Source organism: Bacillus sp. BP-3 (genome assembly GCF_028401955.1).
Classification (GTDB): domain Bacteria; phylum Bacillota; class Bacilli; order Bacillales; family Bacillaceae_G; genus Bacillus_A.
The window spans coordinates 57,672-101,375 of sequence record NZ_JAQOTJ010000016.1 but is presented as its reverse complement, the minus strand read 5'-3'; the positions used below and the strand labels follow the sequence as shown (position 1 = coordinate 101,375).

Sequence of the window (43,704 nt, the reverse complement as noted above, 5' to 3'; positions counted from 1 at the left end):
ATGATGGGAAACCATCACGTACGGTGTGATGTGGGGGAAAAGGCGGAGATAATATCAAACCCTTACCTATCACAATAATTTGGATTAAGAAAAGAAATTGCGCAATACATGTATGAATCACGCGGTGTACAATGTTCACCAAGTCAAATTATCATTGGGGCAGGAACGCAATATTTAATAAGAATGCTATTTCAATTGTTAAAAGAGAGTGCATTTGCAGTAGAGAATCCAGGATACCACTGGAAAATGGTTACGTGTGAAAAAGGGACAGAACATGTGAAAATGCTGCCGCTTGATGAAAATGGGATTATGATTTCGAGTTTAGAAGAAAGTGATGCAAATGTGGTATTTGTGACACCATCTCATCAATTTCCATGCGGAATGATTATGCCGGTTTCGAGAAGAATGCAGCTCTTGCATTGGGCAGAGAAAAAAGAAGGGCGTTATATTGTAGAAGATGATTATGATAGTGAATTTCGATATTCAGGGAAACCAATTCCAGCTCTCCAAGGGTTAGATACAAATGGAAAGGTTATTTATATGAGTACTTTTTCAAAAGCATTACTTCCATCGTTACGTATGAGTTATATGGTGCTTCCAAAAACACTTATTGAAGTATATCGAAAAGAATATTTATTTTATACGCAGACTGTATCGCGCATTGATCAAGAGATTGTGGAACGATTTCTCGAAGGTGGACATTGGGAAAAGCATATTCATAAAATGAGAGTTGTGTATCGGAAGAAGAGGGATACATTGGTTTCTGCAATTTCAACATATTTCCCGAAATGCGTAGAAATAATTGGCCAAGATTCGGGGCTGCATATATTATTACGAGTAAATAATGGTATGACAGAGCAAGAGCTTATTGAGAAAGCGGCAGCATATAGTATAAAAGTATATCCAGTTTCTATGTACTATGATGAGATGAAAGCTGATAATAAAACAATCTTGCTTGGCTTTGCGATTTTATCTGAGGAAGAAATTAAGGAAGCAGTTCAACTGTTGGCAAAGGCATGGTTTGATTAAAGAAGGAATGAGTTAAATGGGACTTGATTTGAATAGTAACTGATTCATATATCCATAAATAGATAAAAGACAATCTAAAACTTTATTTCCTGAGTTCTAGGTTGTCTTTATTTTCATTTGGATGAAGATTATAATATTTGATTTTCTGGATGACTGTAATCATTCAGTTCATAAATTTATATGAATTCATAATCTTATTTTAAAGGTTTATTTTACGTGAAATGCCGTTAAATCGAATCATCTATATCTTTAGAACAAACAGTAATATTATACCATTGACAGAATAGCAGTTGTAACTGATAATAACAATCAGTTGTGATAATAATGATAATTATTATCAGTTAATTAATGGAAATGATTATGGAGTTGATGATATGTTTAGGCGAATTAGCTATTCTACTTTCTTCATTTTTCTTTTATTACTAACTTTGACGAAACCGCTTACTAGTTTGGCTGCAAGTCAGGGAACAGAGAACATGAGTAAGGCAGAGCAATACGTTAATCAAGCAGTAACAATTGCACAGCAAGGTAATCTAGTAGAAGCACAGACAGTCTATCAGAAATTTAATGATACTTGGCTTGAAATTGAGAGTTCTGTGAAGGCGGATTCAGCTCAGGCATATAGCGATATTGAGTCAAATATGGGTCAAGTACAATATGCTTTTATACAGAACAAACAACAAGATGTTGTGAAGGCACTGCAAGGTCTTCAAAGTGTCAACGAAAAATTTATTCATGGTCAATATACGAAAGGCAATGGATTTCATAAACAAAACATTACACTTTCTGATTTTATTGTGATGTTGCAAGAGACAAAAGAAAAAGTGCAAAATAGCAATCAACAGTCGTCTCTAGCCCATATTACAAAAGTTCGAGAATCATGGCTCAGCATCGAAGGAACTGTTGTGGCACAATCGGCTACAGTATATAACGATACGGAACGAGATATGGTTACAGTGAATGCAATGATTTCTGAAGGTAATTATAAGGGTGCTGCTCAGTTACTCGATAAGATGATTGCATATTTGGTGCCACTTGCGACTAAAACTAGCTATACAATTTGGGATGCTGCAATGATACCGATTCGTGAGGGGCTAGAAGCATTACTCGTTGTAGGTGCGCTCTTAACCTTTGTGAAAAAATCTAATGGCGGACAGGGGAAAGGGTGGATTTGGAGCGGTGTTTCAGTCGGTTTCGTTTTGAGCGCTGTGCTAGCAGTCATTGTTAAATTTGTTTTTACATCGGGTGCTTTCGGTCAGAATAATTTCCTAATCTCAGGATGGACTGCGATTGTGGCAGCTATCATGCTTCTTTACATGAGTTACTGGTTGCATAGTAAATCAAATATTGCAGAGTGGAATCAGTATATTCATAACAAAAGTCAGTCGGCGTTAGATACGGGACGTATGATTTCTCTCGGTGTGTTATCATTCCTAGCCGTTTTTCGTGAGGGAACAGAGACTGTACTTTTTGTTATTGGTATGGTGAATCAGATTAGTTTTCAACAGTTACTAATTGGTATTTTGATTGGTCTCGGTATCTTGGCTATTATTGCTTATTTCATGCTTGTTATCGGTGTTAAGTTACCGATGAGGCCGTTTTTCTTAGTATCAAGTTTAATTGTTTTCTATTTATGCTTCAAATTTACAGGACTCGGTATTCATAGCCTTCAGCTTGCAGGTTCTTTACCGTCTACAACAGCTCCTAACTTGCCGAGTATTGATTTCTTAGGATTTTATCCATCTTGGCAAAGTGCGGTGCCGCAAATCTGTTTACTCTTATTAGCTGTTGGGGCTTTCATGTGGAAACGAATCAAATCATAAAGAAAACAATGTCCAATTAAAATAACATATTTCAAATATCAGGAGGAATACATTTTATGAAAACTATGAAAATCATTGCGGCAGTAGCCATGACGGGCACATTAGCTCTAGCTGGTTGTAGTTCAGATAATCATTCTGCATCTAGTGCATCTAAGGCTACAGAGCAATCGAAAGGTAAAGAGCAAACTACTGCAACAAATGTGAAAGATGGGACTGCAAATTTACTGCATGATGCTAAACAGCTAAAGAAAGGCATTAATGCGAATGATGAAGCAAAAATTAAAGAGTTTGGTCCAAAACTTGAAGAGAGTTGGGGGAAATTTGAAGATGGTGTGAAATCACAATACCCTGATCAATATGCACAAGTAGAAAAATACCTTGATCCAATCGTAGCAGGATCGAAGGCAAGTACGATTGATAAAGATACACTTTTAAAATTAGATAACCAGTTGATTGATGTTTTATATCAGATTTCAGAGAAACTCATTCCTGTCGACCAAGTTAAAGCTGGGGTTTCAAAGCTGCTTACAAAAACGGATGAATTAAAACAAGCAATCAATGCAGGGGATGAAAAGAAAGTAAAAGAGATTGGTCCGAAATTAGAAGAGATTTGGAAAACATTTGAGGATGGAGTAAAACCACGATACCCAGAGCTCTATGAGCAGATTGAAAAGTCTTTGAATCCAGAAGTGGCAGGATCTCAAGTAAGTCCTCTTGATAAACAAACGCTTGGGAATTTAAATGATCAGTTAATGCAAACATTACATGATTTAGAACAAAAGACAAATTAAAATGAAAATAGAGAAAAGGGGGATCCCTTTTCTCTATTTGTTTTCTCCATGTAAAAATAAAACCATATGCTCTTCGTCCCAATATTGGTCATTATATTTTAACGAACGCTCTTGTACGCCAAAAGTTTTAAAGCCTAACGATTCGTAGAGCTTTTTTGCACCTTCATTGCCAACGACAACATCAAGCATAAGTTGTTCTACTTCTAACTCTTTTGCTTTTTCAATTGCTGCTTGCATAAGCGCCTTCCCAGCACCCATTCCGCGCGCCTTTGGAGAGACGTAAACAGAACCAATTTTTGCTTTATGTTCTTGTTTTAAAAATGATTTTGTTTCTAAAGTTGCAACGCCAACTAAATCGTTGTCTTTAAAAGCACCAAGCGTGTAATTTTCGTTTTGGTCTAATATTTGCGCTTTATATTCAACAGGATCTTCCTTATTAATAAGATCTTCATAAGAAGAACTGAACGCTTCTGGATTTTGTTTTAATCCCTCGACGCGAAGTGCTAAGTAAATTTCTGCATCTTTTTTTGTTAATACACGAATTTCCAACTGTGTCATCCTCCAATTCTTTGGTGGTAATGTTATATTTTATATTAAAATCATAATACTTTCAAAAAATAGGCTCGATATATAAAGTGAAACTTTAATCAGTGGGGGTTTTCTTCATCCCCCACTGATTATTAGCCCTCACCAATCGGGCTTTTACTGCCCGTTAATGCGGGATAAACTGTTTTAATATTTCTACATAAAACTGCACTTACGGAGAAACAAGTATCCAGTACTTGCTTGCTCCTTTTGCTTACAACATGGCCTGTGGCAGAAAAAGGAACTGACCGCTACTATGGCACGGCCAGATGCTCTTGCTCATCTAAAAAGAAAAGGGTTTATATGTCGTTTTTTCAATTTGTATTTATATATAAATAGCTATTTAAAAGGTAATTCTATAGTAAATGTAGTTCCAACTCCGACCTCGCTTGTTACTTGTATGGAACCACCATGCAATTCTATAATTTCTTTTGCAACAGCTAAACCAATACCTTTTCCGCCAGTTGCTCGTGTTCTGGATTTATCAACTCGATAGAAGCGGTCAAAAATATGTGGTATGTCTTCACTTGGAATTCCTTCCCCTTCATCTTGCACTTGTATAAGAAAAGTATGCTCTTTTTTTAATACTAGTACTGTAATATGAGAATTTTCATGAGAATGCTGATGTGCATTATGTAATAAATTTAGCATGACTTGCTCCATACGGCGGTCATCGATGCAGGCGTATAAATCTTCTTGGCAATATAAAGAGATATCCATTTCTTTCTTGTTAAGAGATGGCTTTATTTTTTCAACCATACGCTCGGCAAATGGTAACAGCAAGGTTGATTGTTTCTTTATCGTAAATTGGTGTTGTTCAAGCTGCGCAAGCTCAAATAAGTCTTGTACGAGTTCAGTAATATTTTCTGTTTCTTCTTCAATGATTTGTAAATATTCTTCCCGTTCCTCTTTAGATAAAGACCCTCTTTTTGCAACTTTTGTGTATCCTTTTACATATGTGAGCGGAGTGAGTAATTCATGTGCGACGCTGGCGAGAAACTCGTTTCGTTCTTTTTTCATATATGTTAACTCACTAGAAAGTTGTTCGATTGTTTTTGCTAAGCTTCCTAATTCATCATTACTTTTAATCCCTAATGTAATGGGCTCATTTTGTTTCATCATTTTTTCAGTTGCCTGCTTCATTTTTATAAGTGGATTTGTAATAACCCTTGAAAATAAAAATACTAAAATTGTTGTAAGAGCTACTGTCAATGCACCGACGGTAACGAATTGTTGTGTTAATCGAAAGATCATCATTTTTATAGATGCGGTTTCTAAAAACATATGGACATAGCCAATTACGACTCCATGTTTTACAATGGGGCTGGCTGTTGAAATATATTTTGATTCTTTCCAACGATCTTCTGTGATCATTCCATCTCTAGGAATGTATGTAATCTTTTTCTCAAGTTGTTTGCGCATATCTTCTGTAACAGGGTCAGAAGAGTCGATAATATGACCTGTTGCATCTGTTATGACAAGTTTTGTATGAGAAGGCGAATTAGATTCCATCGCTGCTACACGTTCAAAGATTCTTTCCCTATAGCGTTTTTCAATAATATTACGATACCAAGTTCCTTTTTCTAATAAGGCTGTAGTTTCTTCGTCTACACGCATTTGTGCCAGTGTTGTATGAAAAGATACAAATAGTACGGATTCAATGCAAAGAGCTAATAATAAAAAGTACGTCCCAAGCTTTATAGAAAGTTTATTCATTAATGATTCACAACCTTTTTTCTGTACTAACAGGCAGTAAGACCTCTATCGTAAAGTTATGACGAAACAACAAATTTAGATAGAAGAAAAACTGCTAGTATATGCCTGAGTAGTTCAGACAATCATTAATGGGGAAAGAAGAATCCCCACTGATGAAAGTTTTCCTTTCTAATTTATGAGGAGCCATTTTTCCATTTGTAACCTATTTTATAAACAGTTTCTAGGTGTTCTTCAATAGGAAATCCTGCTTTTCGAAGTTTTTCGCGTATATTACGAATGTGAGAATCAACGGTACGATATTCAATATCTGTTTGAAATCCCCAAATAATTTCGATAAGCTCATCGCGGCTATAAGCACGATTTATATTTTGTAAAAAGAGTCCGAGTAAGGAAAATTCAATTGGCGTGAGAGAGAGTTTTTCATCATATACAGTTACGGTATGTCTCGTTTTATCCCATTCGATGCCGTTAAAGTTTACAAATCCCTCTTTCTTCGTACGGCGGAGTACAGCTTCGATACGAGCAATTAATACTTGCTCATCAAATGGTTTAGTAATATAGTCATCAGCACCTAACGTGAGTCCTTTTACCATGTCATAATTTTGATTCCGTGCTGTTAGCATAATAATGGGGACGTTACTGATTTGTCGAATTTGAAAGCAAGCCTCCCAGCCGTCCATATTTGGCATCATCACGTCTAACAAAATAAGATCAAATTCTTTTTGTTGAACGAGATCAAGTGCCTCTTGGCCTGATGTTGCTTTCATACAAAAATGTCCAAGTGGACTTAAGAATAAATCTAATAAGCGAAGCATGCGTTCTTCGTCATCTACTAATAATAGTTTGGCCATAACGATGTACACCTCAAGTTTTCATTATTTATCCTGCATTAAGAGTTAAAAGGAAAAGATAGGAGAGTGAAACTCTCACGAATAGAAGTTTCCTTTATATTATTCTACATGAACTTTACAAAAAACACTGTTCATATGGAAAAGAAAAGGACAATTGCCATAAAAAATGCACTACTTTTGCACATTTTTCTTTTATAATAAGCAATGTAGCAGCACAAAAATACCCTATGTTGCGACATAACGTCATGTCATTTTGATTTCAAAATGACAAATTCCATTCTATTGTGTACGTGAGATAGAGAACGTTTTTCGTATTCACCTCGCATCGGATAAGAAAAATTTCTATCTCACAACTTTTTTTGAATGTAGATAAAAGGGGATTTAGATAGTGAACAAAAAAGACCTTGAAAAGCAGAAACACGAACGAAATGTAGCTATAATCTGCATTTTGGTGTCAATGATGATTATCGTCGTTTGTGTTAGAAAGTTTTTTTGGTTGTTATAAAATAAATTGATTTGTTATAGATAAAAAGCCTCGCACCTATTGTGCGAGGCTTTTGTAATGTGAAAATAATGATCCATGAGAAACACCCACTTCAAGATTTGCAGGAGAGTGGGTGTTTTTATGTTAAAAGAAGTTTTAAACATTGAGAAATAACATCATATGTTCTTCATCCCAATATTGTCCGTTATATTTTAAAGCGCGTTCTTCTATACCAAATGTTTGGAACCCCAGTGATTCATATAGTTTCTTTGCCGGTTTATTTCCGGCAACCACATTAAGCATAATTTGTTCTATATCTAATCTTGGGGCATTTTCAATGATCGTTTCAATTAGCGCTCTTCCAGCACCAAGACCACGTGCTTTTGGAGAAACATATACAGAGCCGATTTTCGCCTTATGCTCTTGTTTGACAAGTGGTTTTATTTCAAGAGTGGCAATACCGATTAATTCGTCTTCTTGAAAAGCACCTATCGTAAATTTTTCAGGATTATCTAACCGTTTTGCAATGGCAGCAACGGGATTTTTTTGTTTCATAATATCTTCATAAGAGGAACCAAATGCTTCTGGATTTTGAGTTAATCCTTCTATGCAAAGTTGTAAATATATACTTGCATCTTCTTTTGTTAATACACGAATATTCATACAAGTAACCTCCTAGTGGTTTTATGTAATAAAATTATATATTAACTTCATTAACTATTCAATAGATTTATATGTTGTATTTTTATAACTATATGTATACAGGTTATAATAACGATATAAAAATCCCTTTTTTAGGGAAGACAAGAGCATCTGGCCGTGCATAGAAACGGTCAGATCCTTTTCCTACCACATGCGAGGTTTTAAACAAAGGGAGAAAGCAAGTAGCGGTCATATTGTATTCTGCATAGCAGCGACTTATATGTTGAAAAATAAAAATGAATTTATATAGAAGCTGACACAAAGGGCACATAAGTGCCTTTTGAAGTCAGTCCTTTTTTTTCGTTATCGACCGTTCTTTGCAATATATCGGCGATTCGACATACAAGTAGTCAATTCGCTGAGCTGAATCATACCGAAAAGTGAAACTTTTGGGATAACCTCATTGTTTTGTTTATTTATACCCTTCAATTCGCTCTGGGTGTGTGTAAATATTACAAGAATCACCGCGAATAAAGCCAACGACAGTAATTCCTAAATCATGAGCAAGTTCTAACGCCAATTTTGTCGGAGCGGATTTGGATAGGACAATTTCACAGCCGATTTTTGCAACTTTAAGTAAGATTTCAGATGAAATGCGGCCGCTAAAGGCAATTACTTTTCCTGTTATCGAAATATTGTTTCGCAAGCAATACCCGTAAATTTTGTCTAAAGCATTGTGACGACCAATATCCATTCGTGAAACGAGAATTTGATTTTCATCACATAATGCGGTGTTATGCACACCACCTGTTTCTTGGAAAGTAGTAGAGGATTGCTGCAGTGCCTTCATGAGACGAAAGCAATCTTTAGGTCCCAAGGTAATATGAATATCGTTCATCGTTTTTGCTTTGGCTGCATCATTTACAAAGACAAAGCCTTGTCTGCTTTTCCCGCAGCACGATGTCACATATCGTTTGTTATAGCAAGTTTGATAGAGTGGATTTGTTTGCGTAGTTGTGACATGCGCAAACCCTTTTTCTTTTTGGATCCATAATTGTTCAATGTGTTTATAGGAAGGAATAATACCTTCTGATACTAAAAAGCCAACGACCATATCTTCAATATGATCAGGTGTACAAACAATTGTTACATATTCTTCACCGTTTAGTTTAATTGTAAGTGGATATTCTGTTACAACCTCATCATCTTTTTGATGAAATGTCCCACCTTGGTAACGAACCATTGTATATGTGCTTTGAACAGACTCCATACGATTTTCCCCTTTATCAATTATTCTCCCATGTTTATCATAAGACAAGAAAAAAAGAAAAGCATTCGTTTTATATAAATCTATTTTAATTTTTCAGCGTAGAAGTCGCTGCTATGCATGTCCAGTTTCTCTCGTCCCCGCCAAGGAAGAACGGGATTTTAATGCCGATTTTCAATATGTATTCACATACATTCCTTGGTTATTATTTGTGTTCTACGATATAATAGAATCGTAGTCATATACATCAATTGTAAGCTTATTTATACATCAAGAATCTACCTCGAAGAACTATTTTTTCTGTTTTGAAAAAGAGCGTATAGCAACATCGTTTTGAAACCGCATTCAAAATATGTTGTACGGTTGGTTGTAAGGAGAGGGTAAAGATGTCAGAACACAAAATTCGTGTAACTGTCGATGGTACAGAGTATATTTCATCTAGTGAGAAAACGATATTGCAGTTATTAAACGAAAGAGAGCTTGAACACCCGCAAATTTGTCACGTACCAGAAGTAGATCCAATTCAGACGTGTGATACATGTATTGTTGAAGTGAATGGAAAGCTGATGCGCGCTTGCTCAACAAACCTTGAAGAAGGTATGCATATTGAAAGAAAGTCAAGGCGAGCGGTTGAAGCCCAGACAGAAGCGATGGATCGATTACTTGAGAATCATTTACTATATTGTACTGTTTGCGATAATAATAACGGAAATTGTAAAGTTCATAATACAGTGCATATGATGGGAATTGAAGAACAGAAATATCCGTACGAACCGAAAGTGAGTGTTTCGGAGGTGGATATGTCCCATCCGTTTTATCGTTACGATCCAAATCAGTGTATTGCATGTGGTCAATGTGTAGAAGTGTGTCAAAACTTACAAGTAAATGAAACATTATCTATTGATTGGAATTTAGATCGTCCGCGTGTCATTTGGGATGATGGCGTAGCAATTAATGATTCCTCTTGTGTAAGTTGTGGGCAATGTGTAACGGTTTGCCCATGCAATGCCCTAATGGAAAAATCGATGCTTGGAGAAGCTGGCTTTATGACGGGGCTAAAACAAGATGTATTACATCCAATGATTGATTTTGTAAAAGATGTAGAACCGGGTTATAGCAGTATTTTAGCTGTTTCGGAAGTAGAGGCAGCGATGCGTAAAACGAAAATCAATAAAACGAAAACCGTTTGTACGTTCTGTGGCGTCGGGTGTTCATTTGAAGTATGGACGAAAGATCGTCATATTTTAAAAGTACAACCGTCATCGGATGCACCAGTAAACGGGATTTCAACGTGTGTAAAAGGAAAGTTTGGATGGGATTTTGTAAATAGTGAAGAACGGATTACAAAGCCGCTTATCCGTAAAGGAGACATGTTTGTTGAAGCAACTTGGGAAGAGGCGCTAGAAGTTGTTGCAGCAAATATGAGTCATATTAAAGAGCAATATGGCAGTGATGCTTTTGGGTTTATTTCTTCTTCTAAAGTGACGAATGAAGAAAATTATTTAATGCAAAAGTTAGCACGACAAGTATATGGGACAAATAATGTGGACAACTGTTCTCGTTACTGTCAATCACCAGCAACAGATGGTTTATTTAAAACGGTAGGCATGGGCGGTGATGCAGGAACAATTAAAGATATTGCAGAGGCAGGACTTATCATTATTGTTGGAGCAAATCCGACAGAAGGTCATCCAGTTCTTGCAACGCGTGTGAAACGCGCCCATAAACTGCATGAGCAAAAATTGATTGTAGCTGATCTGCGTAAGCATGAAATGGCAGAGCGTGCAGATCTATTTGTTCACCCAAGTCAAGGTACAGATTACGTTTGGCTAGCAGGTGTAACCAAATATATTATTGATCAAGATTGGCATGATAAAGTATTTCTAGCTGAAAACGTAAAGAATTTTGATGAATATAAAACAATGTTAGAGAAGTATACGCTTGATTATACAGAAAGTGTAACGGGCATTTCGAAAGATACATTAATAGAAATGGCAAAGATGATTCGTGATGCAGATGGTACATGTGTACTTTGGGGTATGGGAGTGACGCAAAATACAGGTGGAAGTACGACATCAGCTGCAATATCTAATTTACTTCTTGTAACAGGTAACTATCGTCGTCCTGGTGCAGGAGCATACCCGCTGCGTGGACATAATAACGTACAAGGTGCTTGTGATATGGCAACATTACCAAACTGGCTGCCTGGTTACCAAGCAATATCCGATGATGCACTGCGCGCGAAATTTGAAAGAGCATACGGTGTTTCGATTCCGAAAGAACCAGGATTAAATAACATTGCGATGCTGATTGCTGCAGAAGCAGGGAAATTACGTGGTATGTATGTGATGGGAGAAGAAATGGCATTAGTCGATTCTAACGCGAATCATGTGCAGCACATTTTAGAAAATCTTGACTTCCTTGTTGTACAAGATATGTTTTTAACAAAAACAGCTCGTTTTGCAGATGTCATTTTACCAGCAGCACCAAGTTTAGAAAAAGAAGGAACATTTACGAATACAGAACGTCGTATTCAGCGTTTATACGAGGTTATACCGCCGCTTGGTGATTCAAAACCAGACTGGTGGATTCTGCAAAAGGTAGCTCGTGCATTAGGTGCAAATTGGAACTATAAGCATCCAAGTGAAATTATGGATGAAATCGCATCGCTTGCTCCTTTATATTCTCAGGCAACATATGATCGTTTAGAAGGATGGAATAGCTTGTGCTGGGGTAGTCATGATGGCAGTGATACACCATTATTATATTTGGATGGATTTAATTTTCCAGATAAAAAGGCACGCTTATCACTTGATGAATGGGTACCGCCAGTCGAGGTGCCGGAAGAATATGATTTATTATTAAATAATGGCCGCATGCTTGAACATTTCCATGAGGGGAATATGACAAAGAAATCGGCAGGTATTTTATCGAAAATGTCAGAGGTATTTGTTGAGATTTCTCCAGAGTTAGCGATGGAGCGAAATGTGAGGGATGGAAGTCTTGTTGAACTTGCATCACCGTTTGGAAAAATCAAAGTTCCAGCGCTTATTACAGATCGTGTAACTGGAAACGAACTATATTTACCGATGCATGCAACAGTAAATGAAGAAGCAATTAATATTTTAACAGGAACGGCAACCGACCTTTATACATGCACACCAGCATATAAACAAACGCGCGTCAAAATGCGTGTGCTGCGTGAAAAAGGAAATCGTCCACTTCCTGCTTCTAATCCGCGAAATAAAAAGCGTCATCCGCAAAATGGTGTTGAAGTGCAGAAGAAATGGCAACGAAAACAATATGTATCACTTGTGGATGAAAACTAGGGGGGGAGCATTGTGGCAAAAGAAATTACGATGATTCAAAAAACGGTTGTAACAGAAGAACAAAAGAAGCAACAAGTTTCAGAGGAATTATTACAACAATTAGGAGAGAATCAACAGGCAATTGAAGAAACGATTCTTTTGTTAGCGCAGCTTCAAAAAGCTGGTTTGTTAGATGCTGCCGTAAGCTTGCTGGCAGCGAAAGAAGATGTTTCGAAAATTGCGATTGAACAACTAAACCGTGAACCAGTAAAAAATGCATTGAATAATATGATGGGTGCAGGAGAAGCACTATCTTCAGTAGACCCAGAAGTGACGAAGCAAGTAACATCCAGTTTAGTTACAGGTTTACAATATGCAACAGATGAATTGCAAAAAGGCAAGAAAACAGGTGTGATGGATTTCTTTAAAGTATTACGAGATCCAGACATAAATCGAGCAATTACATTTGGATTTAATTTTTTGAAGGCATTTGGTCAAGAGCTGGAAAAGAAGGAATAATAAAAAAGAGCGGTGGATTTAAAATCTATCGCTCTTTTATATGTTTATATGAGTATTCATGTTTAGTAGAATATATTATGATGAAATAAAATATATCGCCATTTTCATTTTCAAGCAGTGGAATACAATTTGACTTTCGTTTAACCTTGCATGTGATAGGGAAAGGCCCTGACCGCTTCTAAGCGCGGCCAGCTGCTCTTGCCCCCTAAAAAACAGGGTTTTTATGTCGTTTTTTAACTTAAATATAGTTTTAGAATATGGAGGAATCTATGCTACACCGTAAAAGACTATCGATACCAGGGGTAATGAAACATTCCTTTCAGACAGTAAGATTTGCCTTTGGAAATGTATTATCGTTTCAACTCATGTATAAGCTCCTAGCCGCAATTGTTTTTATCCCACTATTCGGTATGATTTTTAATAAGCTATTATACTGGGGTGGATATGCAAATGCGACAAATGATGAGTTACTTGCGTTTTTTAAAACACCGTATGGAATTGCAGCTATTTTAATTTTATCTGTGCTAGCACTTTTTCTCATTTTTATCGAATTTGCAGTACTTATTATAATTTCGTATTTTGCGCATAAGCGGCAAAAGGTGAGACTGCGTCCAATCTTATATAAAACGGTAACGTATTTACCTTCTTTTTTCACATATTGCTTACCAGGATTTATTTTGTATGTTGTGGTTTTACTCCCTCTTTTAAGCATCGGTTATAAATCTGCACTTCTTCCTGAAATTCAGATTCCTAATTTTATTTCAGGCGAATTACTGAAAACGACAATGGGACAAGTTGGATATTATACCTTTTTCGGCGTAGTTGCCTATTTCAATCTTCGTTGGATTTTTGTTTTACCCATCATTGTTTTAGAAGAAAAGCCGTTTCGCGTAGCTGCTCGTCAAAGTGTGATGTTAGTAAAAGAAAACTTTTTGAAAGTCCTGTTCTTTTTAGTGGGATTTTTTATTTCTATAGGCGTCGCCTTCCTACTTTTTACAGGTGTTTATTTATTGTTACTGCTTGGGGTCTATGAATTTACAAATCCAGAAGGAACATTTGCTTTATTAGCACAATCGACTATATCTGTCTTTGTAACGAGTATATTGTATATATTTAGCTTTATTGTTACGCCGTTTTATATTATGGCGCTGACAAGACTATATTTACAGAAGGTTCCCGTTGAAGCTGTTTTAGTAGAAGAGGGCCTTGACTATTCGAAAACAAAGGTGGAGAAATGTTTCTTTCAGAAACATCGATTCAAATTTATTGGTGTATATCTTGGCGGGGTTGTTGTAATTGGAATGGTTTTGGCTTTTATTGTAACGTTTATTACAAATTCTTATAAAGAGCCGATTATTATGGCACACCGTGGTTACGTATCTAAGGGAGTGGAGAACACAAAAGAGTCGGTCCAAGGAGCTATTGATGCGAAAGCAGATTATGCTGAGATTGATGTATTGCAAACGAAAGATGGCGAGTTGGCCGTTATACACGATTTGAAACTAAAGCGTCTTGCGAATGCAAATGTACAAGTGTCAGAATTAACGATGGATGAACTTCGAAAGCTTACTCTCAGCCAAGATGGATTTTCAGGGAAAATTAGTACGCTTGATGAGATTATTAAACTCGCAAAAGGAAAGATTAAGCTTAATATAGAAGTGAAGCTCCATGGAAATGAAAAGGATTTTGTAAAGAAAGTTTTAAAAACCATTGAAAAAAATGATTTTGAAAAGCAATGTGTGATTCAAACATTACATTACCCGCTTATTAAAGAATTTAAACGTGCAAATCCAGATATAAAAGTAGGATATGTTCTATATGCAAATGCAGCAAATTTAAAAAATGTTCCGGCAGACTTTTATGTAGCGGAAGAATATATGTTAAATAAGCACTTAGTACAATCTGCTCGTAAATTAAATAAACCGATTTATGTATGGACTGTAAATGATATGGAGAGCTTAAGGAAATATTATAAATTGAATGTGGATGGAATTATTACAGACTATCCAGAAGATGCGAGAGCCACGATTAAAATGATCAAAGAGCAAGAGGAAAATGAAACGGATATGTTTGAGAAAATTACGGAAACAACCGAAGACTTATTTGCAAAGTTATTTCCGTAAAAGTAGGCTGCTAGCTAAATGCTAGTAGCCTATTTTTTTGTATGGAGAGATCTGTACTAAATTGTTGGCAGTATAAATAGGATGGTAGAAGAGCAGAGCGAAGGAGGTCGGGAATGGAACGGTATCATGTTATAGGAAAAAGTGTGAAGCGAAAAGAAGGTGCTGATAAAGTAACGGGGAGAGCGAAGTATATCAATGATGAAATAGAGGTTGGTACACTATATGCAAAACTGCTTACGAGCCCATATGCGCATGCTTATATTAAGAGTATAGATATTCGTGAAGCGAAGAAAGTACAAGGTGTACATGCTGTGGTAACGGGAGCGGATTATCCGATTCTTGTCGGTTCTAGTATCGTTGATCGTCCTTTGTTAGCCTTTGAGAAAGTACGGTATTTTGGTGAACCTGTTGCACTTGTTGTGGCGGATACTGAAGCAATTGCAAGAGAAGCAGCAACACGGATCCGTGTTATATATGACGAGCTCCCGATTATTCGTTCCCCTTTGCAAGCCTATAATGAATCAAACATTTTAGTCCATGAGCATGTGGAACGATATAAGTTAGAAGAAAAGGTATACCCAAAGCCGCATACAAATATCGCAAATCGGACGAAGATTCGTAAAGGGGATGTTCAAAAAGGATTTACGAACAGTGACGTGATTGCCTGTGAAACATTTTCTTTTCGGCAATCTGATCATACAGCAATGGAAACGCGGTGTGCTAGGGTAGAAATGAAACCGAATGGAGATGTTATTGTTCATTCTACCTCACAGGCTCCTTTTGAAATAAAGAGGCAGTTAAGTGAAGTGTTTCAAATTGATGAAGGGAAAGTTATTGTACACGTGCCTTTAGTCGGGGGCGCATATGGTGGGAAAACAGCGGTGCAGCTTGAATTTTTAGCATATATTGCTTCAAAAGCAGTCGGGGGGAGACGGGTTACTCTTCGAAATAGTAGAGAGGAAGATTTTATAACATCTCCTGTCCATATCGGCTTACAAGCAAAAGTAAAGCTTGGATGCACGAAAGATGGAAAGCTGCAAGCAGCAGAAATTTTGTATTTATTTGACGGCGGTGCTTATGCTGATCGAGCGGTAACGATGAGTAAGGCAGCTGGGCTGGACTGCACGGGCCCATATGCGATTGAAAACGTATGGTGTGATTCGTACGGTATGTATACAAACCATACTTATGCAACGTCGTTTAGAGGTTTTGGACATTCGGAGTATACGTTTGTCATGGAACGAACAATCGATATACTTGCTGATAAGTTAGGGATGTGTCCGCTTATGTTTCGTCTGAAAAATGCCATTAGACCAGGAGATACAACGCCGACACAAGTGCTTGTCACGTCAAGTAATACGGGAGATGTAGCGGCGTGCTTACAGAAGTTACAATTGCTTATTAATTGGGAAGAGGGAAAGAAAGTGATTCTATCTAATGGCATGGTACGTGCAAAAGGGGTTAGCTGTTTCTGGAAAAATTCGACTACACCAAAAAATGCCGGAGCGGGTGCTGTATTAACCTTTAACGGTGATGGTAGTGTCAATATTAATTGCGGTGCTGTTGAAATTGGGCAAGAAACAAAAACGGTACTCACACAAATGGTTGCCGAGAAAATGAACATGGATGTTGATGATGTGCATGTCATGATGGAAGTGAATACACAAGTTGCTCCAAAGCATTGGAAAACCGCAGCGAGTCGAACGACACTTCTTGTTGGGAATGCGGTTGTAATGGCTGCAGAAGACGCAATGAGGCAGCTCTGCCAAACGGCTTCAAATATACTCGGGTACCCCACGGAAAAATTAGCGATTGCAGGAAAAGAAGTATATGTCAAAACGAACCCGAATCTACACGTACCTTTTTCGAAAATTGTGTTTGGGTATGTAGATTCAAATGGAAGTGTAAAAGGAACAGAAGTGATAGGAAAAGGGAGTTACGTACTTGAGGGAATTACAGACATTGATTATGAGACAGGGAAAGGGAAACAAGGACCGGAATGGGGAGTAGGAGCGCAAGCAGTAGAAGTGGAATATAACCCCAAAGACTTTACATACCGATTGTTGAATGCTGTAACCGTTGCAGATGCGGGAATCGTTTTAAATAGAAAGGGAGCAGAGACGCAAATTATGGGGGCCATGAGTATGGGGCTCAGTTTTGCAACGCGAGAAACATTTCATTATGATACGAAAGAACGAAATTTGAATCATCAGTTTCGCTCTTATAAAGTCATCCATTACGGGCAACAGCCAAAATATATTGTCGATTTTGTAGAAGTACCGCATGAAGAGGCTGCATTTGGTTCTAGAGGACTTGGGGAACATGGAATTATTGGTATGCCAGCAGCTTTAGGAAACAGTTTATCCATTGCAGCGGATCTTTCATTGCGAAACTTACCGCTTACGCCAGAATTAATTTGGAAAGAGATGCAAAAAGGAGAAGGGATGGAATGATACCATTTGATTTTGAGTATTATCGTCCAGATTCTATTCAAGAAGCTATTCGGTTATTTCACCAGCTAGATCAAGAGGGGAAGAAGCCGCTTTACTATGGAGGCGGGACAGAGATTATTACGATGGGGCGTTCGCAGCGAATTCGAACGAAGGCTGTTATTGATATAAAGGATATTTCGGAATGTAATGTTTGTGAATGGCAGGGTGACAAACTTTTACTTGGTGCAACATTAACGATAACGAGTGTTCAAGAGGCGGAAGTCTTTCCGCTTCTTGGGGAAACTGCTGGCCGGGCCGCAGATCGCACCGCAAGAAATAAAATTACAATTGGCGGAAATGTTGCGGGAAGGATTCGCTATAAGGAAGCTGTACTGCCGTTTTTATTAGCTGATAGTACATTTGTTATTGCAGGAACAGAGGGTATGAAATATGTACCTGCTCATCAATCTTTTATAAAAACACTACAATTACAAAAGGGTGAGTTTCTTGTACAAATGATTACAGAGCGGCGATATGTGACTGCGCCATATTATAGTGTGAAGAAACGCCAACTAGAAAAAATTGATTATCCTCTCGTAACAGTTGCGGCGATTAAATATGATGACGAAATTCGAATGGCGTGCAGCGGTTTATGTGCTTTTCCATTTCGTTCATTTCGGATGGAAGTAGATTTAAATAATAAGCGTATTCCATTTGAGGAAAGAATTCAACGCGCTTTAACCCATATTCCTGCTCCTGTATTAGATGATATAAGAGGCTCGCGTGCTTATCGGACATTTGTATTTCAATCTGTACTGCAAGATCTATTGCGAAATTTTGCAGAGGGGGAAGAAGAATGAGGAACGTACAGCTTATCCTACATGTAAATGGGGAAACGCGAGAGGTCGCCTCAAGAATGGCTGATACGCTGTTACATATATTACGTCACGAACTGGATTTAACAGGAGCAAAGCCAGGCTGTGAAAATGGTGATTGTGGTGCTTGCACAGTTCTCGTTGACGGGATACCAATCAAGTCTTGCATTATGTTGGCTATTGAAGCAATTGGAAAGCAAGTTACCACAATTGAGGGATTACAATCAGCCCCTATTCAACAAGCTTTTGAAGAGAAGTAGGCTTTCCAATGCGGATACTGTACACCGGGATTTATTATGAATTGCCACGGGCTTGTGTCGCAAAGGCCTGATGCAGATGATCGAACAATTGAAGAATGGTTAAGTTCTAACATTTGCCGTTGCACGAGTTATCAAGAGATTGAAGAAGCTGTAAAGTCTGTATTACAAAAGCAGCGAGGGGATTCAAAATGACTTCCGTATATGATGTATTAGAAGCGTTGTTATGTTGTGAGACACGCTGTGCGTTAGCTACAATTATTCATGTTGAAGGATCAGCATATCGAAAAGAAGGAACGATGATGCTGTTTCAAGAAGACGGTACAAAAGTGGGAATGTTAAGTGCAGGGTGCATTGAAGAAGAACTTTTCTACTATGCTGCAGATGTTATGGAGCATAAAACGTGGACGATTCATACATTTAACACGAAAGCAGAAGATGATTTGTCTTGGGGAGTAGGATGTAATGGTGTTATTCATGTATTAGTGGAACATATAGATGATACCTATAAAGCGATTTTACAAGACTTATATATTCACCTTACTAATGGTTCCTCTGCTTGGATGGTGAAAAACCTTTCGTTAGAGCAAACTGCACTTCTGTATAATAACGGAAATACGCTTGGAGATTGGGAAGGGGCCATTCCGAAGGTAACTGATTTGAAAAATGGATTACAAGATGCATATTATAGCCAACATTTTATACCGAAGCCTCGCCTGTTTATTTTTGGAGCAGGAGAAGATGCCAAGCCACTCGTTCGTTTTGCGAAGGAAACGAGCTTCTTTGTAACAGTTTGCGACTGGCGGGAAGGCCTATGTAATACTGATCAATTTCCAAATGCTGATGAATGTGTAGTTGGGTTTCCAGTAAAAATGATTAAAAACCTTTCCTTACATCCAAGTGATTTTCTTGTCATTATGACGCATCACTTTGAAAAAGATCAGCAATTACTCTCTCTCTTATTAGAAAAAAATGTTCGTTATATCGGTGTTTTAGGACCGCGTCATCGTACAGAGCGCTTATTAGAAGGGAGAGTAATCCCTCATCATCTCCATTATCCTGTTGGAATTTCAATTGGTGCACAAGGTCCGGGTGAAATTTCTATTAGTATCATGGCTGAAATCATAGGGCAATTACGGGGGAAGTGAGATGAAAATTATTGGTGTATACTTGGCGGCTGGAAATAGTAAACGAATGGGACCGGGAATCCATAAACTTTCTCTTCCTTTCCATAATGAACCACTTGGTAATGCAGCCCTCAAAGCAGCCCTGTCTTCCAACCTCGCAGGTATGATTATTGTCACAAATGATGCGAGCTGGGCCCTGCAATCATTACAACAAAAGAATGTACATATTCATCCTTGTGTTGATTCTATTCAAGGACAATCGCATTCACTGCGCTGCGGTGTTCAGAAAGCAATGCATATGAAAGCGGATGGGATTGTTGTTTTACTTGCTGATCAACCCTTTATTAAAACAGAGGTAATTAATGAATTAATAGATTGTTACAAACGACATAAAACGGTCTATTATGTAGCCGCAAAACATCGCGGCATTGTCAGACCGCCTGTTTTGTTTGCGAAGAAAACATTCCCATTCTTGCAAACATTAGAAGGCGATCAAGGAGCACGCGCTATTTTTCAAAAGTCATTTATAAAGGGGATAACGATATCGTATGAAGAACCGGCCCTTTTTTATGATGTGAATAGCTGGAGTGATTATAAGGAACTATTGCAATATTTGATGGTTTATGAATCCAATTCATCACAACGTTACAAGTAAGAAGAAAATATGACATGAAGGTTTAGAGGAAGCGGATTATATTTTAGACAGTATGAAGGATATTGCTACAATTCTTTAATACAACTGTGGTGGATAACATATAAGTACAAATAAAAAATCAACATAAAAACCCTCTTTTTTTTCAGGCGAGCGAGAGCATCTGGCCATGTATAGAAACGGTTAGGGCCCTTTCCTGCCACAGGCAATGTGAAAACAAAGTGAACAAACAAGTAGCATATCACTTTTGCTTTACATAACAGCAACTTAGATGTTAAAAAATCCAAGTAGATATATAATATGCAATTTTACCAGGCTTATTCCAAACGGGGATAGGCCTTTGTTATTTCATACGTATAGGTGAAAAAACGATTGGAGGATTAATATGTCGAAAAATGAAATGGGAACCGCATAAGTTATATTGAGAAATACATATACAACAAGTTGTTAATGTTTTATAAGTTATTAATTGATAGTTTATAAAGAGTATGGGTGGCATTTTGTATAATATTTATTCACTAAAAAAATTTCTAAAAATAATAAATGTAGCATGAAAAAATAGAATAAGAATACATATATCAGAATAAAAATAGTTTTTATTATTTACACTATTTTAAATATAAAAACTTTTATTTTTTTATATGATAGCGTTTTCATGAATGGGAAGTTATGCTAGAATAAGTTCATAAGTTATTCACTATTACAAAAAGAAAAAAGAATTACTTTTTTCTGTTAATTATAAGGGGGCATTTTATTATGCGTATTGGGGTACCAGCAGAAATTAAAAACAACGAAAACCGTGTAGCTATGACACCGGCTGGTGTTGTACATTTAATTCGTAACAATCACGAAGTATTCATTCAAAAGGGTGCAGGATTAGGATCAGGTTTTCCTGATGAGCAATATGTAGAAGCAGGAGCAAAAATCGTAGAAACAGCTGAAGAAGCTTGGGCTATGGAAATGGTAATGAAAGTTAAAGAGCCAATTGCAAGCGAATATAAATATTTCCGTGAAGGTTTAGTTCTATTTACTTATTTACACTTAGCTCCAGAACCAGAATTAACAAAAGCATTAATTGAAAATAAAGTAGCAGCAATCGCTTACGAAACAGTTCAATTAGAAAATCGTTCTTTACCATTGTTAGCACCTATGAGTGAAGTTGCTGGTCGTATGGCAGCACAACTTGGTGCACAATTCCTTGAGAAAAATAAAGGTGGAAAAGGTATTTTATTAGCAGGTGTTCCAGGCGTAAAACGCGGTAAAGTAACAATTATCGGTGGTGGACAAGCTGGTACAAATGCTGCTAAAATTGCAGTTGGTTTAGGTGCTGACGTAACGGTTATCGACTTAAGTGCAGATCGTCTTCGTCAATTAGATGATATTTTCGGTAATCAAGTGACAACTTTAATGTCTAATCCTTACAATATTGCACAAGCTGTAAAAGAGTCTGATCTTGTAATCGGTGCAGTATTAATTCCAGGAGCAAAAGCACCGAAACTTGTAACAGAAGAAATGATCAAGTCTATGGAGCCAGGTTCCGTTGTAGTTGATATCGCGATCGACCAAGGTGGTATTTTCGAAACAACTGACCGTATTACAACACATGACAACCCAACTTATGAAAAACACGGCGTAGTTCACTATGCAGTTGCAAACATGCCTGGTGCGGTTCCACGTACATCTACACTTGCATTAACAAATGTTACAGTACCATATGCAGTACAAATTGCAAACAAAGGCTATAAAAAAGCTTGCTTAGAAAACTCTGCATTATTAAAAGGTATTAACGCATTAGAAGGCTATGTAACATTCGAAGCAGTTGCAGAAGCACACGGTGTAGAATATAAAGCAGCAAAAGAATTATTAGAAGCAGAAGCAGTATCTTGCTAATCTAAATATCGAACAATATTTTCATACAACAAGATGAGAGCTAAGAGAAGTGCCTCTTAGCTCTTTTTAACTAGAAAAGGGGGCAAGAGTCGTGGCCAACTTATTTAAAAAGAAATCCGTGACACAATTGTTAAGCCAAAGTCAAAGTAAAACTTTGACAAAAACATTAGGGGCATTTGACTTAACGATGCTAGGAATTGGAGCGATTATCGGTACAGGAGTACTTGTATTAACTGGATTAGTAGCAGCAAGAGATGCTGGTCCAGCTGTTATTTTCTCGTTTATGATTGCTGCGATTGTTTGTGGCTTTGCAGCATTATGTTATGCAGAAGTTGCAACAGCACTTCCTGTATCAGGAAGTGTATACACGTATGCATATGCAACGATTGGAGAATTTGTTGCGCATTTAATGGGATGGACATTATTGTCAGTTTACGTTTTAACAACGGCAGCGGTAGCCGGTGGTTGGACGGGTTACTTTAATAACTTAGTAAGTGGATTAGGAATAGAAATTCCGAAACAATTGTTAACGATTCCATCTCAAGGCGGAATTGTGAACCTTCCAGCAGTAGGCATTACGCTAGTGTTAACATGGTTACTATCTCGCGGTACGAAAGAAAGTAAACGTGTAAATAATGCAATGGTATTAATTAAAATTAGTATTGTTGTATTGTTTATTGCAGTTGGTGTGTTCTATGTAAAACCAGTAAACTGGACACCATTTGCACCGTATGGTTTAAGTGGAATTTTTGCTGGGGGAGCTGCAGTATTCTTTGCTTTCTTAGGATTTGATGCATTAGCAACTTCAGCTGAAGAAGTAAAAAATCCACAACGTGATTTACCAATTGGTATTATTGCATCGCTTGCTATTTGTACAGTTATTTATATTGCAGTTTGTCTTGTTATGACAGGAATGGTGTCATACAAAGAATTAAATGTACCAGAAGCGATGTCTTACGTATTAGAAGTTGTTGGACAAGATAAAGTAGCAGGTGTGATTGCAATTGGTGCAGTGATTGGTATTATGGCCGTAATTTTCGCTTATATTTACGCGACAACACGTGTATTCTTTGCGATGAGCCGTGATGGTTTACTTCCAAAGTCATTTGCGAAAATTAACGAAAAAACAGAAGCTCCGGTATTTTCAACTTGGTTAACAGGTATCGGAAGTGCTTTAATTGCCGGATTTGTCGATTTAAAAGAATTGTCAAATTTAGCGAATATTGGAGCGTTATTAACATTTGCGATGGTAGGTGTTTCTGTACTGATCCTTCGTAAAACACATCCGAAATTACAACGTGGCTTTATGGTACCGCTTGTGCCTGTATTGCCAATTATTTCAATCGCATGTTGTCTGTTCTTAATGGTCAACCTACCGCTTACAACATGGTTATACTTCGGTGCTTGGCTTGTACTAGGAATTATCGTATACTTCGTATACTCTAAGAAACATAGCCACCTGCAACAAGATAAAAGTTCGCAAGATCATTTAAAACAAGCAAATTAAAGGGATATAGCCTTATGCGTTGGGGAGCGCATAAGGCTTTTTTATGTTTTTGAAGGAGTTTTAGGAAATCTCATAGAAGTATTTATGTCGAAAAAATGGAAAAGGGGGATAATAAAGGTGGCAAAAGAAGGAGTAAAAGTTGTAGTTGGTGCGGAAGGATATAACAATAATCCAGGGTGGTTACATACACAAGAAAATGAACTAAATTTACTGAAAAGGGAAGATTGGACGAAACAATTTGCTCCAAACTCTATAGAAGCAATCTTAGCAGAGCATGTGTGGGAGCATTTAACATATGAAGAAGGAAGAGAAGCTGCAAAAATTTGTTATGAATTTTTACAGCCGGGTGGTTATCTTCGCTGCGGGGTACCAGATGCATTTTTCCCAGATAAAGATTATCAAGCAGGCGTACAAGTCGGCGGACCAGGCCCATTAGATCATCCAGCAGCGAGCCACAAAATTGTCCATAACTATAAAACGATGACTTCAATGTTTGAAGAAGCTGGCTTTGAAGTGAAGTTACTGGAGTACTGTGATGAAAACGGAGAATTTCATTATAATGACTGGAATGAGAAAGACGGCTTTATTTACCGCTCTAAACGTTTTGATCATCGCAATCAAGATGGACAACTTGGTTTTGTTTCATTAATTGTCGATGCAGTTAAGTCTAAAAAATGAAGAAAGAACCGTTCAGCGGTTCTTTTTTTCATTTTTTAAAAGCACAATGCGATAATTACCGTGAAAAATAGCTGGTTCTTCATATTGAATGGTAAGCGGTAATGTTCCTATAATATCACTCAACTTACGATTAATATTCGTTCCAAGTCTCTCAGTAAATAGGTTCATTAATTTTCTAAATGGAGAGAGTTGTTTTTCTTCAGAAAGAAATTTATCTAAGATAATGATGTTTCCTCCGTCTTTTATAACGCGTAATGCTTCTGAAAGTGCAATATGAGGATGTTCAACAACACTTAAAATGAGGTTTAAAATAACAAGGTCAAATGAATTGTCTGGAAATGTAAGCTCTTCAGCATTCATTTGTTGATATACAACGTGAGGATAAGGATATTTCCGTTTCGCTTGCGCTAACATATGATCTGAGAGGTCGATTCCAGTGATGAGGGTATTGTTCGGAAGAAGTGGGATATCTTGCCCTGTACCGATGCCAACTAATAATACTTGTTGATTTTTTGTAAAAGGTACAAGAGAAAAGGCTCGTTTCCTTGCCTTAATAAAGAAACGATTTTGCATGAACAAATCATAAAATGTCGACCAAACTTTATAAATTTTTTTGTTTTGTTTATTTTTCATAACGTTTTTCTCCATTTCTATATACAATGTTAAAAAATAAAGCGCGGAAATTATTGACACATATGAACAATCACTCATATAATAAAAATATAACACATATGAACAATTATTCATATGTTCAAGTGAAGAGGTGAGCTATTGTGACGGAACAGAAAGTAGAAACAAATGAAGAAACGTGTTTACAAAATGTCATTCATCAAGAAGTTATTGAAAAAGTACAACAAACAATTCCACAGGATGATAGCTTAAGTCAAGTAGCAGAATTATTTAAAGTATTAGGAGACCGTACGCGCACACGTATTTTACACGCCTTATTTGAAGCAGAAATGTGCGTATGTGATTTAGCATATTTACTCGGAATGACGCAGTCGTCTATTTCCCATCAATTACGCGTATTAAAGCAAGCGAAGCTTGTTAAAAATCGTAAAGAGGGAAAAGTAGTGTATTATTCACTTGCAGACCATCATGTTATTCATATTTTTGAGCAAGCATTTGAGCACGTAAATGAAGAAAAATAGATAAAACACAAGGAGGGAGAAACATGGGGGACGCATTGGTAAAACGGAAACTTGTGTTAGATGGATTAGATTGCGCAAACTGTGCGATGAAAATCGAAAAAGGTGTAGGGGAATTAGAGGATGTATCATCTTGTTCTGTGAACTTCGTAACGAAAACGATGACAGTAGAAACATCGAAACAAAACGAAGAACATGTTGTCAAAGAAGCAACGCAACTTGTAAATAAATTAGAACCACATGTTCATGTGAGAGAAGAACAAAAAACAAAAGCAACAAAAGAAACGTTTATATTAGAAGGCTTGGATTGTGCAAACTGCGCGATGAAAATTGAAACAAAAATAAACGAAATGCCTGCAATTACATCCGCATCTGTTGATTTTGTTTCTAAAAAATTAAAAATAGAAGTGGCAAATAAACAAGAATTAGAGACAACTGTTGCGAACATAAAAGAAGTCATACAGAAATTAGAACCAGAAGTAAACGTAGTACGTGAGAAAGAGAATACAGAACATGATCATAGTCATGATCACGGAGAAGCGAATACGAAAAAAATGATTTGGCGGTTATCGATCGGAGCGATTTTAACTGCTATTGCTGCACTAGCTTCATTACCGCAAATCATCACAATTCCACTTTTCGTGATTGCTTATATGATTATAGGCGGCGATATAGTTTTACGTGCTGCAAAGAATATTGTACGCGGGCAAGTGTTTGACGAAAACTTTTTAATGGCAATTGCAACACTTGGTGCTTTCGGGACTCAAAACTATTCAGAAGCTGTCGCGGTTATGCTCTTTTACCAAGTAGGTGAACTGTTCCAAAGTATTGCGGTGAATCGTTCGCGTAAGTCGATTAGTTCGTTAATGGATATTCGACCTGATTATGCAAACTTAAAGCTAGGAAATGAAACGAAACAAGTATCGCCGGAAGATGTGCACATTGGTGATTTCATTATCGTCAAACCAGGTGAAAAAGTACCATTAGACGGTAACGTAATCGAAGGAACATCAATGGTAGATACATCGGCATTAACAGGAGAATCTGTACCTCGTGAAGTAGAGGTCGGCAGTGATGTATTAAGTGGTTTTGTGAATCAAAATGGTGTATTAACAATTGAGGTGACGAAAGAGTACGGTGAATCTACTGTTTCAAAAATTTTAGATTTAGTGCAAAACGCAAGTAGTCGTAAAGCACCGACAGAAAACTTTATTACGAAATTTGCTCGTTATTATACACCAGCTGTCGTCGTTACAGCTGCAGTACTAGCTTTTGTTCCACCGCTTATTATAGAGGGAGCAACGTTCTCGGATTGGATTTATAGAGCGCTCGTCTTTCTTGTTATTTCTTGTCCTTGTGCATTGGTTGTTTCGATTCCACTGGGGTTCTTCGGCGGTATTGGCGCAGCATCTAAGAACGGAATTTTAATAAAGGGCAGTAACTATTTAGAAGCATTAAATGATGTAAAACATATCGTATTTGATAAAACAGGTACGTTAACAAAAGGTGTCTTTAAAGTAACAGATATGCAGCCAAGCGAATTTGTGACGAAAGAAGAATTGTTACAGTATGCAGCATTTGCAGAAGTATATTCGAATCATCCAATCGCACAGTCCATTCGAGCTGCATATGGAAAAGTAGTCAATGAACAGATGATTGAAGAGTATAATGAAATTTCTGGTCATGGTACAGTTGTGAAAGTAAACGGAAAAGAAATTTTTGCAGGAAACGCAAAGTTAATGAGAAAAGAAAATATTCCATTCCAGCAACCGAAAACTGTGGGAACACTTGTGCACGTAGCTATAGATGGTATGTATGCTGGATATATTGTCATTTCTGATGAAATTAAAGAAGATGCTCAGCAAGCAATTCAATTATTAAAACAACTTGGTGTAAAAAGAACCGTCATGTTAACTGGTGATGCAAAATCAGTCGGAGAAGCAGTTGGGAAACAACTTGGTATTGATGAAGTCCATGCAGAATTATTGCCGCAGCAAAAAGTAGAAGAGATTGAAAAAATTGATGCGACAAAACATCCGAAAGAAAAAATTGCGTTCGTTGGAGACGGTATTAACGATACACCTGTATTAGCAAGAGCAGATGTTGGGATTGCAATGGGTGGTTTAGGATCAGATGCAGCAATTGAAGCAGCTGACATTGTCATTATGACAGATGAACCTTCGAAAATAGCAGCGGCTATTCAAATTGCAAAACGTACGCGTAGTATCGTATGGCAAAACATCATTTTCGCCTTAGGGATAAAAGGAGTTGTTCTTTTATTTGGGGCATTCGGCATTGCGACAATGTGGGAAGCAGTCTTCTCAGATGTTGGGGTAACTTTACTAGCTGTGTTAAATGCGATGCGTGTATTGCGAGTAAAAGATTTGTAAAAGGAGAGAAGCGAGAAGCTTCTCTCCTTATTTTTTGATTGAATTTGCAATTTGTTCTCGCACTGTTTGAATATAATTCATTTTATGATCCCAGCACGTTTGGCTTAAATCGACTGGATATTCTTCTGGGTTCAGGGTTCGTTTATACTCTTCCCATAAGAATGATAAGCTGTTCTGCGTGTGGCGCTGAATATGAAGGATGTCCGGTAATTCGTATGTGAGCTGCCCGTTCACAAATATATCATGATGCAGCTCTTTTGCTTCAAAGTTCGTGACAAATTTACTAATATACGTATGAACAGGATGAAACATTTTTAAACGTTCTTCTTGCTGCGGTTCTTCTGTTTCTAACGCAATATAATCGCCTTCTGCATGTTGATTGATACGATTGATAATACGATAGATACGTTTTAATCCTGGTGTTGTAATTTTTTCAGGATTGGACGAAATCTTAATGGTGTCGCTTAATACACCATTTTCATCTTCGATACAAACTAATTTATAAACAGCTCCTAATGCTGGTTGTTCAAACGACGTGATCAGCTTTGTTCCAACACCCCATACATCAATTTTTGCTCCTTGCGATTTTAAATGTAAAATCGTATATTCATCTAAGTCGCTTGAAGCAATAATTTTTGTACTGGTAAATCCGGCGGCATCTAACATTTTACGCGCTTCTTTCGATAAGTACGCCATATCTCCGCTATCAAGGCGAATACCATAAAAGTTAATACGGTCACCAAATTCTTTTGCGACGCGAATCGCATTTGGTACACCAGATTTTAATGTGTCATAAGTATCAACGAGAAAAACGCATTTTTCATGTGTTTCTGCATATTTTTTGAATGCTACATATTCATCGCGATACGCTTGGACAAATGAATGAGCGTGCGTACCAGCAACAGGAATACCAAAGCGTTTTCCTGCTCGAACATTACTCGTTGAAGAAAAGCCGCCGATGAATGCTGCTCGTGTTCCCCAAAGCGCTGCATCAAACTCATGAGCACGGCGTGTTCCAAACTCAAGAAGTTCATCATCACCAGCTGCATGCTTCATCCGGGCAGCTTTTGTGGCAATTAACGTTTGGTAGTTCACAATATTTAAAAGTGCGGTTTCAATAATTTGCGCTTCTCCAAGTGGTGCTTCTATACGCAAAAGGGGTTCGTTATGAAAGACAACTTCACCTTCCTGCATACTGCGAATAGAACCAGTAAACTTCATATTTTGTAAGTAGTGTAAAAAATCTTCTTCAAATTGAAGTTCTTTTAGATAAGCAAGATCACTTTCTGTAAACTGAAAGTTCTCTACATACTCTATAATCTTCTCTAGTCCTGCGAAAATCGCATAACCATTTTCAAAAGGCAGCTTGCGAAAGTATAAATCGAATACTGCGCGGCGGTTATGAATATTATCTTTCCAATATGTATAAGCCATATTAATTTGATATAAGTCTGTGTGTAAGGCGTAGCTATCGTCTTTATAATGTACCATAACGTGAACACCTCCATATTTTGCTTATAGTATACCTCTTTTTTGAAGTTTATTGCTAAAAATTACCCATATCATAAATGTTATGAAAAATCCTTCCAAATCTTTTATTTATCAATTTATATTTTTGTGAATTTTATGTATTATTAAAGTACTAGGGTATAAGTTAGAATGGAGGAGGGGACTATGCAACACAATCTGGAAAAAATGGGTAAGCAAATTTTTTACAAACGACTCCAACAAAAAATGACACAAGAAGAACTCTGTCAAGGCATTTGTTCCGTCTCATATTTAAGTAAAATTGAAAATGGAAAAATTGAAGCATCAGAAGAAATATTGCAGTTATTATGTACGAGATTAGAAATTGCAGTTTCGGATTTAAGAGACATTGAAGCTGAGGTGAAAGAAAAGTTAGAGGAGTGGTTACAGGCACTAGTTCACTTAGATAAATATAAAGTTGAAGAGTTATATACAGAACTAGAAGCAGAAATGCAACAAATTGTAGATTTTGAAATTGTGAATTATTATAAATTATTATATGCACGATATTTAATTATGAAGAGAAATGTACCAGCCCTGAAAGAGGAGTTGGAAAAACTAAAAAAAGTTTATAAAAAGTTATCTCCATTCCAGCAATTGTTATATAAGTATAGCCAGGCTTTATGCTATTGCCTTCAGCATAAATGGCAAGAGGGGCTACAGTTTTTAGTTCAGACAGAGTTAATGGCAAAAGAACAAGATTATTATGAAACGGGAATTTATTATAATTTAGCGGTTGCATATACTCATTTGGAAATTCCACATATGGCACTTCATTTTGCTAATATTGCCATGGAAGGATTTCGAAATGAATATAAATTTCGAAATGTGATTAATTGTCAAATTATCGTTGGATTGAGCTATATTGAAAAAGGACAGTATGATGAAGCGTTAAAAATTTATGAGAGTATACTACGTGAAGTAGAAGCTTTTTCTGAAAAAGATGTATTAATGGCAATGGTATTAAGTAATATTGGCACTATACATTATAAACAGAAAAAGTATGAAGAAGCCAAAAAATACTATACAAAAAGTTTACAATATCAAATGCAAGAAGATGTGAACTATGTCGATACGTTGTATGAGATGGCCCTTCAATGTATCCATCTTGAACAATTAGAAGAAGCAAAAGAGTGGATTGAGAAGGGAATCATTTCTGCTAAGAAAGACGAAAGGTGTAATACGAAGTTGTACTTACTCCTTATGCTTCGTTATAAGTATTTTACAGAACCAAGTGTATATAAGGTATTCTTAGAAACAGAAGCAGTACCTTTTTTTAAAAATGCAGGAAGTAAAAAAGAATTGAAGAAAGTATATATAGAGCTAGCTGAATATTTCGAGAATTTTTCGCAATTTAAAGAAAGCAATCATTATTATAAGTTAGCAATTGAGGTTCTCGAAACGATACTGGAGGGATAAGGATGAAAAAAATGGTAATGGGTATAATTTTAACGGCGGCGGCATTAGTTGTTATAGCTAGTCCACAATATGGTCATGTACCAGATGTTTTTGGACAAGGCACTGACACAGTTGAAGCAGTAAATGTATAAGGTAACCATTGGGAATGAGGCTGACTCGAAATGCCGTGACAAAACGGCTTTTTGAGTCAGTTTTTTTATTCTTGTTTTTAAATTGTTCGTCAAAATTCTACAAAACTTGAGAAATAAAATATTTAAATATTAAGATTACTGCTCTTTTATCATATTAGAATTAAGTAAATGTGAGTATTTAAATAGTATGGAATGATAGATAAGCCCTCTGTACTGCTGAAAAAGGGGGTTCAAAATAATTGTTATCCAAAATTCATAAAATCTTGAGAAATAAATTATTTTAATTTTCAGTATTTTAATAGTGGAAACTTAATGCTACTATAAATCTACTTTCTTTAAAAAAATGTTAGGGGGAAGAGATTATGAAAAAAAAGAGTTTAGCGTTTGTGTTAGCAGCGGGAATGGCAGTGACAACGTTCGGGGGGACAAGCTCTGCCTTTGCAGATTCAAAGAACGTACTTTCTACAAAGAAATACAATGAGGCTGTACAGTCTCCAGAGTTTGTATCAGGTGATTTAACAGGTGCGTCTGGGAAGAAAGCAGAATCTGTTGTATTTGATTATTTAAACGCTGCGAAAAAAGATTATAAACTAGGCGAAAAAAGTGCAGAAGAGTCTTTTAAAGTGCAACAAGTGGTAAAAGATCCTGTAGGAGAAACAACAGTTTTACGCTTACAGCAAATCTATGATGGTGTACCAGTGTGGGGTTCTACTCAAGTAGCTCATATTGGGAAAGATGGTGTATTAAAAGTTGTATCAGGAACTGTTGCACCTGATTTAGATAAAAAAGAGAAGCTAAAAAATAAAAATAAAATTGACGGAAAACAAGCAATTGCAGCTGCACAAAAAGATTTAGGGTTGAATCCAAAATATGAAGCAGAGCCGTCAGCGGACTTATTTGTATATCAAAATGGCGAGGAAACAACATATGCATATGTTGTGAAACTAAATTTCTTAGATCCAGAGCCAGGAAACTATTATTATTTCGTTGAAGCTGATAGTGGTAAAGTACTGAATAAATACAATACAATTCATAGTGCTAATGCTACGAATAAGACACCGATTAAACTTGTAACAGGAACAAATAAGGTGGGAACAGGTAAAGGAGTATTAGGAGATACAAAATCTATTAATACAACATTATCTGGATCTAGCTATTATTTACAAGATAATACACGCGGTGCGGCAATTTACACTTATGATGGGAAAAATCGCACTACTCTTCCAGGAACATTATGGGCAGATGTGGATAATATCTTTAATGCTAGCCGTGATGCAGCGGCAGTGGATGCACATTATTATGCAGGTGTAACATATGACTATTACAAAAACACGTTTAATCGCAACTCTTATAACGATGCTGGTGCACAGTTAAAATCAACAGTTCATTATAAGAGCGGTTATAATAACGCTTTCTGGAATGGTTCACAAATGGTGTATGGAGATGGAGATGGATATACATTTGTTCCATTATCTGGTGGGTTAGATGTTGTTGGGCATGAATTAACACATGCCGTTACAGAATATAGTTCAAACCTTGTTTATCAAGATGAGTCTGGTGCATTAAATGAAGCAATCTCTGATATTTTTGGAACATTAATAGAATACGCTGATAACCGTAACCCAGATTGGGAAATTGGTGAAGATATTTATACACCTGGTACAGCTGGGGATGCGCTTCGCTCTATGAGTGATCCAACAAAATATGGTGACCCAGATCATTATTCTAAACGCTATACAGGAACGGACGATAACGGCGGCGTTCATACAAACAGTAGTATTATTAATAAAGCTGCTTACTTATTGGCAAATGGTGGTACACATTATGGTGTAACGGTAAATGGTATTGGCAAAGATAAAGTAGGTGCAATCTACTATCGTGCAAATACACAATATTTCACTGAATCTACAACATTTAGTCAAGCGCGTGCTGGTTTAGTACAAGCAGCTGCAGATTTATACGGTGCAAATTCAGCAGAAGTGGCAGCTGTGAAGCAGTCATATGATGCAGTTGGTGTGAAATAGGTTGCACTCCCCTTTATATAATGAAAAAGGAGCATGATGCTCCTTTTTTCATTTTTTCTTCCATGTTTTCCACAAATAAAACAAACCAGCAGAGCCGGCAATTGTAATAATCCACTTTGCTTCATTTGTTCCGTTCATTACTTGATAGGTAGAATATACTTCAATAAGTAACGCTGGTATTTTTCCAAGAGTACTAGCGATGCTAAAAGTTAAAATGGACATCGTTCCAAGGGCTGCAAATAGTGTTACGATGCCAGATGGAATAAAGGGAATGAGGCGAAACGATAAAACGAGAAAGAATGCCTCTTTTCTTTGTACATAAAGAAGTTGCTGTACTTTTGGATGATTATCTATATTTTTTTGAGCAGCTTTTTGAAAACCAAGCCGATATAAATAGAAGGAGATAATCGCTCCTAATGCTTCCCCAGCAATGGAGATGAGTGTTCCTGTTGTTATCCCAAATAATGAAATGTTAATTGCCGTCAAAAACACACTAGGAATAAAAGCTGCTAGGCTAATAAAAATATTGAATAAGATGCTAAGTGGAATTGCCATCGTCTGATGATCTATAAGAAAAGAATGAATTGTTTCTGCCATATCAATTAGTTTTCCTTTGCTTTTTTTAGCATTACATCACACTTTTCATATGAAGACAATAAAATTTTGTAAGATTATAGATTTATTTGAAGAAAAAGTCACATTTTTATAGAAAGAATGGCTAGGGGATAACAGAATATATACGATAGAATTGACTTTTTCTAAAGATAATACAATAATCATGAAAGAGGTGATACGATGAAAAAGTTATGGAATGTTATGATAAGCATCATGCTTATGATGATACTTGTAGTAAGTGGATGTTCAAGTCAAACGAAACCGAAAGATAATCAGGTTTCATCAGCTATAAATGTTAGTGACAAAATTTTAGATGAAATGGAAGGACCACCGAAAAATGGTCATACGCTAGAACGTCACGTTGGGAAAACCGATGAGCAGTTGAAAGAACGATTACGTACAGATAATGTATCTGCTGCAAGTACATATTATGATAAAGAAACAGCAACAAAGGCGGTAAAAGATACGTTAAAGCAGCATGAAAAAGAAATTAATAAATGGTTGAAAGAATCGAAGGAAAACCGTCTTGTATTAAATACGAAGCATGATTTTGCAGTTGGAAAAACAGCATTAAAAAAGGATATGCGTATAAAGGATGGCCTTCGTAATACAGTGACTGTGTTGCAAAGAGATAAAGGGAGTCAACTAGGTTTTAAGATTGTTACTTCTTATCCTTCTGAGAAATAAGAAAGGCGGGGAATTTATGTATTCAACATTTCAATATTTTCTTAGAGCGTATTGTACATTAGGTATATATGAAGAAGAAATAGCTCATCTTATGCAACAATTTAAAGAACAGGAAGAACAAGAAACGCAGGGGAAATTATTACAAGAATTTGCTCAAATAGAGCAAAGAGAAGATTGGGAGAAAGTACAGCAAGAAGTTGAACAATATGGAAATCGTGTATGGACAATAGAAGAAGCAAAAGCACATATCGGTAATTTTGTTTCTATATTACAAAACAAAAAGGCGTGAATCAGGACGCCTTTTTGTATGTGCTTTTTGAAATTTGACCGTTCGAGAGCACTTGCCCATTTTGGGTTACTTTTTTATATGTTACAGCCACAATGCTTTTATCCGTTTCACTGATTACTTTTGAAGAAACCTCTACATCTTTCCCTGTATTTGTACCGAAAATACGGGTAGTTACACTACTGCCGCTCGTGAGTGCTTGAATATAAATATATTTCCCCGTATTATTTTTAAATTGCAAATCAGGGCCGTAATCAGCAACTGCTGCATCTTGACCAAGAGGTAAGTAATGGACCGGTAAAGAATGATTACTTCGCGCTACAACTCCTAAATCAGCTCGTAATACGGCACCATATAATGTGCTGCTTACTTGGCAAACACCGCCGCCAGCACTTTGTTCTACTTTTCCGTTTATATAAACCGCTGCCGACTTATAACCATGTGCAGCATCTGTTATACCAACGCGACCGTTAAAACTAAATGTCTCATCGGGTGCAACAAATACTCCTGTTAATGTATTAACAGCGCGTTGCACATTAAATGTTTGACTTGAGTTTCGTCCAGCTAGAGGAGTAGAGTATTCAGCGATTACTTCTTGAATCCCCATGTTTTTTATATCTTCTGTTGAGCGTTCTGGTTTCACAGCTGTAATGGGAACTTGAATATCTTGTTTATTTGTCGTGATGGCTTCTGTTGTGAGGGTCTTTAATTTCTCTTTATCAACTTTTTCACCATCTTTACTTTCGCTAATATTAATGGTTGTTCCAGAGATAGATAAGTCGGCATTAACAGGCTCTACTAAGGAATCGTTATATTTTTCCTTAATAAACGTATCATATTTTGCTGTGTTTATAGAAGGTTCTAACTTATAGTCACGCTTTATTTCCCCCGTTTCAGCTTGTTTTCGCATGTTATAACGATTAGAAATATTGCCCTTTTGTTCTTTGAAAATTTTATCTGTAACATTCGCACCGTTATATTCAATACCTAACTCCTGCCAAGTATATGTCTGTTTGTCATCCTGGAAGGTATAGTTTATAGATCTTTTATTTAACTCATCAACCTTTTGTTGAATGATTTTTTGAACATCCGCTTTCGTTTTTCCGTCTATGGAAACTCCTTCAAATGTTGTGTGAGGTAAAACGTATGTATCTAACTGATGATTTAATTTGGACACATATTGATAAGCGCTAACACCACCAGCACAAAGAATGATTCCACCAGCAATTGCAGAGCCAATAATTAAATTGCGTAATTTCATTCATTTCCCTCCGAAAAGAAAATTTTAAGTATAATTATGATTTCGAACGTATAAATGATAAAACAGTAAATCTTATACATTAGTATACTATTAATTTTATTACGTGTGTAATATTTTGATAAAAAACGTTACACTTTTGTAATATAATTTCCTTTAATTAGAATGTTTGTGCAGAAGTTTCACTTTGTCCCGCTATTCATGGGCAGTAAGTCCCCCACCTCAGGATTGGACGAGTTGCTTCCGCTTTTCTAAAGAAGATAGGTGAGGGCTTTCCATAAATGAAAGATGAAAAAACTCTCCACTGACGGAAGTTTCACTTTATTATTGAAAGAAAAAAGAAAAACAGCTGTTGTATTATTACAACAGCTGTTTTTCTTATAGTTTCTTATGATCTAATTTACCTGTAACACCAAGATGGTTTTGTAGTTCCTTAGAAACATCTTGAACATTCTTTTCGTTAGGGACGTAATAGTATACACCATCGATATATTTGTCGTCGCCTTTTACTTGTAATTTATCAATCTTTAAGCTGGAATCCATTGAGTTTTTCGTAATTGCCATCATATCGTCGAAAGTTAAGTTTGTTTTTAAATCATGATCGACTGAATCAAGTAATTCGCCAAGTTTGCTGATTGAATTTACAGATAGTGCTTTTTTAGCAACTGCTTCTAAAACAAGTTGTTGACGTTGACCGCGCATATAGTCGCTATCAATATGACGCGTTCTTGCTAATGCAAGTGCTTGTTCGCCATTTAAGTGTTGACGACCTTTTTCAAGGTGAATAGCACCTGGTTGGTCTTTACTGTCTTGTTCAGTAAATGCAACGGGTACGTCTACATCAATACCGCCAAGAGAATCAACAATTTTTATAAATGATTTAAAATTAAATTTTACGTAATAATCAACAGGAACATTTAAAAAGCGTTCTACTGTATTAATTGTGCTATCCACGCCACCAAATACGTGTGCGTGTGTAATTTTGTCTTCTTTTTTCTCTGATGGAATATATACACGAGAATCACGAGGAATGCTTAATAGTTTCACAGATTTATCGTTTTTATTAATCGTTGCAAGTAACAATGCATCTGTACGAGTTGCAGTTCCATATTCTTTTGCTCGTGTATCACTTTCATCGACACCCATGATTAAGACCGAAATATTATCAGTCATTGGTTTTACTGCTTTTTCGCGTTTGTCCGATTTATCGCCGCGTCCTAATTCTGAGTAAGCACCATTAGCAACCGCCTGTGCTTTATTATATATATGGAAGCAATAGCTGCCTCCTCCAATAATCAAAAGGAATAAAGGAATGAGAACAAACCATAATACACGCTTTTTCTTAGAGCGTTTTTGTGATGCTCTATTTATCGTTCCGAAATCAGGTTTCATTAATTTTTTCTCCTTTAAACAATCAATTCAAATATTTTCTTACAATTTAAAAAAACGCACACTTTCTATTTTACATAAATATAATGAGTTTTCACTATAAAATTTTAATTGACATAAAAATGAAATATATGAAACATATCGTATTATAAAGATGTTTTGAAATTTTTGTTATTTGTACAAAAAACAGATGCCTTTATGATAATAAGGAATCTGTTTAAGAATAATTGTATATAAAAAATAAACAAAAAAAAAGATTGAAATTTTTCCAAGTTTATCTCGCTATTCGTGGGCAGTAAGTTCCCCACCTCAGGATTGGACGAGTTGCTTCCGATTTTCTAAAGAAGATAGGTGAGGGCTTTCCCATCAGTGGGAGATGAAAAAACTCTCCACTGATGGAAGTTTCACTTTATATCATAATACTAACAATAGTCGCAGATAGAATGCTGACTAAGGTTGCTCCGTATAGGAGTTTTAAACCGAATCTGGCAACGACATTTCCTTGTTCTTCATGTAAACCTTTTACTGCGCCTGAAATAATTCCAATAGAAGAGAAATTTGCAAAAGACACTAGGAAGATGGAAATAATCCCGATAGTGCGAGGAGAGAGTGTACTTGCAAGTTTACTTAAATCCATCATAGCTACAAATTCATTTGTAATCAATTTTGTTGCCATAATGCTACCGGCTTGGATAATTTCCGGAGCAGGTACACCAATAATAAAAGCGATTGGAGAAAAGACATATCCGAGCAACTGTTGAAATGTAATACCAAAAACAATCGCAAATAAGCCATTAATGGCACTTATAAGGGCAACGAAACCAATTAACATTGCACCAACGACGAGTGCGACGCGAAACCCATCTAAAATGTACTCTCCTAGCATTTCAAAGAAGGTTTGCTTTTCTTCTTTAATATCTAAAATATCTTCTTCATCTTTTACGTCGTATGGATTAATAATTAATACAATAATAAACCCACTAAATAAATTTAAGACGAGAGCAGTAACAACATACTTTGGCTCAATCATTGTCATATAAGCGCCAACGATGGACATAGATACCGTAGACATTGCTGAAGCGCATAGTGTGTATAGACGATGCTTTGGAATTTGGCCGAGTTGTTTTTTCACAGTAATAAAAACTTCGGATTGACCGACAATAGCAGAGGCAACGGCATTATAAGATTCTAATTTACCAAGGCCATTTATTTTACTAAGGAAAAAACCAATCCAGCGAATAATAAATGGTAAAATTTTTAGGTGCTGTAAAATACCAATTAAGACAGAGATAAATACAATTGGCAGTAAAACACTTAAAAAGAAGGACATTTCGCCTTTGTTTAATAAGCCACCGAATACAAAGTTTACACCTGCAGCGGCATACTTTAATAGCTCATTAAATATATTTGAAATTGCTGTAATGAGAATCAGACCAACCTGTGTATTTAATAGTAGGAACGTTAAAATTAATTGTATTATAAGCATAAGAATGATTGGTTTGAACTTAATATGCTTTCGATTATTACTTGCTATAAAAGCAAGAAAAAATATAACAATGAGTCCGAGACCAAATGTGAAAAATTTCATAATGATGCTCCTTATCTGCAGTTTTATATATAAATACAACTTGAAAAATTAACATAAAAACCACCTTTTTCAGGTAGGCGAGAGCGTCTGGCCATGCTCGAAGCGGTCAGGGCCTTTTTCTACCACAGACAATGGGTAGCATATCACTTTTTGTTTTACATAACAGCAACTTAGATGTTAAAAGATTAAAGTGGATATATATAAGTTTTTCATTTCAAAGGAGAATATACAAGAAAGGAAAAGATAAGATAAGATGAATATTACTCATGTTCACCACGTTGCAATTATTTGTTCGAATTATGAAGTATCAAAAAAATTCTATACAGAAGTACTTGGGTTTCAAATTTTACGTGAAGTATATCGAGAAGAAAGGGAGTCATATAAGCTCGATTTGTGTGTTGGGAATACATATCAAATTGAATTATTTTCATTTCCGAACCCTCCGAAGCGTACAAACTTTCCTGAAGCAGCTGGCTTGAGGCATTTAGCATTTTCAGTTTTATCTATAGAAGAAGCTGTATCTCATCTACAACAGTATGGTATACAAACTGAAAGCGTTCGAATTGATGAGATAACTGGAAAACGTTTTGTATTTTTTCAAGATCCAGATGGTTTGCCCCTTGAATTATATGAGAGATAAAAATTTGTGAAATTTATACAGGTTTTCTTGTGAGGAAATGAGGGAAATTAAAAAGAGTTAAACTTATCTTTGCGGGAGGTGTAACTTTAGCTGCCTGCAGCTAAGGGAGATACTTGGAAATAGGGAATTTAATACTAGTGGCAGCTTTAATTGCATTAACAGGTTTTTTTGTTGCGATTGAATTTGCGATTGTGAAAGTACGCAGTAGCCGCATTGATCAACTTGTAGGAGAAAAAAAACGAGGAGCAGTAGCGGCGAAAAAAGTAACTTCTAATTTAGATGAGTATTTGTCAGCATGCCAGTTCGGGATCACCATTACAGCACTAGGACTGGGGTGGTTAGGTGAGCCAACTGTAAAGCATGTATTAGAGCCTGTATTGATTACACTTCATCTCTCTCCTCCAATTGCAAACACCGTATCTTTTATTATTGCATTTGCAGTTATTACGTTTTTACATGTTGTAGTTGGAGAATTGGCACCAAAAACATTTGCAATCCAAAAAGCAGAGCAAGTCAGTCTAATGTTTTCAAAGCCACTGATTTATTTTTATCGCATTATGTATCCATTTATTTGGGCATTAAATCATGCAGCTCGTTTTGTGGCAAGTTTATTTGGGCTAAAACCTGCTTCTGAACATGAAGTAGCGCATTCAGAGGAAGAGCTCCGCCTCATTTTGTCAGAGAGTTATGAAAGCGGAGAAATTAATCAAGCAGAGTTTAAATATGTAAATAACATTTTTGAATTTGACAATCGTCTTGCGAAAGAGATTATGGTGCCGCGGACAGAAATTGTTGGATTATATACGGAAGATTTATTTGAAACACATATTGAAATAATTCGCCAAGAAAAATATACAAGATATCCAGTGTTCGGAGAAGATAAAGATGAAGTACTTGGAATGGTGAATGTGAAAGATTTCTTTATCCGCTATATGGATGGAGAAAAACAAGAAGCAAAATCAATTATGGCATATACAAGGCCCGTTATTGAAGTGATGGAAAACATTTTTATACATGATTTGCTGTTAAGTATGCAAAAAAAACGAATTCCACTAGCCATTTTATATGATGAATACGGTGGAACAGCAGGACTCGTTACGCTTGAAGATATTTTAGAAGAGATTGTGGGAGAAATTCGCGATGAATATGATGAGGATGAACACCCACCGATTCAACATATTAGTGACGATTGCAAAATCGTTGACGGAAAAGTGTTAGTCAGTGAAATTAATGATTTGTTCGGTTTACATTTGAATGAACAAGATGTAGACACAATTGGGGGATGGTTAATGATGCAAGGACAACCAATGGCAGAGGGGGATATGACTGTTGTTGGAGAATGGACATTTACAATTCTTGAAAAAGATATGCATCAAATTAAGCGAGTAGAGATTAAAAAAATGGAAACGGAAGAAAAAGGCTGATGAACGAGTCATCAGCCTTTTATATTTAGAAAATATTAAACACTGCGTTAAGTTGAAGTAAGCTAATAATTAATAAGAAGATTAAGCTATATTTCATTGTCATTTTAAATAGCTCTGATTCTTTACCAACGATTCCAACTGCTGCGCAAGCAACCGCAATTGATTGTGGTGATACCATTTTTGCGATTGTACCGCCTACTACGTTTAAAGCAACGAGAGTAGAAGGAACGATATCTAATTGAGCAGCCGTAACTGCTTGAAGAGGCGCAAATAGAGAGCCGCTTGATACTACAGAACCAGTTAAGAATACGCCGATCCAACCTAAGATTGGCGAAAGGATAGGGAATACATCTCCAGTAGATGATAAAGCTAATCCAAGAGTTGAAGACATACCAGAATAGTTTGTTACATATGCTAATGCAATTACACTACAGATTGTATAAATTGGTGTTTTTAACTCTTTTAATGTTTCAATGGTTAATTCTTTTACTAACTTACCGCTAACACGGAATACAAGTAATGATACGATAATTGCAAGTACAATTGCAGTAGTTGTTGATGAGAATACATCTAACTTAAAGATTGCTGGAAATGGTGTATTTGCTTTAACGATTGGCGCTGTTTTAATCACGTGATTGTGCAGGCCAGGTACTTGAAGATTCCATACTAAGTTACTTAATGCACCATTTGGAATGAATAAGGCTTTTACTGCTTTTAAGTTGAAAATTGTTACAAATGCAGTTAAGAATACGAATGGTGACCAAGCGTATAAAATTTGCTTGATTGTATAACTATGTTTTTCTTGTTTATTTACTTTTGCTTTTGTTGAAGATTTTGGCTGCCATACACGTAAGAATAATGCTAATGAGATCATGCTGACTACAGCTGCGAAAATATCAGTAAGTTCTGCACCAAGGAAATATGTTACAACGAACTGAGTAATAGCGAAAGAACCGCCGCTTACAACAATACCTTGCCAAGTTTCTTTAATTCCTTTGAAACCATCAACGATTGCAACAAGTAAGAATGGTAACACGAAACTAATAAATGGTAAAATTCCAACTGCATGACGCCCAACAGTTAATGCGTCAAGTTGTGTTAATTGAGCGGGTACTGTAACTGGAATACCCATTGCACCCATCGCACCGCCAGCAATGTTAGCAACTAAACAGATACCTGCTGCTTTTAATGGATCAAATCCCATACCTACAAGTAATGCTGCTGTAATAGCAACTGGTACACCAAAACCTGCTGCACCTTCTAAGAAAGCACCGAAAGAATAAGCAATTAATAATACTTGAAGACGGGGATCGCTTGTAATGCTAGAAATACTATCGCGAATCACGTTAAATTGTTCAGTTTTTACAGTTAGTTTGTAAAGGAAAATTGCTGCGATAACAATTGTACAAATTGGATAAAATCCAGCTGCTACACCAAATGCAGCGGAGGATACAGCCATAGTTGCTGGCATTTTATAGACGAAAATGGAAAGAATGATAGCTAAAATAACACTATAAAATCCAGATATGTATCCTTTCATTTTAAAGACTGTTAAGCATAATACGAAAAATAAAATTGGTATTGCGGCTACAATTGCTGATAGCCAAATGTTGTGTAATGGGTCATAAATTTGTGTCCAAGTACTCATAATGATGACATCTCCTATATATAATTTGTGATTTTTTTCACATTCATTTGTGAAATCATTCACAATTAACTTGCATTTTTAGTATAGTCCCCTTAATAACTATTGTCAACGTGTAAAAGTGCTATTATTCCATGGGATTGTTAACTGTAATAATTCTGCTACATTTATATGAAGAATTTGGAATAACTAAGTACTGCGCAGTAAAAAGTGTATACGGGTAGGATATGCTATATGTTTTTATATATTCTTTAAAGATTGTTGAATGAGGCAGGAGAATCATTAGGAGATATAAAATAGTAAAAGTGATATACAAAAAATATAACAAAAAGGTTGAGAAAATTATTTTCGAAAGCAAGGAACTGCCTTATAGATACTTTGCTTTTTCTTTAAGCCGTATAGTATAATATTCAGACATCAAAAGAGAGTTTTCTCTCTATATAAAGGAGGAATGTGGTTTTTATTAATAGGAAGTTATTGAATATAGAATGGAATAGTGAATAAGAAATATAAAAATAACACATGTATAAATATAAAATAAATAGAAAAAATGAGGGGAAAATATGTATCAAGATCAATTTGAATGTCGTATTTCAGAAGAAGATGTACAAATGTTACGTGCATTAGCTCATCCGCTTCGTCTTCGTCTTGTCATGGAACTAATGCAGCGCGGCGTTTGTAATGTAACACAATTACAGGAAGTATTAGAAATTCCACAATCTACGGTATCACAGCACTTAACAAAATTAAAGCAAAATAAAGTCGTCCGTTTTGAAAGACGTGGTTTAGAAGTATATTATGAAGTGCACAATGAGAAAGTAAATAAAATCTTAAAGACATTATTTTCTTAAAATTGAAAAATATTTAAAAGGCATGTACATGTACATGCCTTTTTTTTTACCAAATTATAGAGAAATAAAAAGAGAGGTGGGATAAAATTCATCTAGACACGGCACTATAAAAAAGAATAGGAGGGA

At 36.3% G+C, this 43,704-nt stretch carries 34 protein-coding genes and 2 pseudogenes; 24 read left to right on the top strand and 12 right to left on the bottom strand.

Annotation, left to right across the window (positions count from 1 at the left end):
* Nucleotides 1-84: 84 nt before the first annotated feature.
* The 3 genes and pseudogenes from pdxR to PLX19_RS20750 all read left to right on the top strand — a co-directional run.
* A pseudogene (gene pdxR / locus PLX19_RS20760) lies at nucleotides 85-1,029 on the top strand (MocR-like pyridoxine biosynthesis transcription factor PdxR); the annotation flags it as partial.
* 374 nt (nucleotides 1,030-1,403) lie between these two features.
* A complete protein-coding gene (locus PLX19_RS20755; protein ID WP_272190724.1) occupies nucleotides 1,404-2,852 on the top strand; it encodes an FTR1 family iron permease in 1,449 nt (482 codons plus the stop codon).
* A 56-nt stretch (nucleotides 2,853-2,908) separates the two neighbouring features.
* Entirely contained in the window at nucleotides 2,909-3,643 is a 735-nt protein-coding gene (locus tag PLX19_RS20750; protein WP_272190722.1) for a hypothetical protein, read from the top strand.
* Nucleotides 3,644-3,676: 33 nt separating this feature from the next.
* Here the strand turns inward: PLX19_RS20750 and PLX19_RS20745 are convergent, their stop codons facing one another.
* The 5 genes from PLX19_RS20745 to fdhD form a co-directional block, all read right to left on the bottom strand.
* On the bottom strand, nucleotides 3,677-4,192 hold the full coding sequence (locus tag PLX19_RS20745) for a GNAT family N-acetyltransferase (RefSeq protein ID WP_272190721.1): 516 nt from the start codon (nucleotides 4,190-4,192) through the stop codon (nucleotides 3,677-3,679).
* Nucleotides 4,193-4,567: 375 nt separating this feature from the next.
* A complete protein-coding gene (locus PLX19_RS20740; protein WP_272190720.1) occupies nucleotides 4,568-5,944 on the bottom strand; it encodes a HAMP domain-containing sensor histidine kinase in 1,377 nt (458 codons plus the stop codon).
* A 173-nt stretch (nucleotides 5,945-6,117) separates the two neighbouring features.
* A complete protein-coding gene (locus tag PLX19_RS20735; protein ID WP_272190719.1) occupies nucleotides 6,118-6,795 on the bottom strand; it encodes a response regulator transcription factor in 678 nt (225 codons plus the stop codon).
* A gap of 640 nt (nucleotides 6,796-7,435) precedes the next feature.
* The gene (locus PLX19_RS20730) at nucleotides 7,436-7,942 is read right to left on the bottom strand and encodes a GNAT family N-acetyltransferase (protein WP_272190717.1); all 507 of its coding nucleotides are present in this window, start codon (nucleotides 7,940-7,942) and stop codon (nucleotides 7,436-7,438) included.
* A gap of 451 nt (nucleotides 7,943-8,393) precedes the next feature.
* A complete protein-coding gene (gene fdhD, locus PLX19_RS20725) occupies nucleotides 8,394-9,191 on the bottom strand; it encodes a formate dehydrogenase accessory sulfurtransferase FdhD (protein WP_272190715.1) in 798 nt (265 codons plus the stop codon).
* A gap of 383 nt (nucleotides 9,192-9,574) precedes the next feature.
* On the opposite strand from fdhD, the gene fdhF reads away from it, so the two are divergent.
* The 11 genes and pseudogenes from fdhF to PLX19_RS20670 all read left to right on the top strand — a co-directional run bounded on the left by fdhF (nucleotide 9,575) and on the right by PLX19_RS20670 (nucleotide 24,556).
* A complete protein-coding gene (fdhF, locus tag PLX19_RS20720) occupies nucleotides 9,575-12,517 on the top strand; it encodes a formate dehydrogenase subunit alpha (RefSeq protein WP_272190714.1) in 2,943 nt (980 codons plus the stop codon).
* A 12-nt stretch (nucleotides 12,518-12,529) separates the two neighbouring features.
* Complete coding sequence (locus PLX19_RS20715; RefSeq protein WP_272190713.1) at nucleotides 12,530-13,015, top strand: DUF1641 domain-containing protein; 486 nt, start codon at nucleotides 12,530-12,532, stop codon at nucleotides 13,013-13,015.
* A 269-nt stretch (nucleotides 13,016-13,284) separates the two neighbouring features.
* Entirely contained in the window at nucleotides 13,285-15,138 is a 1,854-nt protein-coding gene (locus PLX19_RS20710) for a glycerophosphodiester phosphodiesterase (RefSeq protein WP_272190712.1), read from the top strand.
* 113 nt (nucleotides 15,139-15,251) lie between these two features.
* Nucleotides 15,252-17,591 carry a xanthine dehydrogenase family protein molybdopterin-binding subunit gene (locus PLX19_RS20705; RefSeq protein ID WP_272190711.1) on the top strand — a complete coding sequence of 780 codons (2,340 nt, stop codon included), beginning with the start codon at nucleotides 15,252-15,254 and terminating at the stop codon, nucleotides 17,589-17,591.
* A complete protein-coding gene (locus tag PLX19_RS20700; RefSeq protein WP_272190710.1) occupies nucleotides 17,588-18,430 on the top strand; it encodes an FAD binding domain-containing protein in 843 nt (280 codons plus the stop codon). Before PLX19_RS20705 ends, PLX19_RS20700 begins: the two co-directional genes overlap by 4 nt.
* Nucleotides 18,427-18,897, top strand: a pseudogene (locus tag PLX19_RS20695) ((2Fe-2S)-binding protein). Before PLX19_RS20700 ends, PLX19_RS20695 begins: the two are co-directional and overlap by 4 nt.
* Entirely contained in the window at nucleotides 18,894-19,850 is a 957-nt protein-coding gene (locus PLX19_RS20690) for an XdhC family protein (protein ID WP_272190709.1), read from the top strand. Before PLX19_RS20695 ends, PLX19_RS20690 begins: the two are co-directional and overlap by 4 nt.
* Before the next feature lies 1 nt (nucleotide 19,851).
* Nucleotides 19,852-20,484: a nucleotidyltransferase family protein gene (locus tag PLX19_RS20685; RefSeq protein ID WP_272190708.1), complete on the top strand. Its 633-nt coding sequence runs from the start codon at nucleotides 19,852-19,854 to the stop codon at nucleotides 20,482-20,484.
* 753 nt (nucleotides 20,485-21,237) lie between these two features.
* On the top strand, nucleotides 21,238-22,371 hold the full coding sequence (gene ald, locus PLX19_RS20680; protein ID WP_272190707.1) for an alanine dehydrogenase: 1,134 nt from the start codon (nucleotides 21,238-21,240) through the stop codon (nucleotides 22,369-22,371).
* Between the two features lie 91 nt (nucleotides 22,372-22,462).
* Nucleotides 22,463-23,878: an amino acid permease gene (locus PLX19_RS20675; RefSeq protein ID WP_272190706.1), complete on the top strand. Its 1,416-nt coding sequence runs from the start codon at nucleotides 22,463-22,465 to the stop codon at nucleotides 23,876-23,878.
* Nucleotides 23,879-23,995: 117 nt separating this feature from the next.
* Nucleotides 23,996-24,556, top strand: coding sequence for a class I SAM-dependent methyltransferase (locus tag PLX19_RS20670; protein WP_442869075.1), 561 nt, complete (start codon nucleotides 23,996-23,998; stop codon nucleotides 24,554-24,556).
* 12 nt (nucleotides 24,557-24,568) lie between these two features.
* Here the strand turns inward: PLX19_RS20670 and PLX19_RS20665 are convergent, their stop codons facing one another.
* Nucleotides 24,569-25,189: a class I SAM-dependent methyltransferase gene (locus PLX19_RS20665; RefSeq protein ID WP_272190704.1), complete on the bottom strand. Its 621-nt coding sequence runs from the start codon at nucleotides 25,187-25,189 to the stop codon at nucleotides 24,569-24,571.
* A gap of 140 nt (nucleotides 25,190-25,329) precedes the next feature.
* Between PLX19_RS20665 and PLX19_RS20660 the strand changes: the two genes are divergently transcribed.
* Nucleotides 25,330-25,707: an ArsR/SmtB family transcription factor gene (locus PLX19_RS20660; RefSeq protein WP_035434518.1), complete on the top strand. Its 378-nt coding sequence runs from the start codon at nucleotides 25,330-25,332 to the stop codon at nucleotides 25,705-25,707.
* Between the two features lie 23 nt (nucleotides 25,708-25,730).
* On the top strand, nucleotides 25,731-28,094 hold the full coding sequence (locus PLX19_RS20655; protein WP_272190703.1) for a heavy metal translocating P-type ATPase: 2,364 nt from the start codon (nucleotides 25,731-25,733) through the stop codon (nucleotides 28,092-28,094).
* A gap of 27 nt (nucleotides 28,095-28,121) precedes the next feature.
* Here the strand turns inward: PLX19_RS20655 and PLX19_RS20650 are convergent, their stop codons facing one another.
* A complete protein-coding gene (locus PLX19_RS20650) occupies nucleotides 28,122-29,585 on the bottom strand; it encodes a nicotinate phosphoribosyltransferase (protein ID WP_272190702.1) in 1,464 nt (487 codons plus the stop codon).
* Nucleotides 29,586-29,768: 183 nt separating this feature from the next.
* On the opposite strand from PLX19_RS20650, the gene PLX19_RS20645 reads away from it, so the two are divergent.
* The 3 genes from PLX19_RS20645 (at nucleotide 29,769) to PLX19_RS20635 (ending at nucleotide 33,195) form a co-directional block, all read left to right on the top strand.
* Nucleotides 29,769-31,040: a helix-turn-helix transcriptional regulator gene (locus PLX19_RS20645; RefSeq protein WP_272190701.1), complete on the top strand. Its 1,272-nt coding sequence runs from the start codon at nucleotides 29,769-29,771 to the stop codon at nucleotides 31,038-31,040.
* An 11-nt stretch (nucleotides 31,041-31,051) separates the two neighbouring features.
* Nucleotides 31,052-31,171 carry an NprX family peptide pheromone gene (locus tag PLX19_RS20640; protein WP_272190700.1) on the top strand — a complete coding sequence of 40 codons (120 nt, stop codon included), beginning with the start codon at nucleotides 31,052-31,054 and terminating at the stop codon, nucleotides 31,169-31,171.
* A 362-nt stretch (nucleotides 31,172-31,533) separates the two neighbouring features.
* Entirely contained in the window at nucleotides 31,534-33,195 is a 1,662-nt protein-coding gene (locus PLX19_RS20635) for a M4 family metallopeptidase (RefSeq protein WP_272190699.1), read from the top strand.
* Between the two features lie 48 nt (nucleotides 33,196-33,243).
* Here PLX19_RS20635 and PLX19_RS20630 read toward each other — a convergent pair whose 3' ends face one another.
* Nucleotides 33,244-33,792, bottom strand: a complete 549-nt coding sequence (locus tag PLX19_RS20630; protein WP_272190698.1) for a TVP38/TMEM64 family protein — start codon at nucleotides 33,790-33,792, stop codon at nucleotides 33,244-33,246.
* 198 nt (nucleotides 33,793-33,990) lie between these two features.
* Between PLX19_RS20630 and PLX19_RS20625 the strand changes: the two genes are divergently transcribed.
* Both PLX19_RS20625 and PLX19_RS20620 read left to right on the top strand, forming a co-directional pair.
* Nucleotides 33,991-34,497, top strand: coding sequence for an RNase A-like domain-containing lipoprotein (locus tag PLX19_RS20625; protein ID WP_272190697.1), 507 nt, complete (start codon nucleotides 33,991-33,993; stop codon nucleotides 34,495-34,497).
* 16 nt (nucleotides 34,498-34,513) lie between these two features.
* Nucleotides 34,514-34,786, top strand: a complete 273-nt coding sequence (locus tag PLX19_RS20620; RefSeq protein WP_272190696.1) for a hypothetical protein — start codon at nucleotides 34,514-34,516, stop codon at nucleotides 34,784-34,786.
* A 1-nt stretch (nucleotide 34,787) separates the two neighbouring features.
* On the opposite strand, the gene PLX19_RS20615 is transcribed toward PLX19_RS20620, so the two are convergent.
* From PLX19_RS20615 to PLX19_RS20605, 3 genes are all read right to left on the bottom strand, one after another.
* Nucleotides 34,788-36,044, bottom strand: a complete 1,257-nt coding sequence (locus tag PLX19_RS20615; RefSeq protein ID WP_272190695.1) for a VanW family protein — start codon at nucleotides 36,042-36,044, stop codon at nucleotides 34,788-34,790.
* A gap of 375 nt (nucleotides 36,045-36,419) precedes the next feature.
* Nucleotides 36,420-37,433, bottom strand: a complete 1,014-nt coding sequence (locus PLX19_RS20610; protein ID WP_272190694.1) for an LCP family glycopolymer transferase — start codon at nucleotides 37,431-37,433, stop codon at nucleotides 36,420-36,422.
* A 406-nt stretch (nucleotides 37,434-37,839) separates the two neighbouring features.
* Complete coding sequence (locus tag PLX19_RS20605; RefSeq protein ID WP_272190693.1) at nucleotides 37,840-39,018, bottom strand: NupC/NupG family nucleoside CNT transporter; 1,179 nt, start codon at nucleotides 39,016-39,018, stop codon at nucleotides 37,840-37,842.
* Nucleotides 39,019-39,271: 253 nt separating this feature from the next.
* On the opposite strand from PLX19_RS20605, the gene gloA2 reads away from it, so the two are divergent.
* Together gloA2 and PLX19_RS20595 are read left to right on the top strand one after the other, a co-directional pair.
* Nucleotides 39,272-39,658, top strand: a complete 387-nt coding sequence (gene gloA2, locus PLX19_RS20600; RefSeq protein WP_272190692.1) for an SMU1112c/YaeR family gloxylase I-like metalloprotein — start codon at nucleotides 39,272-39,274, stop codon at nucleotides 39,656-39,658.
* Nucleotides 39,659-39,771: 113 nt separating this feature from the next.
* Nucleotides 39,772-41,082 carry a hemolysin family protein gene (locus tag PLX19_RS20595; protein WP_272190691.1) on the top strand — a complete coding sequence of 437 codons (1,311 nt, stop codon included), beginning with the start codon at nucleotides 39,772-39,774 and terminating at the stop codon, nucleotides 41,080-41,082.
* A gap of 25 nt (nucleotides 41,083-41,107) precedes the next feature.
* Here PLX19_RS20595 and PLX19_RS20590 read toward each other — a convergent pair whose 3' ends face one another.
* Nucleotides 41,108-42,730 carry a lactate permease LctP family transporter gene (locus PLX19_RS20590; RefSeq protein WP_272190690.1) on the bottom strand — a complete coding sequence of 541 codons (1,623 nt, stop codon included), beginning with the start codon at nucleotides 42,728-42,730 and terminating at the stop codon, nucleotides 41,108-41,110.
* 560 nt (nucleotides 42,731-43,290) lie between these two features.
* On the opposite strand from PLX19_RS20590, the gene PLX19_RS20585 reads away from it, so the two are divergent.
* The gene (locus PLX19_RS20585; RefSeq protein ID WP_272190689.1) at nucleotides 43,291-43,578 is read left to right on the top strand and encodes an ArsR/SmtB family transcription factor; all 288 of its coding nucleotides are present in this window, start codon (nucleotides 43,291-43,293) and stop codon (nucleotides 43,576-43,578) included.
* The last annotated feature ends 126 nt before the right edge of the window (nucleotides 43,579-43,704 follow it).

Coding starts and splice junctions, on each gene's coding strand:
- PLX19_RS20730 (WP_272190717.1), bottom strand. CDS start 7,942: ATGAATATTCGTGTATTAACAAAAGAAGATGCAAGTATATATTTACAA.
- ald (WP_272190707.1), top strand. CDS start 21,238: ATGCGTATTGGGGTACCAGCAGAAATTAAAAACAACGAAAACCGTGTA.
- PLX19_RS20630 (WP_272190698.1), bottom strand. CDS start 33,792: ATGGCAGAAACAATTCATTCTTTTCTTATAGATCATCAGACGATGGCA.
- PLX19_RS20755 (WP_272190724.1), top strand. CDS start 1,404: ATGTTTAGGCGAATTAGCTATTCTACTTTCTTCATTTTTCTTTTATTA.
- PLX19_RS20635 (WP_272190699.1), top strand. CDS start 31,534: ATGAAAAAAAAGAGTTTAGCGTTTGTGTTAGCAGCGGGAATGGCAGTG.
- PLX19_RS20740 (WP_272190720.1), bottom strand. CDS start 5,944: ATGAATAAACTTTCTATAAAGCTTGGGACGTACTTTTTATTATTAGCT.
- fdhD (WP_272190715.1), bottom strand. CDS start 9,191: ATGGAGTCTGTTCAAAGCACATATACAATGGTTCGTTACCAAGGTGGG.
- PLX19_RS20700 (WP_272190710.1), top strand. CDS start 17,588: ATGATACCATTTGATTTTGAGTATTATCGTCCAGATTCTATTCAAGAA.
- PLX19_RS20620 (WP_272190696.1), top strand. CDS start 34,514: ATGTATTCAACATTTCAATATTTTCTTAGAGCGTATTGTACATTAGGT.
- PLX19_RS20710 (WP_272190712.1), top strand. CDS start 13,285: ATGCTACACCGTAAAAGACTATCGATACCAGGGGTAATGAAACATTCC.
- PLX19_RS20690 (WP_272190709.1), top strand. CDS start 18,894: ATGACTTCCGTATATGATGTATTAGAAGCGTTGTTATGTTGTGAGACA.
- PLX19_RS20655 (WP_272190703.1), top strand. CDS start 25,731: ATGGGGGACGCATTGGTAAAACGGAAACTTGTGTTAGATGGATTAGAT.
- PLX19_RS20640 (WP_272190700.1), top strand. CDS start 31,052: ATGGTAATGGGTATAATTTTAACGGCGGCGGCATTAGTTGTTATAGCT.
- gloA2 (WP_272190692.1), top strand. CDS start 39,272: ATGAATATTACTCATGTTCACCACGTTGCAATTATTTGTTCGAATTAT.
- PLX19_RS20750 (WP_272190722.1), top strand. CDS start 2,909: ATGAAAACTATGAAAATCATTGCGGCAGTAGCCATGACGGGCACATTA.
- PLX19_RS20585 (WP_272190689.1), top strand. CDS start 43,291: ATGTATCAAGATCAATTTGAATGTCGTATTTCAGAAGAAGATGTACAA.
- PLX19_RS20615 (WP_272190695.1), bottom strand. CDS start 36,044: ATGAAATTACGCAATTTAATTATTGGCTCTGCAATTGCTGGTGGAATC.
- PLX19_RS20650 (WP_272190702.1), bottom strand. CDS start 29,585: ATGGTACATTATAAAGACGATAGCTACGCCTTACACACAGACTTATAT.
- PLX19_RS20645 (WP_272190701.1), top strand. CDS start 29,769: ATGCAACACAATCTGGAAAAAATGGGTAAGCAAATTTTTTACAAACGA.
- PLX19_RS20605 (WP_272190693.1), bottom strand. CDS start 39,018: ATGAAATTTTTCACATTTGGTCTCGGACTCATTGTTATATTTTTTCTT.
- PLX19_RS20625 (WP_272190697.1), top strand. CDS start 33,991: ATGAAAAAGTTATGGAATGTTATGATAAGCATCATGCTTATGATGATA.
- PLX19_RS20685 (WP_272190708.1), top strand. CDS start 19,852: ATGAAAATTATTGGTGTATACTTGGCGGCTGGAAATAGTAAACGAATG.
- PLX19_RS20590 (WP_272190690.1), bottom strand. CDS start 42,730: ATGAGTACTTGGACACAAATTTATGACCCATTACACAACATTTGGCTA.
- fdhF (WP_272190714.1), top strand. CDS start 9,575: ATGTCAGAACACAAAATTCGTGTAACTGTCGATGGTACAGAGTATATT.
- PLX19_RS20705 (WP_272190711.1), top strand. CDS start 15,252: ATGGAACGGTATCATGTTATAGGAAAAAGTGTGAAGCGAAAAGAAGGT.
- PLX19_RS20610 (WP_272190694.1), bottom strand. CDS start 37,433: ATGAAACCTGATTTCGGAACGATAAATAGAGCATCACAAAAACGCTCT.
- PLX19_RS20665 (WP_272190704.1), bottom strand. CDS start 25,189: ATGAAAAATAAACAAAACAAAAAAATTTATAAAGTTTGGTCGACATTT.
- PLX19_RS20735 (WP_272190719.1), bottom strand. CDS start 6,795: ATGGCCAAACTATTATTAGTAGATGACGAAGAACGCATGCTTCGCTTA.